General features: G+C 69.8%; 55 protein-coding genes (1 of these 55 only partly in view). 29 read left to right on the plus strand and 26 right to left on the minus strand.

The genetic code is table 11. The features are described 5' to 3' along the window. From ACFP1K_RS02960 to ACFP1K_RS02970, 3 genes are all read left to right on the plus strand, one after another. Window positions 1–80, plus strand: partial view of a hypothetical protein gene (locus tag ACFP1K_RS02960; RefSeq protein ID WP_380746838.1) — the end only. The gene continues 1,129 nt to the left of window position 1, outside the view; only the last 80 of its 1,209 coding nucleotides appear in the window; its start codon lies off the left edge, out of view; its stop codon occupies window positions 78–80. An 87-nt stretch (window positions 81–167) separates the two neighbouring features. After that, window positions 168–929 carry an NAD(P)H-binding protein gene (locus ACFP1K_RS02965; RefSeq protein WP_380746840.1) on the plus strand — a complete coding sequence of 254 codons (762 nt, stop codon included), beginning with the start codon at window positions 168–170 and terminating at the stop codon, window positions 927–929. 35 nt (window positions 930–964) lie between these two features. Next, a complete protein-coding gene (locus ACFP1K_RS02970) occupies window positions 965–1,573 on the plus strand; it encodes an alpha/beta fold hydrolase (RefSeq protein WP_380746842.1) in 609 nt (202 codons plus the stop codon). 50 nt (window positions 1,574–1,623) lie between these two features. On the opposite strand, the gene ACFP1K_RS02975 is transcribed toward ACFP1K_RS02970, so the two are convergent. From ACFP1K_RS02975 to ACFP1K_RS02985, 3 genes are all read right to left on the minus strand, one after another. Next, the gene (locus ACFP1K_RS02975) at window positions 1,624–2,748 is read right to left on the minus strand and encodes a hypothetical protein (RefSeq protein ID WP_380746844.1); all 1,125 of its coding nucleotides are present in this window, start codon (window positions 2,746–2,748) and stop codon (window positions 1,624–1,626) included. A gap of 242 nt (window positions 2,749–2,990) precedes the next feature. Then, window positions 2,991–4,265: an RNA polymerase sigma factor gene (locus ACFP1K_RS02980; protein WP_380746846.1), complete on the minus strand. Its 1,275-nt coding sequence runs from the start codon at window positions 4,263–4,265 to the stop codon at window positions 2,991–2,993. Next, the gene (locus ACFP1K_RS02985) at window positions 4,262–4,627 is read right to left on the minus strand and encodes a YciI family protein (protein ID WP_380746848.1); all 366 of its coding nucleotides are present in this window, start codon (window positions 4,625–4,627) and stop codon (window positions 4,262–4,264) included. The genes ACFP1K_RS02980 and ACFP1K_RS02985 overlap by 4 nt, the downstream gene beginning before the upstream one ends. A 493-nt stretch (window positions 4,628–5,120) precedes the next feature. On the opposite strand from ACFP1K_RS02985, the gene ACFP1K_RS02990 reads away from it, so the two are divergent. Next, window positions 5,121–5,825, plus strand: coding sequence for a hypothetical protein (locus ACFP1K_RS02990; protein WP_380746850.1), 705 nt, complete (start codon window positions 5,121–5,123; stop codon window positions 5,823–5,825). Between the two features lie 70 nt (window positions 5,826–5,895). On the opposite strand, the gene ACFP1K_RS02995 is transcribed toward ACFP1K_RS02990, so the two are convergent. Then, the gene (locus ACFP1K_RS02995) at window positions 5,896–7,119 is read right to left on the minus strand and encodes a ricin-type beta-trefoil lectin domain protein (protein ID WP_380746852.1); all 1,224 of its coding nucleotides are present in this window, start codon (window positions 7,117–7,119) and stop codon (window positions 5,896–5,898) included. 344 nt (window positions 7,120–7,463) lie between these two features. On the opposite strand from ACFP1K_RS02995, the gene ACFP1K_RS03000 reads away from it, so the two are divergent. Beyond that, window positions 7,464–8,057: a dihydrofolate reductase family protein gene (locus ACFP1K_RS03000; RefSeq protein WP_380746854.1), complete on the plus strand. Its 594-nt coding sequence runs from the start codon at window positions 7,464–7,466 to the stop codon at window positions 8,055–8,057. 400 nt (window positions 8,058–8,457) lie between these two features. Here the strand turns inward: ACFP1K_RS03000 and ACFP1K_RS03005 are convergent, their stop codons facing one another. Further along, complete coding sequence (locus tag ACFP1K_RS03005) at window positions 8,458–8,685, minus strand: hypothetical protein (RefSeq protein ID WP_380746856.1); 228 nt, start codon at window positions 8,683–8,685, stop codon at window positions 8,458–8,460. 387 nt (window positions 8,686–9,072) lie between these two features. Here ACFP1K_RS03005 and abc-f point away from each other — a divergent pair, with 387 nt between their 5' ends. Continuing rightward, window positions 9,073–10,710, plus strand: a complete 1,638-nt coding sequence (gene abc-f / locus ACFP1K_RS03010) for a ribosomal protection-like ABC-F family protein (RefSeq protein WP_380746858.1) — start codon at window positions 9,073–9,075, stop codon at window positions 10,708–10,710. Between the two features lie 56 nt (window positions 10,711–10,766). On the opposite strand, the gene ACFP1K_RS03015 is transcribed toward abc-f, so the two are convergent. After that, on the minus strand, window positions 10,767–14,102 hold the full coding sequence (locus ACFP1K_RS03015; RefSeq protein ID WP_380746860.1) for a S8 family peptidase: 3,336 nt from the start codon (window positions 14,100–14,102) through the stop codon (window positions 10,767–10,769). Between the two features lie 91 nt (window positions 14,103–14,193). Here ACFP1K_RS03015 and ACFP1K_RS03020 point away from each other — a divergent pair, with 91 nt between their 5' ends. Beyond that, complete coding sequence (locus ACFP1K_RS03020) at window positions 14,194–15,207, plus strand: TrmB family transcriptional regulator (RefSeq protein WP_380746862.1); 1,014 nt, start codon at window positions 14,194–14,196, stop codon at window positions 15,205–15,207. A 9-nt stretch (window positions 15,208–15,216) separates the two neighbouring features. Here the strand turns inward: ACFP1K_RS03020 and ACFP1K_RS03025 are convergent, their stop codons facing one another. After that, on the minus strand, window positions 15,217–15,795 hold the full coding sequence (locus ACFP1K_RS03025; RefSeq protein WP_380746864.1) for a TetR/AcrR family transcriptional regulator: 579 nt from the start codon (window positions 15,793–15,795) through the stop codon (window positions 15,217–15,219). Between the two features lie 67 nt (window positions 15,796–15,862). Between ACFP1K_RS03025 and ACFP1K_RS03030 the strand changes: the two genes are divergently transcribed. Further along, window positions 15,863–16,360 (plus strand): FBP domain-containing protein, encoded by a 498-nt coding sequence (locus ACFP1K_RS03030; RefSeq protein ID WP_380746866.1) that lies wholly within the window; start codon window positions 15,863–15,865, stop codon window positions 16,358–16,360. 4 nt (window positions 16,361–16,364) lie between these two features. On the opposite strand, the gene ACFP1K_RS03035 is transcribed toward ACFP1K_RS03030, so the two are convergent. Genes ACFP1K_RS03035 through ACFP1K_RS03055 form a run of 5 tightly spaced genes read right to left on the minus strand, consistent with a single transcriptional unit; the run spans window position 16,365 to window position 20,542 of the window. Further along, on the minus strand, window positions 16,365–16,991 hold the full coding sequence (locus ACFP1K_RS03035; protein WP_380746868.1) for an AAA family ATPase: 627 nt from the start codon (window positions 16,989–16,991) through the stop codon (window positions 16,365–16,367). Window positions 16,992–17,029: 38 nt separating this feature from the next. Beyond that, entirely contained in the window at window positions 17,030–18,247 is a 1,218-nt protein-coding gene (locus tag ACFP1K_RS03040; protein WP_380746870.1) for an ABC transporter permease, read from the minus strand. Then, on the minus strand, window positions 18,247–18,927 hold the full coding sequence (locus tag ACFP1K_RS03045) for an ABC transporter ATP-binding protein (protein WP_380746872.1): 681 nt from the start codon (window positions 18,925–18,927) through the stop codon (window positions 18,247–18,249). The genes ACFP1K_RS03040 and ACFP1K_RS03045 overlap by 1 nt, the downstream gene beginning before the upstream one ends. Then, the gene (locus ACFP1K_RS03050) at window positions 18,924–20,021 is read right to left on the minus strand and encodes a peptidoglycan-binding protein (protein ID WP_380746874.1); all 1,098 of its coding nucleotides are present in this window, start codon (window positions 20,019–20,021) and stop codon (window positions 18,924–18,926) included. The genes ACFP1K_RS03045 and ACFP1K_RS03050 overlap by 4 nt, the downstream gene beginning before the upstream one ends. Then, window positions 20,018–20,542, minus strand: a complete 525-nt coding sequence (locus ACFP1K_RS03055; RefSeq protein WP_380746876.1) for a hypothetical protein — start codon at window positions 20,540–20,542, stop codon at window positions 20,018–20,020. The genes ACFP1K_RS03050 and ACFP1K_RS03055 overlap by 4 nt, the downstream gene beginning before the upstream one ends. Window positions 20,543–20,665: 123 nt before the next feature. Between ACFP1K_RS03055 and ACFP1K_RS03060 the strand changes: the two genes are divergently transcribed. From ACFP1K_RS03060 to ACFP1K_RS03075, 4 genes are all read left to right on the plus strand, one after another. Next, window positions 20,666–21,316 (plus strand): response regulator transcription factor, encoded by a 651-nt coding sequence (locus ACFP1K_RS03060; RefSeq protein ID WP_380746878.1) that lies wholly within the window; start codon window positions 20,666–20,668, stop codon window positions 21,314–21,316. Continuing rightward, a complete protein-coding gene (locus tag ACFP1K_RS03065) occupies window positions 21,313–22,482 on the plus strand; it encodes a sensor histidine kinase (protein ID WP_380746880.1) in 1,170 nt (389 codons plus the stop codon). Before ACFP1K_RS03060 ends, ACFP1K_RS03065 begins: the two co-directional genes overlap by 4 nt. A 103-nt stretch (window positions 22,483–22,585) precedes the next feature. After that, complete coding sequence (locus tag ACFP1K_RS03070; protein WP_380746882.1) at window positions 22,586–23,491, plus strand: aminoglycoside phosphotransferase family protein; 906 nt, start codon at window positions 22,586–22,588, stop codon at window positions 23,489–23,491. Window positions 23,492–23,641: 150 nt separating this feature from the next. Then, a complete protein-coding gene (locus ACFP1K_RS03075; protein ID WP_380746884.1) occupies window positions 23,642–24,262 on the plus strand; it encodes a CAP domain-containing protein in 621 nt (206 codons plus the stop codon). 568 nt (window positions 24,263–24,830) lie between these two features. Here ACFP1K_RS03075 and ACFP1K_RS03080 read toward each other — a convergent pair. Continuing rightward, window positions 24,831–25,112 (minus strand): hypothetical protein, encoded by a 282-nt coding sequence (locus ACFP1K_RS03080; RefSeq protein WP_380746886.1) that lies wholly within the window; start codon window positions 25,110–25,112, stop codon window positions 24,831–24,833. A 174-nt stretch (window positions 25,113–25,286) separates the two neighbouring features. On the opposite strand from ACFP1K_RS03080, the gene ACFP1K_RS03085 reads away from it, so the two are divergent. Beyond that, window positions 25,287–25,901, plus strand: a complete 615-nt coding sequence (locus ACFP1K_RS03085; RefSeq protein ID WP_380746888.1) for a histidine phosphatase family protein — start codon at window positions 25,287–25,289, stop codon at window positions 25,899–25,901. A gap of 118 nt (window positions 25,902–26,019) precedes the next feature. Here ACFP1K_RS03085 and ACFP1K_RS03090 read toward each other — a convergent pair whose 3' ends face one another. After that, window positions 26,020–26,655 carry a dihydrofolate reductase family protein gene (locus ACFP1K_RS03090; protein ID WP_380746890.1) on the minus strand — a complete coding sequence of 212 codons (636 nt, stop codon included), beginning with the start codon at window positions 26,653–26,655 and terminating at the stop codon, window positions 26,020–26,022. A gap of 165 nt (window positions 26,656–26,820) precedes the next feature. On the opposite strand from ACFP1K_RS03090, the gene ACFP1K_RS03095 reads away from it, so the two are divergent. After that, window positions 26,821–27,567, plus strand: coding sequence for an HAD family hydrolase (locus ACFP1K_RS03095; protein ID WP_380746892.1), 747 nt, complete (start codon window positions 26,821–26,823; stop codon window positions 27,565–27,567). A gap of 47 nt (window positions 27,568–27,614) precedes the next feature. On the opposite strand, the gene ACFP1K_RS03100 is transcribed toward ACFP1K_RS03095, so the two are convergent. After that, a complete protein-coding gene (locus ACFP1K_RS03100) occupies window positions 27,615–28,688 on the minus strand; it encodes a DUF2235 domain-containing protein (RefSeq protein WP_380746894.1) in 1,074 nt (357 codons plus the stop codon). 119 nt (window positions 28,689–28,807) lie between these two features. After that, the gene (locus tag ACFP1K_RS03105; protein WP_380746896.1) at window positions 28,808–29,329 is read right to left on the minus strand and encodes a hypothetical protein; all 522 of its coding nucleotides are present in this window, start codon (window positions 29,327–29,329) and stop codon (window positions 28,808–28,810) included. Window positions 29,330–29,651: 322 nt separating this feature from the next. On the opposite strand from ACFP1K_RS03105, the gene ACFP1K_RS03110 reads away from it, so the two are divergent. After that, entirely contained in the window at window positions 29,652–30,563 is a 912-nt protein-coding gene (locus ACFP1K_RS03110; protein WP_380746898.1) for a M48 family metalloprotease, read from the plus strand. 46 nt (window positions 30,564–30,609) lie between these two features. Here the strand turns inward: ACFP1K_RS03110 and ACFP1K_RS03115 are convergent, their stop codons facing one another. Then, window positions 30,610–31,293 (minus strand): uridine kinase family protein, encoded by a 684-nt coding sequence (locus ACFP1K_RS03115; protein WP_380746900.1) that lies wholly within the window; start codon window positions 31,291–31,293, stop codon window positions 30,610–30,612. Window positions 31,294–31,448: 155 nt separating this feature from the next. On the opposite strand from ACFP1K_RS03115, the gene ACFP1K_RS03120 reads away from it, so the two are divergent. Together ACFP1K_RS03120 and ACFP1K_RS03125 are read left to right on the plus strand one after the other, a co-directional pair. Next, window positions 31,449–31,934, plus strand: a complete 486-nt coding sequence (locus tag ACFP1K_RS03120) for a DUF2975 domain-containing protein (RefSeq protein WP_380746902.1) — start codon at window positions 31,449–31,451, stop codon at window positions 31,932–31,934. Then, the gene (locus ACFP1K_RS03125) at window positions 31,934–32,155 is read left to right on the plus strand and encodes a helix-turn-helix domain-containing protein (protein WP_380746904.1); all 222 of its coding nucleotides are present in this window, start codon (window positions 31,934–31,936) and stop codon (window positions 32,153–32,155) included. The genes ACFP1K_RS03120 and ACFP1K_RS03125 overlap by 1 nt, the downstream gene beginning before the upstream one ends. A 69-nt stretch (window positions 32,156–32,224) precedes the next feature. Here the strand turns inward: ACFP1K_RS03125 and ACFP1K_RS03130 are convergent, their stop codons facing one another. Beyond that, window positions 32,225–32,629, minus strand: a complete 405-nt coding sequence (locus ACFP1K_RS03130) for a hypothetical protein (protein ID WP_380746906.1) — start codon at window positions 32,627–32,629, stop codon at window positions 32,225–32,227. Window positions 32,630–32,998: 369 nt separating this feature from the next. After that, window positions 32,999–33,838 (minus strand): PaaX family transcriptional regulator, encoded by an 840-nt coding sequence (locus ACFP1K_RS03135; RefSeq protein WP_380746908.1) that lies wholly within the window; start codon window positions 33,836–33,838, stop codon window positions 32,999–33,001. Between the two features lie 329 nt (window positions 33,839–34,167). Between ACFP1K_RS03135 and ACFP1K_RS03140 the strand changes: the two genes are divergently transcribed. The 5 genes from ACFP1K_RS03140 to ACFP1K_RS03160 all read left to right on the plus strand — a co-directional run bounded on the left by ACFP1K_RS03140 (window position 34,168) and on the right by ACFP1K_RS03160 (window position 38,599). Beyond that, entirely contained in the window at window positions 34,168–35,508 is a 1,341-nt protein-coding gene (locus ACFP1K_RS03140; protein WP_380746910.1) for an MFS transporter, read from the plus strand. Between the two features lie 51 nt (window positions 35,509–35,559). Then, the gene (locus ACFP1K_RS03145; protein ID WP_380746912.1) at window positions 35,560–36,627 is read left to right on the plus strand and encodes a Rieske 2Fe-2S domain-containing protein; all 1,068 of its coding nucleotides are present in this window, start codon (window positions 35,560–35,562) and stop codon (window positions 36,625–36,627) included. Beyond that, on the plus strand, window positions 36,624–36,839 hold the full coding sequence (locus tag ACFP1K_RS03150; RefSeq protein ID WP_380746914.1) for a hypothetical protein: 216 nt from the start codon (window positions 36,624–36,626) through the stop codon (window positions 36,837–36,839). The genes ACFP1K_RS03145 and ACFP1K_RS03150 overlap by 4 nt, the downstream gene beginning before the upstream one ends. Window positions 36,840–36,893: 54 nt before the next feature. Beyond that, complete coding sequence (locus tag ACFP1K_RS03155; RefSeq protein ID WP_380746916.1) at window positions 36,894–37,850, plus strand: PDR/VanB family oxidoreductase; 957 nt, start codon at window positions 36,894–36,896, stop codon at window positions 37,848–37,850. 548 nt (window positions 37,851–38,398) lie between these two features. After that, entirely contained in the window at window positions 38,399–38,599 is a 201-nt protein-coding gene (locus ACFP1K_RS03160) for a hypothetical protein (protein WP_380746918.1), read from the plus strand. A gap of 353 nt (window positions 38,600–38,952) precedes the next feature. Here ACFP1K_RS03160 and ACFP1K_RS03165 read toward each other — a convergent pair whose 3' ends face one another. After that, window positions 38,953–39,135 carry a hypothetical protein gene (locus ACFP1K_RS03165; protein ID WP_380746920.1) on the minus strand — a complete coding sequence of 61 codons (183 nt, stop codon included), beginning with the start codon at window positions 39,133–39,135 and terminating at the stop codon, window positions 38,953–38,955. Window positions 39,136–39,297: 162 nt separating this feature from the next. On the opposite strand from ACFP1K_RS03165, the gene ACFP1K_RS03170 reads away from it, so the two are divergent. After that, window positions 39,298–39,627: a hypothetical protein gene (locus ACFP1K_RS03170; RefSeq protein ID WP_380746921.1), complete on the plus strand. Its 330-nt coding sequence runs from the start codon at window positions 39,298–39,300 to the stop codon at window positions 39,625–39,627. Between the two features lie 391 nt (window positions 39,628–40,018). Here the strand turns inward: ACFP1K_RS03170 and ACFP1K_RS03175 are convergent, their stop codons facing one another. Next, window positions 40,019–41,068, minus strand: coding sequence for a LacI family DNA-binding transcriptional regulator (locus ACFP1K_RS03175; protein ID WP_380746922.1), 1,050 nt, complete (start codon window positions 41,066–41,068; stop codon window positions 40,019–40,021). A 268-nt stretch (window positions 41,069–41,336) separates the two neighbouring features. Between ACFP1K_RS03175 and ACFP1K_RS03180 the strand changes: the two genes are divergently transcribed. The 5 genes from ACFP1K_RS03180 (at window position 41,337) to ACFP1K_RS03200 (ending at window position 48,359) form a co-directional block, all read left to right on the plus strand. Then, window positions 41,337–43,265: a glycoside hydrolase family 127 protein gene (locus ACFP1K_RS03180; protein WP_380746924.1), complete on the plus strand. Its 1,929-nt coding sequence runs from the start codon at window positions 41,337–41,339 to the stop codon at window positions 43,263–43,265. Window positions 43,266–43,380: 115 nt separating this feature from the next. After that, the gene (locus tag ACFP1K_RS03185) at window positions 43,381–45,102 is read left to right on the plus strand and encodes a hypothetical protein (RefSeq protein WP_380746926.1); all 1,722 of its coding nucleotides are present in this window, start codon (window positions 43,381–43,383) and stop codon (window positions 45,100–45,102) included. An 87-nt stretch (window positions 45,103–45,189) separates the two neighbouring features. Then, entirely contained in the window at window positions 45,190–46,464 is a 1,275-nt protein-coding gene (locus tag ACFP1K_RS03190; RefSeq protein ID WP_380746928.1) for a sugar ABC transporter substrate-binding protein, read from the plus strand. A gap of 93 nt (window positions 46,465–46,557) precedes the next feature. Next, the gene (locus ACFP1K_RS03195) at window positions 46,558–47,544 is read left to right on the plus strand and encodes a carbohydrate ABC transporter permease (RefSeq protein ID WP_380746930.1); all 987 of its coding nucleotides are present in this window, start codon (window positions 46,558–46,560) and stop codon (window positions 47,542–47,544) included. Continuing rightward, a complete protein-coding gene (locus ACFP1K_RS03200; RefSeq protein WP_380746931.1) occupies window positions 47,541–48,359 on the plus strand; it encodes a carbohydrate ABC transporter permease in 819 nt (272 codons plus the stop codon). Before ACFP1K_RS03195 ends, ACFP1K_RS03200 begins: the two co-directional genes overlap by 4 nt. A gap of 113 nt (window positions 48,360–48,472) precedes the next feature. On the opposite strand, the gene ACFP1K_RS03205 is transcribed toward ACFP1K_RS03200, so the two are convergent. Further along, window positions 48,473–49,924 (minus strand): hypothetical protein, encoded by a 1,452-nt coding sequence (locus ACFP1K_RS03205; RefSeq protein WP_380746932.1) that lies wholly within the window; start codon window positions 49,922–49,924, stop codon window positions 48,473–48,475. A gap of 442 nt (window positions 49,925–50,366) precedes the next feature. Here ACFP1K_RS03205 and ACFP1K_RS03210 point away from each other — a divergent pair, with 442 nt between their 5' ends. Beyond that, window positions 50,367–50,972: a DinB family protein gene (locus ACFP1K_RS03210; RefSeq protein WP_380746933.1), complete on the plus strand. Its 606-nt coding sequence runs from the start codon at window positions 50,367–50,369 to the stop codon at window positions 50,970–50,972. Between the two features lie 108 nt (window positions 50,973–51,080). Here ACFP1K_RS03210 and ACFP1K_RS03215 read toward each other — a convergent pair whose 3' ends face one another. From ACFP1K_RS03215 to ACFP1K_RS03230, 4 genes are all read right to left on the minus strand, one after another. Next, the gene (locus ACFP1K_RS03215) at window positions 51,081–52,010 is read right to left on the minus strand and encodes a hypothetical protein (protein ID WP_380746934.1); all 930 of its coding nucleotides are present in this window, start codon (window positions 52,008–52,010) and stop codon (window positions 51,081–51,083) included. Window positions 52,011–52,195: 185 nt separating this feature from the next. Beyond that, window positions 52,196–52,765, minus strand: a complete 570-nt coding sequence (locus ACFP1K_RS03220) for an RNA polymerase sigma factor (protein WP_380746935.1) — start codon at window positions 52,763–52,765, stop codon at window positions 52,196–52,198. Between the two features lie 232 nt (window positions 52,766–52,997). Continuing rightward, window positions 52,998–53,516: a 2'-5' RNA ligase family protein gene (locus ACFP1K_RS03225; protein ID WP_380746936.1), complete on the minus strand. Its 519-nt coding sequence runs from the start codon at window positions 53,514–53,516 to the stop codon at window positions 52,998–53,000. Between the two features lie 113 nt (window positions 53,517–53,629). Continuing rightward, window positions 53,630–54,001: a ClpX C4-type zinc finger protein gene (locus tag ACFP1K_RS03230; RefSeq protein WP_380746937.1), complete on the minus strand. Its 372-nt coding sequence runs from the start codon at window positions 53,999–54,001 to the stop codon at window positions 53,630–53,632. Window positions 54,002–54,579 lie beyond the last annotated feature (578 nt).

The raw sequence follows: 54,579 nt of genomic DNA on the forward strand, positions 1-54,579 counted from the left end.
AGGCACGCCTCCTCCCGGCCACCTACACCGCCCAGAACGCCTTCAGCCTCGCCCTCCCCGGCGCAGGCGGGACCCCCTGACGCGGTCTGTCCCCCGGAAAAATGGGTGGTATCGGGTTGTATGCCCGGAGTTGACTAGGGGCCGATTCTCTCCGGGAAGGGAGCCCCATGATCGTGGTAACGGCCGCGTCCGGTGCCCTCGGCCGTCTGGTGGTCGAGCGTCTGCGTCCCTCGGCGGCGGTGACGGCCGTGGTGCGCGACCCCGCCCGCGCACCCGAGGGCGTCCCCGTCCGGTACGGCGACTACGACGACCCGGCGAGCCTGCGCGCCGCGTTCGATGGCGCCACCCGCCTGCTGCTGATCTCGTCGCCGGAGCTCGACCCCCGCCGCAGGATCGCCCAGCACCTGGCCGCGGTCACCGCCGCCGCCGAGGCCGGGGTGGGCGCCGTCGCGTACACCAGCTTCCTCGGCGCGGGCACCTCCGCGGCCGGCATGCTCGAAGCCCATCACGCCACCGAGCGGGCCGTCCGCGCGAGCGGCGTGCCGTTCACCCTGCTGCGCAACCCCTTCTACGGCGATGCCTTCGTCCCGGTGGTCACCGGCGGTGAGCTGCTCGCGAGCACGGGCGGGAGGGGCCTGAACACCGCCTTCCGCTCGGACCTCGCCGAGGCGGCGGCCAGCGTGCTGACCGGTGACGGCCACCTCGGGCAGGCCTACGACCTCGCCGGCCCGCTGTGGACCCACCCGGAGGTGGCCGAGGCGCTCGGCGTGCCGTACCGGGAGGTGCCGGGCCCGGAGGGGCCCATGGGGTGGATCAACGCGCAGGTGCGCGCGGGCGCGCTGGAACAGCGGAGCGCCGACCTGGAGAAGGTGCTCGGCAGGCCCGCCGAGACGATGATCTCCCGCGTTCTTGTCGGTCGCGCCACGTAGATTCGCGCGGGAGGGCGGACCGACGGAGGAGAGCCATGGCGCGGGTCGAGTCCAGGGACGGCACACAGATCGTCTGTGAGCGCATCGGCGACGGCCCGTCCGTCGTGCTGGTGGGCGGCGCGCTGGACGACGGGGCCGAGAACGCGCCGCTGGCCGTGGAGCTGGCGGGGGAGTTCACCGTCGTGAACTACGCGCGGCGGGGACGGGGCGGCAGCGGGAACATCGCGCCGTACGCGCTGGAGCGGGAGATCGAAGATCTCGCCGCGGTGGTCGAGGCGGCGCTGGCGCTGTTCATGCGGCTGGCCGGCGCCCCGGAGGAGGACATCGCCGGGGCCCGCTCCTCGCCGATGTGGCCCGCCCTGGAGGAGCTCGCCCCCACCCTGGCCCACGACGCCGCCTGCCTCGGCGACGGCCCGCCGCCCGCGTCCCGCCTGGCCGCCGTCGCCCGGCCCGCCCTGGTCCTCACCGGCACGGGCGCCGACCCCCACATGCCGGGGCTCGGCGCCGACTTCTTCGGCCCGGCGGCCGACGCGATCGCCGCCCTCGTGCCTGGCGCGGCACGCCGCACCCTCGACGCCCCCGAACACAGGGTCGACGCGAAGATCCTCGCTCCCGTGCTCGCGCGCTTCTTCACGGGCCGGTGAGACGCCGCTCCCGGCCCGGCTCAACGGGGGCCGGGAGCGTCACCGGTTCCTCAGCACCGGTTGATGCGCGAGTTCACCAGGTTGATGTTGCGGATCACGATGTTGGTCCCGCACGGGCTCTCGGTGATCACCGAGTTCGTCAGGGTGAGGTTCTGCAGGGTGATGTTCGACGACACCGGGAACTCCGTGCGCGAGGCGATGCGCACGTCCGAGCCGTTGACGCTGCCGCTCTGCCCGGCGATCGTCACGCCGTAGCAGTTCTCGATGAGGATCGAGTTGCTGCCGGTCCCCGAGATGTCCACCCGGTCGATGACGACGCCGCCGCTCTCGGAGACGCAGAAGACGCCGCGACCGCCGCCCCGGGCGACGACCGAGCCGACCCGGATGTTGACCGGGTACGAGCTGCCGATCCGGCCGTTGCGGTTGGCCATGCGGAACGCCGCGTACCCCGTCCCGGTGCCCGCGCCCTGGGCGTCCACGGTGCTGATCGTGGCGTTGATCGTGTCGTTGAGCAGCAGCCCGGACTGCCCGGTGTTGCGCGCCGTCACGGTGCCGATGGTGATGCCGTCCACGCCGTAGGTCTCGACGCCGTGGCTGTTGCCGCCGGAGGCGTAGACGTTGTCGATCCGCACGTTCCTGGTCCGCACGTTGCGGTTGCTGTGGTTGTCGATGCGGATGCCGAGCCCGGCCGACCCGAGCCGAAGGTCCATCTGACCGAGGATGATGTTGGTGCCGTTCCGGATGAACACCCCGAAGTACGGCGACCCGGTCACGTTCAGGTAGGGCACCTCGACGTCGGTGACGTTCTGCGCCCGCACCACGGCGTTGTTGGCGCTGATCGTCCCGCTCACGTTGATCGTCCCGCACACCTCCAGCACGGTGTAGCTGGGCAGGTCGAGCGATTGGTTGGCGTTCATCGACCCCGACCCGCGCACGACCACCCTCTGCTTGGACGTGCGCCCCGAGCTGAGACTCCCCACCGCCCGCCGCATCGCCTCGATCATGCTGCTGCCGGTGTAGAGGGTGCTCCCGCCGTTGCGGGCCGTCCAGGTGCTCCCGCTGAGCACCGCCTCCGCGTTGCCCGACCCGCTGCCGCACGCCGCCGCGTGCGCCGGGGGAGCGACGACGAGCGCGCCCGTCGCGGCCAGAAGGAGGGCTGCCAGCGCATGCCGCACGCGCGGTCCCGCGTTCGGGGGATGGGTCTTCACGGTGTCTTGTCTCCAATCGGAGGACGGACCAGCGAGTTCCCGGCGCACCACACCCACCTAGCAGGCGCCACAGCCAATTGGTTTACAACCCAGCTGAACTTCTCGCTGCTCACGGCGTTGTTGACAACGCCCACCGCACCGGTTTTCCAGCCCCAAGTCAACCGTCCCCCACCTGGCCCCCCGGCGACCTGCGGTTCTGCCGGAAACTTTCAGCCCTCTTCGTCCCGGTACCGGGTGGCTCCGGGCCCGGCGAGGCGGGTGGCGCGGCCGGTGAGGTAGCGCTGCTCGGGGACGGTGGTGGCGCGCAGGGCGGCTTGACGGTAGACGGCTTCCGCGGACGGGTCGCCGGCGAGTTCCAGCAGGTGGGCGCGGGCCGCGAGCAGGCGGTGGTGGCGGGCCATGCGGTGGTCGGACTCCAGCGTGGCGAGCAGGTCCAGCCCTGCGGCGGGGCCGTGGACCATGGCGGCGGCGACGGCGCGGTTGAGGGTGACCATCGGGTTCGGGGCCGTGCGCTCCAGCAGCTCGTACAGCGCGAGGATCTGCGGCCAGTCCGTGGCGTCCAGGGTCTCGGCCTCGTCGTGGATCGCGGCGATGGCCGCCTGCAGCTGGTACGGGCCGACGACGCCGCGCGGCAGGGTCTCGCTGATCAGCGCGACCCCTTCGGCGACGCACGCCCGGTCCCACTTGCCGCGGTCCTGTTCCTCCAGCGGCACCAGGCTCCCGTCCGGGAGGGACCGCGCGGGCCTGCGGGCGTCGGTGAGCAGCATCAGCGCGAGCAGCCCGGCGACCTCCGCGTCGTCCGGCAGCAGCCGCCGCAGCAGGCGGGTGAGCCGGATCGCCTCGTCGGACAGCCGCGGCGCGGTGAGGGCCGCGCCGGTGGTGGCGGTGTACCCCTCGTTGAAGATCAGGTACAGCACGTGCAGCACGGCGTGTTCCCGCTCGGCCCGGTCCGCCGCCTCCGGCATGGCGAACGGCGCGCCGCTCGCCCTGATGCTCTGCTTGGCCCGGCTGATGCGCTGCGCCATCGTGGGCTCCGGCACCAGGAAGGCCGCCGCGATCTGCGCGGTGGTGAGCCCGCCGACCGCGCGCAGCGTCAGCGCGATCTGGCTCGGCGGGGACAGCGCGGGATGGCAGCACAGGAACAGCAGGGTCAGCGTCTCGTCGCCCCCCGCCTGGGGGTCGGCGTCCAGAGGCGTCTCCAGCACCGCGGACTGCGGGGTCGCCGCCATGATCGCGGCCTCCCTGCGCCGCCGCGACGAGGCGCTGCGGAACTCGTCCAGCAGCCGGCGCGTGGCGACCGTCACCAGCCAGCCGCGCGGGTTCTCCGGCAGCCCGGCGGCGGGCCACCGCGTCGCCGCCGCCAGCAGGGCCTCCTGGGTGGCGTCCTCGCACGCGTCGAACTGCCCGTACCGGCGGACCAGCGCGCCGAGGACCTGCGGCGCCAGCTCACGGAGCAGGTCCTCGACGCCCCGGCCGGCGATCACTTGCGATTACCCGGCGACTCGTGCGGGACGGGCCACAGCTCGACGGGATCCTGGTCCGCCCACGGCATGTCCGCCGCGATCTGCCGCGCCCGCTCCTCGCTCGCGCAGTCCAGCAGGTAGAAGCTCGCCATGTACTCCTTGGTCTCCAGGTACGGCCCATCGGTCACCGCAGGCACCCCGTTCTCCCGCCGCACCAGCCGCGCCTCCGAGGCATCCGCCAGCCCGTACGCCCCGACGAGCTCCCCGCTCTCCTCATACTTCTTGTTGAACGCATCCTGCCTGGCGATGGCCTCAGGCCACTCCGCCGCCGGAATCGAGTCCCACTTCTCCTGGTTGCCGTAGATCATCAGCAGATACTTCATCCCAAAATCCCCTTCCACCTCACACGCCCCATCGGCGCCCCATCACCTACCAGTCGGAGCCCCCCCACCAACCTCGACACCCCCTCCCCACATTCTTCCGCGCCCCCCCATCCCCGAACACGCGGCCCAACCCCCCGTACCCAGCGCCGCCCCGTCCGTGCCGCCCCGTCCGCGTCCCCCCGTCGCCCCGTCGGGGTTCGTCTTACCGGCGCCGGTAAGACGGGACGTGGTACGGCGAATCCGGCGCCGTCGTACGGCGGACAACCCGCGTGTGCGGCGCCGGTGAAATGGTCCTTGCGGAGGGCGCGCTTCGCGCGGAAGCCGCAAGGGCTGTTCCTGTACGGGGGACACCCCCGCACCCCCGACCCTGCCGGGCTCATCGTGCTTCGCCGCGATACGTCGACCGGTTTCTCGCCGTACGGCGGCGCCGACTTCGCCGTACAACATCCCGCCGTCACGGCGCCGGTAGAACGAACCCTGACGGGGCGACGGGGTGATCACGGCCTCGGGCGGCGGCCCCGCGTTGAGCTGCCCGAAGGGGACACGGCGGCACCGGGCACCCAACGGTCCTGTCAGCACCACCCGGAAAGGAGACCAGAGCCAGGCGGCCGGCACCGAGATGCTCGCCGACACGATCCGCCACAACCCCAGCCGCACCACCGAGCTCTTTCGCCGCTTCCTCACGCCGGGCCGCTTCTACGAGCGGCTGGACGGCGCCTGGGGCTACGGCGATCGCATCCCCTTCGACCAGCACTCGCTGGTGGCCACCCTGGCGCCGCGGGCCATCGTGCTGCACAACACCGTGAACGACTACGGCGACGGCGCGGAGAGCGACCCCCTCGGCCTTCAGGCCGCCAAGTTCGTGTACAGGACGCTGGGCTACGACGCCGACGACCTGGTGAAGTTCAACGTCCGGCCCGTGCCCCCCGGCCAGCCGCACGCCGAGGACACGCCGCAGCGGAAGATGACCGCCGAATATCTCGATCACTACTTCTACGACAAGGAAATGTCCCCGCAAACCGCTTCGTACCTGAACGACGACCCGTTCGACGGCGAGGGCGCGCGAGCGGAGAACGCGTACAACCGTTACTTCGGCGGCTACCGGACCATCGCGCCGTGGAAGGACTACGAACTCCGCCCGTCCCACTGCCACGGTGAGCAGGACTCCGGCCGGAACAAGGGCTGCGGGCCTCACTGACAGGTGGGTCACAGGCACAGAGAAAAGGCCGGCAGCACCCCGCTGCCGGCCTTTTCGTATTTCCCGGGACTCAGGTACGCGTCCACTTCTGGTTGGACGATCCCGTGCAATCCCAGAGCTGGAGTTGCGCGCCGTTGGCGGTGTTGCGATTGACGATGTCCACACACCGGTTGGCGGCCACGTTCACGAGGTCCCCGGCCCCGCTGAGCGTGAAGCGCTGCGCGGCGGTGCCGTTGCACGTGTACAGCTGGATGGCGGTGCCGTTCGCGGTCCCCGCCGCCGCGGCGTCCATGCACTTGCCGAGCGCGCGCACCGTGCCGTCGCTGTTGATCGACCACTGCTGCGCGGCGGTGCCGTTGCAGTCGTACATCTGCAGCCGCGCGCCGTCGGCCGGGTTGGCCGCCGGGATGTCGATGCAGCGCCCGCTCAGGGCGGACCGCAGCACCGAGCCGCCCGTCCCCGGCCCGTCGCTGGTCCACGCGGACACCCGGACGTAGTCGATCAGCATCGTCTGCGGGAACGTCGTGCTGGAGTTGGGGGGACCCGGCCAGTTCCCGCCGACCGCGACGTTCAGGATCATGAAGAACGGGTGGTCGTACACCCACTGGTTGCCGCGGATGTTGGCCGGCGTGACCCGGAAGAACTCCGACCCGTCGAGGTACCAGATGATGAGGTTCGGCGACCAGTCGACGCGGTAGCTGTGGAAGGCGTCCGCGAGCGGAGCCCCGATGCTCCGGCTGCCGCCCACACCGTTGCCCCCGGAGTACCCAGGCCCGTGCACCGTCCCGTACACGGTGTTCGGCGTGCTCCCGACGTTCTCCATGATGTCGATCTCACCGGTGTTCGGCCAGCTGTTCCCGCCGAGCATCCAGAAGGCCGGCCAGATCCCCTGTCCCCGGGGAATCTTGATGCTGGCCTCGAACCGGCCGTACGCCTGGCTGAACCTGTCCGCCGTCAGAATGCGCCCCGAGGTGTACTGACACGTCCCGTAGTGGCATTGCAGGTTGGAGGGATTCTCCCGGCGGGCCGTGATCGCGAGGTGTCCCTGCCCGTCGTGATAAACGTTCCGCGTCGTGTTCGTGTAGTACTGCAGCTCGTTGTTCCCCCACCCGCCGCCGCCGGTGTCGAACTTCCACTTGCCGCCGTCGATCGACGTCCCTGACGCCCCGTTGAACTCGTCAGACCAGGTGACAGGCCCGATGGCGGCCTGGGCCGGACTCGAAACCGCGACCAGCCCACCGGCCAAGGTCACGGCCATCGCCACGGCCATGAGGAGAACCCGGGGTTTACGCATCGAAGACCTCCGGTCTTTGGTCCCTGCCAGCCAGGTGACGTCCGGCCGAGATGCCCGCCGGAAGTACCTTCAAGGCTTGAATTAAGAGGATGTAACATCGCCGTCACATCTCTTGTCAATAGGAAGGTTTACTAATCATTTCCGCATTCCATCCACTCCGAACAGGGAAGCTGTCGTCGACCTGGAGTGATGACGAAACCTCCTGCCGTCATCCCCTCCAAGGGCGGCGCGTCGGGCACCGACAATCAAAGTGTGCTTGACAAAAAAAGTTGTCGGCTGCTACCTTGAAGTCATGCCGGAGACCGGTGGCCCGGTCGAGACAACCCCCCTGAGGAGTGAATCCCATGCGCATCCTGATCGTTGAGTTCATGAGCTTGGACGGCGTCGTGCAGGCCCCCGGCGGCAAGGGTGAGGACACCGACGGCGGCTTCGCCCACGGCGGCTGGACGCACCCGTTCTTCGACCCGGAGGTGGTGGGGGGCGCCTTCGCCGCCGCGATCGCCGGTGCCGACGCGCTGCTCTACGGCCGGCACACCTGGCGGGGAATGTCGGTGGCGTGGCCCACGCGGGCCGGCGACCCGTTCGCCGACAGGATGAACGCCATCTCCAAGTACGTCGTGTCCGACACCCTGCGCGACGACGAGATGACCTGGAACACCACCCGCATCCCCGGCGCCGAGGCCCTCACCCGCATCCGCGAGCTGCGCGAGACCGAGGGCGGCGACCTGCTGGTCATGGGGAGCACCACGCTGGCACGCGCCCTGGTGAGCGAGGGCCTGGTGGACGAGCTCCGCCTCGTGATCATGCCGGTGCTGCTCGGCGGCGGCAAGCGCGTCTTCACCGACGACGGCGTGAAGCGCACCCTGGAACTGGTCTCCACGGTCACCAGCTACAAGGGCGTCATCTCGTGCGTCTACCGCGCCGTCCACGAGGGCTAGAACGGTGACCGGCGGCAAACCTGTCGCCGGTCACCTCCGCGATCATCTGGCACTTCCGGAAGACCAGTGATCCTCATCCGGGACGGGGAACGGGAAGACCCTCGGTACGCCGGATGACGGGGCGGCCCGGCGCGCGCTCAGCCTGGGCGAAAGTCTGAATGGTCACACGTCAGCGCAGGTCGAAGAGAGCATTTCTCGCAACCTGGCATGACCTCTCCGGCCGAGGAGCCGGTGCCCACGCTGGGGCCGGGGCGTCGCCCCGCCCTACCGGACCTAGCCGAAGGTCCGGATCCAGACGCGTGAAACAGCCACCAGGCCGCGCACCCGAGGTGCGGACCCGGTCGAGTCGACCGCCGCGCGGATGGGCCGGCGCCGCGCGCCGCCCCGCCCTGCGGCGGTCTCAGAGCTTGTAGAGCTTGTTGAAGGGTGTCGTGATTCGTTCCTGACGGGACCCGAAATCGACGACCACGGCGATCTCATCTTCCACACCGATGACAACGCCAAGGCCATATCGATCATGGGTCACCCGATCGTCGACGCTGAACCGCTCGGCGGGCGGCGCGGGACGCGGGGGCTTGAAGGGACTTGTGGGCAGGTGACGACGGGACTCGCCGTTAGCTGGCTTCATCCCCTCCAGTATGTGCCGAGTAGGGCAACGCTTACGACGGAAGATCGACAAACGCACTGGAAACAATCGAGAGCCGATGGGGAATTCGACCCCTGACCTGGGCCTTGACTCCCCGCGCCGTCAGCACATCCGGCGGCCTCACGCGGTGCCGGACGGCCCTCGTCTCACGCTCACACTTTTTTCTCCCTGCTAGGGTGGGTCGCGAGTGACCGCGAGCAGGGAGAGAACCAGACGTGGCAGGTGACGACGACATCTCCGGGTGAGACCCGGAAGTGATCGGCCATCGGCAGGCGCGAGAGTCGCCGCCGTGGTGGCCGTGTCGTCGTTCCCGACCCTTCCCCGCTGGGCGCCCTCCGGCACGCCCGCATCCCACACGAGGTCTCTCGCATGTCCGATGCGTTCATCGTCTGTTCCAACCTTTCCTTCTCCTGGCCCGACGACACTCCTGTCTTCCAGGGCCTTTCCTTCACCGCCGGCGGTGGCCGCACGGGCCTCGTCGCGCCCAACGGCGCCGGCAAGAGCACCCTCCTCAAGCTGATCGCCGGTGAGTACCGGCCGAGCGGCGGCACCGTCTCCACCGGCGGGGTGCTCGGCTACCTCCCGCAGACCCTCCCTCTGACCGGCGACCTGACCGTGGCGGAGGTCCTCGGGATCGCCCCGGTGATCAAGGCGCTTGACGCCATCGAGTCCGGTGACGCGCGCGAGGAACACTTCACCACGATCGGCAACGACTGGGACATCGAGGAACGCACCCGCGCTCAGCTGGACCGGCTCGGCCTGGGAAACGTCTCCCTCACCCGCCCCCTGCGCACCCTCAGCGGCGGCCAGGTCGTCTCCCTGGGCCTCGCCGCGCAGCTGCTGAAGCGCCCCGACGTCCTCCTGCTCGACGAGCCGACCAACAACCTCGACCTGGACGCCCGCCACAAGCTCTACGGCGTGCTCGACGACTGGAACGGCTGCCTGCTGCTGGTCAGCCACGACCGCGCGCTGCTCGACCGCATGGACCGCATCGCCGAACTCGGCCGAGGCGAGATCCGCTCCTACGGCGGCAACTTCACCGAGTACGAAGAGGCCGTCCGCGCCGCACGCGAGGTGGCGGAGAAGAACATCCGTAACGCCGAGCAAGAGGTCAGACGCGAGAAACGAGAGATGCAGCAGGCCCGCGAGCGCGCCGCCCGCCGCGCCTCCAACGCGTCCCGCAACCTCAAGAACGCCGGCCTGCCCAAGATCTTCGCCGGCACCATGAAACGCAACGCGCAGGAATCGGCGGCCAAGGCCGACGAAACCCACGCCGCCCGGATGAACGACGCCAGGACCAGGCTCGACGAGGCGTCCCGCGCCCTCCGCGACGACCAGAAGATCGCCCTGGACCTCCCGGGAACCAACGTCCCCGCGGGCCGCACGGTCTTCCACGGCGAACACCTGCAGGTCCACTACGACCGGCACCCCGTCTTCGCCGCTCCCGGCGCCACCCTGACGATCCGCGGCCCCGAACGCATCGCCCTGACCGGCCCCAACGGCGCGGGCAAGTCCACCCTCCTCCGCCTGATCAACGGCGACCCCCACCCGCACACCGGCGACACCAGACGCGCCGAAGGCCGCGTGGCCTACGTCTCCCAGCGCCTGGACCTGCTGGACCCGGCCCGCACCGTGGCGGAGAACCTGGCCGTCTCCGCCCCCGCGATGCCGGAGGCCCAGCGCATGAACCTCCTGGCCCGTTTCCTCTTCCGCGGCCCCCGCGTCCACCTCCCCGTCGCCGCACTCTCCGGCGGCGAACGCCTGCGCGCCACCCTGGCCTGTGTCCTGTACACCGACCCCCCGCCCCAGCTCCTCCTGCTGGACGAGCCCACCAACAACCTCGACCTGGTGAGCATCGCCCAGCTGGAAGGCGCCCTGAACGCCTACGAAGGCGCGTTCGTGGTGGTCAGCCACGACGAACGTTTCCTCGAAGAGATCAGGGTGAACCGCTGGCTGCGCCTCGCCGGCGGCCGCCTCCAGGAGACGGGCGCCCCCGGCGACGCCTGACCGCGATCAGCGAGACCCCGCCGCGCCCGGAAGGCACGACGGGGTCTCGGGGGTCGTCACTTGATCTCGTAGGCCCTGGTGATGGTCTCGGTGAAGGCGTTGCCGCCGGTGTCGGTGGCCTTGACTCGCAGGGAGGCGAATCGGCCGCGGGTGATGAACGGGTGCCAGGTCTCGGCCGACCAGGTGTCATCGCCCGACGGGTGCACCAGCGTGGGGAGCCAGGTGCGGCCGTCGTCGTAGGAGATGTCCACGGTGAACGTCTTCAGCTTGAGGTCGGGGGAGCCGTCCTGGCGCTGGACGCGCAGGGGGATCCGCATGTGGCCCGTGGAGGCGCGGTTGCGGTCGTCCAGTCGCGGGCTGATCTTGACGGCCATCAGGGGGAGCACCTGGCGCTTGCCCGCCGCGGGGGTCTTCGACCTGAAGCGCCACTCGGCGGTGACCCGGCTGGAGAACTTGGTCATGGCCGGGTCGCGGTCGGCGGTCATGGTGAGCCGGTAGTCGGCCTCCTTCTTGTCGGCGGGTGCGTCGACGTTGCCGACCAGGTAGTCCGCGGTGAAGATCTCCTTGCCGTCGCGGTAGAGCCTGGACTTGGGGGCGAGGTACTCGCCGTAGGAGTAGCGCTCGGGCACGCCGTCCTCGAACAGGTGGGAGGCGAACTGCAGCAGGTCGCCCTCGCGCCAGGACAGGTCGCCGCCGGGGGTGAGCGCGGCGCCGAAGACGCCGTTGTTCCAGCGGTCGGTGGTCTTCTGTCCGGCTTGGTAGACGGTGGTCTGCCCGAAGAAGAACTGGTCGAGGTTGTCCCAGCCCTCCGACGCCTTGTACTGGAGGAAGGACGGGTACCAGCCGGTGTCGCCGGGCGTGTAGTACTCGGTCCGGCGGAACGGGAGCGGGAACCGGGACACCTCGCCGTACGGCATCCAGGCCAGCTCGGTCCCGTACAGCACGGGCAGGGCGTAGTGCTCGCCGAGCTTGCCGTCCTGCTGGGTGGCGTACGTGGAGTTCACCTCGGCGAGGTCGCGGCGGCGCGGCCGGTAGCCGGGGTCGGCGGGGATGCGCGGCTCGGCCTTCATCAGGTGGTAGAAGTACGGGCTGTCGTCATAGCTGCCGTCGCCCTTGGGCTTGGCCCACTGCGTCCACCGGTAGTAGGCGAACTTCTTGCTCGCCGTGCGGGTCGTGGGGATGGCCTTGATACCGTCGACGCGGTCCGCGCCCCATTTGTCGGCCAGATCGACGTCCACGCCGAGGGGCTGGATGCCCTCGACGATCTGGAGCATGCCGAGCATGCCGATGGCCAGCCGTGCCGTCGGCTCGTCCGTGCGCACGTCCACCGGCTTGGCCTTGCGGGCGTCGGCGGTGACGGTGCGGTCGGCGTCGAGCGTGAACTCCGGCTCCGCGGCCATCACCAGGGTGCCGTCCTGGTCGGCCATGAGGGTGACGACCGTGTAGCGGTGGCCCTTCAGCAGCCGGAGCTCCAGCGCGCCGCCGGAGATGTCGTAGTTGCGCTGCTCCTTGGCGTCGATGTCGATCAGCCCGGCGAAGGCGTACTGGGCGGGCTTGCCGTCCGAGCCGGTGAAGGCCAGCTTGAGCCCGCGCTTCTCCGGCTCGACCCGCATGCCGATGCCGGTGCGGACGGAGACGTCGGCGCCGGTGGCGACGACCGTGCCGCTGTACCAGCCGATCGCCCCCGGCTCCGCGGTCACCTCGACCTGCGCCGTGCCGCGCGCGGGCACGTCCACCGTGGTGGCGCCCAGCGTGAACGGCGTCACCGTCTCACCGTGGCCGTCCTTGGCCGTCACGCTCAGGTCCAGCCGGACGGCGGCGTCCCCGTCGTTGCGGTAGGTGAGCGTGCGCTTGACCGGTGCGGAGCCGGGCAGCTCGATCTCTCCGATGCTCAGCGAGGCCGGCTCGGACGTGACCTGCTGGGTGACGGCACGGGCGACGTCCACGCGGCCGGAGCCCTGGACGTAGGCGCCGAGCTCGTCGCCGGGCGCGGTGGAGGCCATCAGCGCCGCCTTGATCTGGGCGGCCTTCCAGCCGGGGTGCAGGCCGGCGACGATGGCCGCCGCCCCCGTCACGTGCGGGGTGGCCATGGACGTGCCGCTCATCGAGGTGTAGGAGTCGTCCACGGGGAAGCCGGCGGAGGTGCCGGCGGCCCGGGCCGCGACGATGTCCACGCCGGGGGCGATGAGGTCGGGCTTGACCGCGGCGTCGCCGGCGCGCGGGCCGGTGCTGCTGAAGCCGGCCACCGTGTCGTCGGCTGCGTAGGAGGCGCCGACCGACAGCGCGCCGTCGGCGCTGCTCGGCGAGCCGAGCGTCTCGGGGCCGTCGTTGCCGGACGCGATGACGAACAGCGTGCCGTACTGCTCCGACAGCGTGTTGACGGCCTGCTCCAGCGGGTCGTCGCCGGGGGTGTCGGGGCTGCCGAGGCTGAGGTTGGCGACGCGGGCGCCGTTCTCCGCGGCCCAGGTCATGGCCTCGATGATCGAGGAGTCCGGGCAGTTGCCGCTCTGCTCGCAGACCTTGCCGATCAGCAGCTTCGCGCCCGGGGCGACACCCTTGTACCTGCCGCCCGAGGCGTCGCCGGAGCCGGCGATCGTGGCGGCGACGTGGGTGCCGTGGCCGTTGAGGTCGCGGACGTCGGGCTCGGCGGTGAAGTTCTCGGCCTTGACGACGAGGTTCCGCAGGTCGGGGTGGTCGGGGTCGTAGCCGCTGTCGAGCACCGCGACGGTGACGTCCTTGCCGGTGTGACCGGCCGCCCACGCCTGCGGCGCGCCGATGTGCGGGACGCTGACGTCGAGGGACAGCTTGGCCTTGCCGTCCAGCCAGATCTTGTCGGGCCCGGCCGCCGTCCTGGCGGCCTGCGAGGTCAGGGACTTCCAGAGCGTGCCCGCCGCGGCGTGCGGCTCGCTCCGCGCGACGCCGTTGATCGCGGGCAGCGGTCGCCCGCCCGCGACGCGCAGCGCGGTGGTGCCGGCGGCGTACGTCACGATCAGCGGGAGAGCCGTGCTGGCGGTGTCGTCGTAGCCGAGGGCGGCGAGCTGGGTGACGTTGAACAGCCGGGGGTCCAGCCTGCCCGCGGCGAGGAGGGGCATCGCGTCCACGGGGACGACGCTGAGGCCGTCCACGGCCCGGCGGTGGACGAAGGTGACCTTCTCCCGGCCGGGGCCCGCCTTGACGTCGAGCCGGGTCTGCTTGTCGGGGAGCGCGCGAAGGGTGACCTTGTCGCCGGTGATGAGGGTGATCGTCTTGGGAGGGCCGGCCTTCGGGGTGGCCTGCTCCCCCTGGGTGGCGGGCGGGGCCGTCGGGGTGGGGGTGGGGGTCGCCTGGGCCGGCGTGGCAGCCGCTACCAGGGCCGCTATCACAACGCCGATAAGGGCGGTTCGCTGAAGCACAACCCGATTTCTAACCGTATGTGAATTTTGGTGACAAGGTGGCTCATGTGGCCTATTGCGGCAACTGCCCGAATTGGCCAAGATCGAGGGCATGCACGATGACGGCCCGGCGCTGGAGGCCGTGGGGATCAGCGCGTTCGACGAGCGGATCTACCGCGGGGTGCTGGCCTCTCCCGGCATCACCGTGCAGGAACTCGTCATGCGGAGCGGCGAGAGCTCGGGCCGCATCCAGTCCTCGCTGAGCAGGCTCCGCGCCAAAGGCCTGGTCAGCCGCCTGTGGGGACGGTCGCCCCGCTGGACGGCGACCAACCCGGGGACCGCCATCCGCTCCCTGGTGCGCGGCCTGCAGAGCGACCTGGACCGGCTCACCGACACCGCCGACCAGCTGGAGGCGGCCTTCCGCACCGTCGGCCAGGACCCGGAGGAGGGCGGCCAGTTCGAGGTGCTCGCCGGGCCCGAGGAGCAGGCCCGGTGGTACGTCCGGCTGCAACAGGAGGCCAAGGAGGAGGTGCTGACCTTCGACCGGCCGCCGTACGTGCTGGACTACCACAACCCGCTGCAGACTGGCCTGCTCCACAAGGGCGTCCGCTACCGGACCATCTACGTGCCCGAGGCGTTCGAGCACGCGGGGGCCCTGGACGAGGTGGGCAGCCTGGTCAAGGCGGGCGAGGAGGCACGGGTCCTGCCCGAGCTGCCGTTCAAGGTGGCGATCGTCGACCGGTGGCGGGCGGTCATGCCGCTGCAGATGGAGCCCCCGCTGACCCGCGGCGTGCTGATCAAGGGATCCACCATGGTGGTGGCCCTGGTCGAGCTGTTCGAGCGCCTGTGGCAGGAGGCGCTTCCGATGTACCCGCAGCCCGCGCCCCGGGACGGCGCGCCGCAGGCGTCCGACCGGGCCGAGGAGCCGCAGTGGGCGGAACTCGACCCCGACGACCGCCGGCTCCTGACGCTGCTCTCGGCAGGCCTCAAGGACGACGCCATCGCCCGCCAGCTCGGCACCAGCCCCCGCAGCCTCCGCCGCCGCCTGCGCCACCTGCTGGACGAGCTGAACGCCGAGACCCGCTTCCAGGCGGGCGCGCAGGCCAGCCGCCGGGGGCTCGTGTGAACCTGGGCTTCACGCTCCGGGGTCGGGCGGCCAGTTCCTGAGGACGGCGTCGAGGGCGTCCAGGGTTCTGGCCCACGAGGCGTCCACGTCGCGCGGGTGGTGGCGGAACCCGCCCGCCTTCTCCAGGCTCACGTACCCGTGGAACGTGCCGTGCATCATCCGTATCGCGTCCGTCTGGCCGGGCTCCGGCAGCTCGTAGCCGCGCAGGATCGCCCGCGTCATCTCCGAGTGCCGCCGCGCCGGGCCGGCGGCCGGGCTCTCCGGGTCGAGCTCGATCTGCGCCGCGGCGTACCTGCCCGGGTGCGCCTTCGCGTAGTCCCGGTAGGCGTTCGCGAAGGCGACCAGCGCGTCCCTGCCCGCGCGCCCGGCCAGGGCGGCGGCTGCCCTGTCGGCGAGCTCCGTCAGCGCCAGCGTCGCCACCCTGACCTTCAGGTCCCGCATGTCCTTGACGTGTGAGTACAGGGCCGCGGGCTGGACCCCGAAGCCGCGCGCCAGCGCCGAGACGGTCACGTTCTCGAAGCCGATCTCGTCGGCCAGGTCCGCCGCCGCCCTGGTCAGACGCTCGGCGGTCACCCCCGCACGTGCCATGGGCCGCCCTTCTTACAGGTATTAAGTATTTGCATACTACCCTTAAGGGGAGCTAGCCTCCCCGCTCATGAGACCAGTCACCGAGCACGACATCCGCTCCTCGTTCGTCAACTGCTCCAAGGGCGAGGCCAAGCGCGTCAACCTCCCCAAAGACCTCGCCGACCATCCGTGGGAAGACCTCGACTTCCTCGGCTGGCGAGATCCGGGTGCCCTCGACCGCGCCTACCTGATCGCCGAACGCGGCGGCCCCCTCGTCGGCGTCGCACTCCGCGTGACCTCCGGCGCGGCGCGCACCTTCACCTCCCGAAGCATGTGCTCCCTGTGCCTGACCACCCACACCAGCGGCGGCGTGGCCCTGATGACCGCCCGCCGGACCGGCGAGGCCGGCCGCCAGGGCAACTCGGTCGGCCAGTACCTGTGCGTCGACCTCGCCTGCTCCCTCTACACCCGGGGGAAGAGGGAGGCCGCGGGAGGCGGTGTCGTCGACGAGTCCCTCACCGTGGAGGAAAAGGTCGCCCGCACCCGCGCCAACCTGTACTCCTTCCTCGGCAAGGTGGTCGCGTGACGGCTCAGGTCGCCCCCCGCCCGGCGGCGGCGGACCAGGACCGGATGTGGCCCTCCACCGCCGCCGCACGGTCCTCGACGCCGCCGGGCGGGACGCCGACCAACTCGTAGCCGTGCGCCCGGTACACCTCCTCGTGCACGCGGCCGAAGGCCAGCGCGTCCTCGGGGGTGATCCTGCGCACCGCGGTCGGTGTCACGAACCCGATCGGGTGCACGAGAAAGACTCTGCGGTCGTAGACGTCCTCGCCGGCCACACGCTCGACCTCCGCCGCGAGCGACGGAGAGATCGGGTGCCCGAGGAAGCGCGCCAGGGCCAAGGTGCAGATCGGTGAACGATCGTAGATCTGGACCCCCGGGCTCGCGGCGTCCGCCGCCTCCTGCCGCCGCCGCTGCACGCCGGCGATCGCGTCGAGGAAGCCGGGGTCGGTCCACGGCTCGTCCTCACCCCGCGCCTGCCGCCGGGAGATGACGTCGGTGGCCGCCTCGCCGATCACCACGTATCCGCGCGCCTCCAGCGCACCGGCGATCGAGGTCTTCCCCACGCCGGGAGCCCCGGTGAGGACGTACCGGCTGGGCCTGGCGGCCCCCGGCCCCGCGGTCACGGAACCGGCGCGCCTGTCGTCTGCGTCCATCGGACCTCTCCTCATGGTCGGTTTGTGGCGGTACGTGGTCAGGAAGCGGCCAGTGCCTCGGTGGGCGAGAGCCGGGCCGCCCGCAGCGCCGGATAGAGGCCGGCGAGAGCGCCGATGAGGACGGTGGCGCCGAGGCCGCCCGCCGTCGCCCAGGCCGGTACGACGGCCGGCCAGGCCTGGTAGGCGGCGTACCCGGCGGTGACGGCCACGCCGAGCAGCACCCCGCCCACGCCGCCGAGCGCGGACAACAACAGCGACTCGGCCAGGAACTGCGACCGTATCTGCCCCCGGCTCGCGCCGAGCGAACGGCGCAGCCCGATCTCGGCCCGGCGTTCCAGCACCGAGATGACCATCGTGTTGGCCACCCCGACCCCGCCGACCAGCAGCGCCACGGCGCCGAGGCCGAGCAGCAACCCGTTGAGCGTCGCGTCGGCCGCCCGGCGCGCGGCCAGCGCGTCCGAGGGACGGGACACGCTGACGTCGCCCGGCGCCCGCGGGTTGGCGGTGGCGGCCAGGACGGCGTGCACCGCCTCGACCTGGCTGTCCCGTGATCTGGTGTAGACGGTAGTCGCCCGCCCGTCGAAGCGGAACAGGTCCACGGCGATCTCCCAGCCGACCAGGACGGCCGTGTCCAGCTCCGGCGCGAGCGCGACCGGGTCGAGCACACCGATCACGGTGAACCGTTCGCCCCCGACCAGGATCTCCGCCCGAGGGCTCGCCCGCCCGACGCCGAGCCGCCCGGCCGCGTCGGCGCCGAGGACCGCCGCCGGGTACCGGCTGGTGGCGCCGTTCAGCCAGGCGCCGCCGCGCGAACTCGCGCCGACGGTCCGCGGCAGGCTCAACCGGGCGGCGCGCACGGCCAGCCCGTTGGTCTCCACCTTGGGGATCCGGTCCGAGCGGTACACCCTGACACCGGGGACGCGCCCGGTCGCCGAGGTGGCGGTGACCGGGCCGATCCGCGAGATCATCGCCTCGGCCTCGGCGGGCAGCGTCGCGTCCCGGCCGCCGATGGTCCTTCCCGGGGAGACCGTGAGCAGGTTCGTGCCGAGCGCGGCGAGCTGCCGGTTGAGCTGCTCGCGCGACGACGACGAGATGCCCACCACCGCGACCATCGCCGCGATCCCGATCGCGATGCCCAGCGCCGACAGCAGCACCCGGCCCGGCCGGGTACGCAGCCCGGCCGCACCGGCCCTGGCGACGTCGCGTGGGGCCATCCGGGCGTGCGCGAGCGGGGAGCGGGCCTGCCGCGCGGTCATCACGAGGCCGTCCCGTGCGGCGCCGTCTCGCCGGCCACCCGGCCGTCGCGCATGATCACCTGACGGTCGAGGCCCGCCGCGAGCTCGCGGTCGTGGGTGATGACCACCACCGTGGTACCCGCGGCGTGCAGGTCCCGCAGCACCGCCATGACGCCCTGGCCCGAGACGGAGTCCAGGTTGCCGGTCGGCTCGTCGGCGAGCAGCAACGCCGGTTCGCCGGCCACCGCCCGGGCGATCGCGACCCGTTGCCGCTCGCCACCGGACAGCTCGTGCGGCTCGTGCCCGAGCCGGTGCCCGAGCCCGACCCGCGCCAGCGCCGCCGCCGCCCGGCGCCTGCGCTCCTTGAACGGCACGCCCGCGTAGAGCAGGCCGTCGGCCACGTCGTCCAGCGCCGGAACCCCGGCGGCCAGGTGGAACCGCTGGAAGACGAAGCCGATCCGGCGCGCCCGCAGGGCCGACAGCTGCCGGTCCGACAACCGCGACACGTCGTGGCCGTCGATCGTCACCCGGCCGGACGTGGGCAGGTCGAGCGTGCCCAGCATGTGCAGCATGGTGGACTTGCCCGAACCGGACGGGCCCACCACCGCCACCAGCTCACCGGCGCCGATGCTCAGGCTGACGCCGTCGAGCGCGCGGACGCCGCCCGGGTACACCTTCGTCACGCCGGTCAGCCCGATCATCGCGGCATCCCCACGGTCATGCCCTCCCGGAGTCCCGCGCCGGTGATCTCGACCCGGCCCTTCGCGAACAGGCCGGTCTCCACCCTGAGATGGCGCGCGGCGGTTCCCTCGACGACCTCGACGCCGTAGCCGCCCTCGGCCAGCGCCACCAGCGCCGCGACCGGCACGGTGAGCACGTCCCGGCGTCTGGCCGCCGTGAAGACCACGGTGACCACGGCCGCCTCGATCCCGGCCGCCGCGCCGGGGTCGCCCAGCGAGACGACGGCCTCGATCCTGGTCTCGGGCTCGCCGCCGGACTCGGTCGCCTGCTGGACCACGGTGTAGACCTGCTTCACCCGTCCGGCCACCGTCGTGCCCTCCGGCAGCCGGACCCGCACCTTGACCCCCTTGCGGGCCAGCCGCTGCTTGGACACCTCCAGCCGGACCGTCACCTGGCGGCCGGTGCCGGTGTACCGCAGTACCTGCTGCCCGCCGCCGGTGTTCTGGTTCACCCCGGCGGTGACGGCGCCGACCCGGATCGGGCCCGGGGCGAACAGCACCCGGCCCAGCTCGACCTGGCCCGTCTGCGGGAGACCCGTCTTTCTCTGCCAACGCCGAACCGCGGTCGTGGTCATCGCGGTGTACACGCGGTCCACCGTGAAACCGCCGTACCCGAGGGCCTTCAGGTTCCTCTCGAACTGCCGCACGTCCGCGCCGACGACGCCCGGGGCGAGCGTCCGGTACGCGGCGACGGGGCCGTACATCAGCACGATCGGCGCGTTGTCGACCCGGTAGATCGGCTTGCCCCGGCGGACGACCCGGCCGGCCGGCGGCACCCTGGTGACGACGCCCGCGACCCGTCCGGCCAGCGTGGTCGCGGCGCCGTAGCCCAGCTCGCCCGGCTCCTCGTCGGTGTCCAGCATCGTCTGCCGGACGACCCGCGCGGTGGCCGGCGGCAGGTCCGGCACGTCCGGCGCACTCGTGCCCCTCCCGCCGAACCCGACCGCCGCCGCGGTCGCCGCCCCGGCCGCGAGCACGACCGCACCGGCCACCGCGACGGCCCGCCCGCGCCGCCGCCGGCCGGGTACGGGCCGGGTCGCCGTGGTGTCGTTCACGGGGTCGGCCGCCGCGACGCGAACGACGAGTCGGCCCGCGCCTCGCAGAATCTCTTCGCCTCGCCGAACTGCGGATCCTCCCCGACCGACGAGTCGACCCGGGTGCGGCCGTCGGGGTCCGGGTCGGGGTACTGCTCCACCCCGCGCTCCCGCATGCACCGCGCGAGCTGCCGCGACAGCTCCTGCTTCAGCGTCACGTCGGAGCCGCTCTCCTGAGGGGGACGGAACTGCTTGCACGCCTCCTGCGCCGTGTCCGCCTTGTCCTTGTCGAATCCCTCCTCGATCTGCCCTTCCCTGACGCCGTCGCCGTCGGCCCGCGGGTCCTGCATCGGCACGCCGTGCTCCCGCACGCACCGCGCGTACCTGAGCAGCTGTTCCATCCGGCCGGGGCTCGGTGACGCGCCCGGCGCGGCGGGCTCGTCCACCGAGGCCACGCCCCTGCCGTCGTCCGGCTTCGAGCAGGCGGCCGCCGTGCCCAGCAGGAGCGGCACCAGGCAGACGGCGATCAGACTCTTCTTCATCGGCATTCCCTTCCTTGTCCGGCCCAGCGGACCAGGAAGGCCGCAACGACACCGTCACAGCACGCGTAACAGCGCTGTTACCCCCCATCGCGGACACTTGCCGGAGGCAAGGAGGAGACGCGGGTGCGAGTGCTGCTGATCGAGGACGAGGTACTGCTGGCCGAACAGGTCGCCGACGGGCTGCGGGACCAGGGCATGGCCGTCGACCTCGCGGCCGACGGGCTCGACGGCCTGCACAAGGCCGGTGCGAACCGGTACGACGTGGTCGTGCTCGACCGCGACCTGCCGCTGCTGCACGGCGACCAGGTGTGCACCGCGCTGGCCGCGGGCGGCACCCACGCCCGGATCCTCATGCTCACCGCCGCCGGAGAGGCGGCGGACCGCGTCGCCGGCCTGATCCTCGGCGCCGACGACTACCTGCCCAAGCCGTTCGTCTTCGACGAGCTCGTGCTGCGGATACGCGCGCTCGCCCGGCGGGCCGGCGACGCCCCGCGGGTCCTGCTGCGCGCCGGCCTGACCTTCGACACCGCGCGGCGAACCGTCACCCGCGGCGGCCGGATCATCCCGCTGACCACGAAGGAACTGGCCGTGCTGGAGATCCTGATGGCCGCCGACGGCGCCGTGGTCAGCGCCGAGGACCTGCTGGAACGGGCGTGGGACGAGCACGCGGACCCGTTCACCGCCACCGTGCGGGTCACCATCGCCCGCCTGCGCCGCAAGCTGGGCGACCCACCCCTGATCGAGACCCTCGTCGGGGCGGGGTACCGGCTGTGAGGCCGGCCCCGTCGATCCGGCTGCGGCTGACCCTGGTGTACGCGGTCGTGCTCGTGGCCACCTGCGCGGCGCTCCTCGCGCTCAACTACGCGCTGCTCTACCACAGCCTCTACAACGACCTGGACGGCCCGTCCGAGGCCAAGATGACGGCCCAGACCGCCCCGCTGTCCCCCGAGGACGCGGAGAAGTTCAGGGCCTACGAGATCAAGCAGGCCGAGATCGCCCGGCTGCGCTCCGGCACGCTGCTGAACACCGCCGGCACCTCGGCGATCGGCCTGGCGGCCACGGCCGTACTGGGCCTCGGTGTCTCCTGGATCGTCGCCGGCCGCATGCTCCGCCCCCTGCGGACGCTCACCGCCGCGACAAGACGGATCTCCCAGGACCGGCTGCACGAGCGCATCGCGCTCACCGGGCCCCGCGACGAGCTCAAGGAGCTGGCCGACACCTTCGACGAGATGGTGGCCAGACTGGAGACCTCCTTCAACAGCCAGCGCGGATTCGTCGCCGACGCCTCCCACGAACTACGCACCCCACTGGCGATCGTCCGCACCGGCGCCGAGGTCATGCTGGCCAAACGCCAGAGCACCCCCGCCCAGTGGACGGCCATGGCCCACCGCGTCCTGACCGCCACCGGCCGCGCCGAACGCCTCCTGGACGGCCTGCTGGCCCTGGCCCGCAGCGACCGCGACGTCCTGCCCGAAGAGCCCCACGACCTGGCGGTGTCCGCGGCTGTGGCGCTGGCGGAAGCGGACGACGAAGCCGAACAGGCCGCCCTCACCGTCACCACCGACCTGCGCCCCGCCCCCGTACGCGGCGACCCGGCCCTGCTGGACCGCCTGGCCGGCAACCTGGTCGACAACGCGATCCGTCACAACCACCCCGGCGGCTGGATCGAGGTGACCACCGGCCGGAGCCCCGGAACGGCCTTCCTCACGGTGAGCAACAGCGGCGACCCCATCCCCCCGGCGGAGGTCGGCCGGTTGTTCGAGCCGTTCCAGCGGCTGGCGTCCCCCCGCACCGCGAGCTCGAAATCAACCGGCCTCGGCCTGGCCATCGTCAGATCGATCGTGCACGCCCACCAAGGCAGTGTCGAGGCATCCCCTCTACCGGCCGGCGGCCTGACCGTCACCATCACCCTCCCGGCACAAGACGACCCACCGAGTTGACACCCGCGTGCTCGGACCGGTCGGATAATCGTCCGCCACAGGGGGAGCCGCCTCCCCGCTCATCTGTGCCGTTCGGCGATCGTCCAGCTCGAGAAGGTGCTCCATGCGTGCCGGCAAGATGCATGCCGATGAGACAGACCACGACGTCCCCCTGGTCCGCCGGCTGATCGCCGCGCAGTTCCCCCAGTGGTCGGACCTCCCCGTCGAGCCGTTCGACTCCTCCGGCACCGACAACGCCATCTACAGGCTCGGCGCCGACATGTCCGTCCGCCTCCCCCGCAGACCCGGCTCGACGACCCAGATAGCCAAGGATCTGCACTGGCTCCCGAAGCTGGCCCCCCTCCTCCCGTTCCCCATCCCCGTCCCCTTGGCCGCGGGAGAGCCCGCCGAGGACTACCCGCTGCCCTGGTCCGTCCACCGCTGGCTGGACGGCGAGAACCCCGCCCCGGGCCACCTGACGAGGCCCGCCCTCCTGGCAGAAGACCTGGCCGCCTTCATCACCGCCTTCCGCCGGATAGACCTCCCCGGCGCCCCACCCGCCTACCGAGGCGGCCCCCTGGAAAAGCTCGACCTCCAGACCCGCACCGCCATCCACGACCTAGGCGCTTCGATCGACCCCATGGCCGCCACCGCCGCCTGGGAGGCGGCCCTGAACGCCCCCGGCTGGACGTCCCCACCTGTCTGGACCCACGCCGACCTGATGCCCGGCAACCTCCTCGTCACCGACGGCCGCCTGACCGCCGTGATCGACTTCTCCACCGCGGGGCGAGGCGACCCCGCCGCCGACCTGATGATCGCCTGGAACCTCCTGCCCGCCACCGTCCGCGAGGATTTCCGCGAAGCGGTGAAGGCCGACGACGCGACCTGGTCCCGCGCCCGCGGCCGAGCCCTCTCCATAGCCCTGATAGCCCTCCCGTACTACAAAGCAACAAACCCGGCATTCGCCGCGAACGCCCGCCACGTGATCCAGGAAGTCCTCACCGACCACCAGCACGCCGGTGACGCCTAGACCGGCTCGACGCCCCCGCGCACAGATGAGTACGAGGTTACTCATGCCCGCGGCCGGGAGGCGCCGTATCACTGTAGGACCGGCGAAAAAGGGGCCTCTCACAACCACTGTCCGCACCGGACGGTGTCATTCTCACTCAAGGAGATCACTGTGAAGCGCACCAATCGCCTTCTGGAGGTCGCCGCGCTCGCCGGCGTCCTCACCTTAGGTTTCCCTGTCCTCGGAGCCGCGGCGACCGCGTCCACCGGTAGCGCACCCGGATGCGCTGCCGCGGCGGCCTACTACGACACGGCTCCGCAGAGCAGCAACATCGCCATGATGCGCAATGCCGTGCACTGCCTCATCGACGCCGAGCGCGCCGCGGTCGGGCTTCCCGCACTCACGCGCAAGACCACATTGGACGCCGCAGCGGCTTCCCACGCCACCGCCGCCGCGAGCCTGAAGTGGTGGACCCCGGGGGCGAACTCGCACACCAATCCGCAGACCGGTTCGACCCCGTTCAGCCGCATCACGGGCGCGGGCTACTGCCCGAACCCCGTCTCGTGGGCCTACGCCGAGACCACGTACACCGGCTGGGGCGGCTCGGGCACCCCGAGGGCCGCCGTCCACTGGTGGGTGCACGTCAGCACCTACGGCCACCGCCAGATCGTCCTGAGCTCGACGCTGAAGGATCTCGGCATCGGCGTCGCGGCCGGCACGGCGAACCCGGCCGGCGCAGGGGGCACCGGCGGAGGCACCTACGTGGTCGACTTCGGCCGCTGCCAGCAATGACGCATCCTCATCACGAGCCGCCAAGCGTCATGTCTCGTGCATGAGCCTCCGTTCGATCGTGAACAGGACCGCAGGCGAGCCGGGGGAGCCGGTCGGCAGGTTCTCAGCGGGCGACAAAGGCGCTCTATCGACTTCCCCGATCGCGCATGGTCTTGATCCCGGCTCCGTCCAGGTGGGGCGACCCGCGGCCACGTCACGCTCCGGCTCGCCACTCCTGTCCTGGAGATCGATCCCGGCGAGCCGCCGACCGGCTCCGATCCGCCCCTGACCGCTGCCACCCTCTAGGAGTGCCCCGTGGGCCTCAAGCCTTCGCGAGCCGCTTCGACGCACTCCCGAGCTACGTCGACCTCGAACTGGACCTCGGCGAGCCCTCAGAACGAGCTTTCCTGCGAACCGGTTGTTGCTCAACGGATTGCCGCTCCCCCGAGACCGCGACCGCCTACAGCGCATCCCCGAAGCGGGCCGTCACCGCAGCCCGGCATCGGGTCCCCAAGGCACCAGGCCCCACCCGGCCGCACCGGCCACGACGTTCAGGCTGATCGAGCCGCCCCAGGCCCGCGTCGCACGATCAAGGGTTTCCCCTGTGCCAGGTGCCGAAAGGGGGAACGGGCTGGTCCATGAATTCCTTGAGCTGCTTCGCCCTGGTCACACAGTCAGGACAGACGTATTCCTTGACCGATCTGGCGGCGGCTTCCGGTGTCGGCTCACGGAAGACACCCGACACCGTCATGCCGAGCGGAAGATTGGTCTCGGGGTCCATCATGACCGTCATGACACTCGCAGGAGTGAAGCCGAAGGTCCGCTTGCACAGGTAACACCTGCCGATTGTCGTGATCTGCTCGTCTGCCATATGCGTCCGCCCTCCTCCACCGCACCGTACAACTCACGGCCGCAGGCGGCACACCGGACCTCCACGCCGGCTCGGGACGGATCGCCGTCGAGGACGAACCGCTGACCGTACGTCTCCCGAAGGCGCCCCTCGTCGAGCGGTACTATCCAAGGCCGCACCTGCCAGGAGGGCTGATTGGCCACCCGTTATCTGTACCTTGCCCGCCACGGGGAGGCCTCGCCGGACGAGAGCCGCCTGACGGAGAACGGCCGCCGTCAGGCGGACCTCCTCGGAAAGAGGCTGCGAGGCGTCCCTCTCTCGATGATCCACCACGGCCCGCTGCCCCGGGCGACGCAGACCGCGCAGTTGATCGCCCGGCATCTGGACGGCGTTCCCCTGCACGTCGCGGAAGCCGCCGGCGACTACGTCCCGCACTTTCCCGACAGGCAGGAACTGCCACCGGATTCCGCCGACTTCCTGCTTCGCTTCCTGGGCGAGTCCACGCCGGAGGAACGCCGTCGCGGCCCTGCGCTCGCGCAGGAGGCTCTAGCACGTTTCTCCGGCCCGGCAGACGGTGACGAGACCCGCCATGAGCTGATCGTCACCCACAGTTTCTTGATCGGATGGCTCGTCCGTGCGGCACTGGACGCTCCCCGATGGCGCTGGCTTGGCCTCAACCACTGCAACGCCGCCCTGACCGCCATCCGCTACACCCCTGGTCGTCCCACCTCCGTGCTCTTCTACAACGACATGGAGCACCTACCTCACGAACTGCGATGGACGGGCTTCCCACCCGAGTCCCGCTTATGAAGACCGCACGCGCTTCATGACACGCACCTACGGGGAGCGAGGGCAACGAGGCTTACGTGGGCGCGGGAGGCTGGATCGGGCCCGGCCCCAGCGGTCGGTGAGAGTGGCTTTCGGAATTTCAGCTCGGATCGAGGCCGCGGTCCGCGCGCCGCATGTCCCCGGCGGTCGGAGTCCCCGCGGCGAGGCCGTAACGCAGGAGCACGGCGCCTGTGGACGAGGTGACGGGCGGCTCGAGGAGCTCCAGGTTGGCAGGCACCGCACCGCCGTCGAACACCTTCTTGCCGACGCCGAGCACGATGGGGAACAGCCACAGGTCGAGCCGGTCGAAGAGGCGCTCGCGCAGGAGGGTCTGCACCAGGTTCAGGCTTCCGATCACGTGGACGTGCTCATGCTTGTCACGCAGCTCGCGCACGGCGCTCACCAGGTCGGGTCCCAGCAGCGTCGAGCCGGCCCAGTCCAGATCCGGGTTGCCCCGCGAGGCGACGTACTTCGGGATGCCGTTGAACAGTGTGGCGATCCCGCCGTCGACGCCGTCGACCTGGCCCGGCCAGAACGCGGCGAAGATGTCATAGGTCTTGCGGCCCAGGAGCAGAGCGTCCATGCCCTCCATCCCGGCACCGACGTGCTGTCCGACCGTCTCGTCGAACAAGGGCGCCTGCCACCCCCCGAACGGAAAGCCGTCAGGGTCCTCCTCGGGATCCCCCGGCGCCTGGGCGACCAGATCGAGCGTCGCGAACAAGTCGACGTGAATCATGCCCACGGTGTCCTCCTCCTCATGTCCCGGCGTGTGTGCCCGGCACGAACATAGACCGGCCTCCGGCCGCGAACTCATCGGAGGATGGCCGAGAATCAAGGTCCGTGTCCACCATCGCGACCCCCGGGGGCTGCGGGTTCTCCTCGGTGCTGGCATGGTGGACGGATGACGATCCGCGGGGTGTTGTTCGATGTCGACGACACGATTTTCGACTACTCGACCTCGGAAGAGGTCGGTGTGCTCGAGCACCTGGCAGCCGAAGGATTGTTGGAGTTCTTCCCGACGCCGGCCGACGCGGTGGCGATCTGGCGGAGATTCATGGAAGAGGAGTACGCGCGGTTCCTGGCCGGTGAGCTGACATTCACCGGGCAGCAACTCTCACGGACCAGACGGTTCCTGTCACACGTCGGGCGCCTTCCGGGCAATGACATCTCCGACCACGAGGCGCGCGTCTGGTTCGCGAAATACGGGCAACTCCAAAACGCCGCATGGGCCGCCTTCCCCGACGCCGACCCCGTGCTCAGGAAACTGGCGCCAGCATTCCGCCTCGGCATCGTCTCCAACTCGTCGCTGGCCCACCAGCAACGCAAACTACGCGTGATCGGCCTCCTCGACCACTTCGGCGACGCGATCGTCTGCTCCAACGAGCACGGCGCCCCCAAGCCGAACGCCAGCATCTTCCTGGCTGGATGCACAATCCTCGGCCTGCCGCCACACCAGGTCGCATACGTCGGCGACAAATACGAAACCGACGCCCTCGGCGCTCACGAAGCGGGCCTTCACTCATATTGGCTCGACCGGGCGGCCACCGGCACCACACCCCCGGCCGGAATCACAGTGATCCGCTCCCTGGACGACCTGCTGATCGCACTGATGTCACAGACCTCAAGGGATACCGACAGAGTGCACTGACGCGATCGATCGGCTGCGCATGCGACGCCGTCACCCGCACCTCAGCCTCAGGACGGTGCGGGCGTGGATGGCCAGGCCTCCTCGTCCCAGATCACGTTGTTCGGAAGATCCCGGCCGTACTCCGGGAATGCCGAGATCCTGGTCCGGACGCTCGCGTGCACACGGGCGCCGGGCGGAATCGGGCGACGGCGGTAGCGCGCGAGTGCCCATATCCACCCCGCTCTGTGGATGGCTCCGGACGCATCTGACTCCGCCAGGGTGTAGCGACTCCTCACCCGCTGCTCTCGAACGAGCAGCCCCTCGGCCGTCGCGCCCTCCACCATCCAGCGCATGGCCACCTTGCCGAGTTCGGGGTGGTCCTCGAACCCGCCGCCGACGTCCGAATGCACGCCGGCGAACCATGTCTCGGTGACCTGCGGTGATTTACCCGGTTCGGGAACGGATATCAAGCATTCCTCGTACGGCCGGCGCTTCTCGTCGATCGACACCGCGTGCCGTACGACGCGGACGTTGAGCAGTTTGTTGGTGTAGGGCCAGCGAATGTCCCTGCCGAGGAAACGGGTGGCCTTCACGGTGTCGAAAACGCCGAGGTAGTCGATCGGGAAGGCGAGGGAATCAGGTCTCGGCCGGACGGACAGTGCCTCGGCGAACCGGTCAAGCCGATCCCAGCCCTCCGGCAGGCTGAGGTCCGAGTCCTTTCCTGGGCGCCGGGCGTACACGCGCAACGCGTACGGGACGAGGTTCTCGCTACCGGGGCGGAGCAGGCCGACTCGATACAGCATCCCGCACAACGCTCGCGCGGTGTACGCCCCGCGGCTGAAGCCGAACACGAAGACCTTGTCTCCCGGCCGCCAGGCGTTCATCAGGTAAGTATAGGCCTCCCCGAGGTTCTGCCGGAGGCCATGGCCGAGCGCGAGCCCGCCCAGCCGCGAAAGGCCGCGCGCCACCGCGGTCCACGCACGCGGCGAGGTGAACGTGCCGACGCCGGGATCGTAGTAGACGACCTGCTTCTCCGGGTCCCGGAGGTCGAGAAGCTCGACAATCTTGAAGACGTTCGTCGCTTCCCTGGCCTTGACCTCGTTACCGGTGCCGTCCAGGCAAAGAACGATGTTCTTGCCCATTGTTTCCCCAGTGCCTCGGCATCCTCATCGTCATGTAAGTCCCGGCCATTACCACCGACCGCGGCGACCACCCAAGTATGTGTCGCCTACGACCGATCAGTCATCAATGCCACTGCGAGTTACGGGGAATCGGGGCACTTGGCGCTGGTGTAGGGAACGTCGCCGAGATCGGAGAAGCCTGGCAGGTCAGCGGTGCCGGAGTGGCTCGACTGCGTGTAGTTGACGGTGAACATGACCGGAATCGGTGCCGGGCAGGGGACGAGGACATCGAAGGTGATCGTCAACCAGGTCGTGGCGCCCGCGGGCAGGGGATAGTCGGCGCCGGCGGCCGTGGGGGACAGTTGGCCGCAACCGCCCCACGTCGTGGTCGTCGCGTTGAGGCCGTGGAGCGGGAGGACCGGCCGCGCCTGGCGCAGGGTCACGTCGGTCGTCGACTGGTTGACGATCTCTATGCCGAGTTGCAATCGATCTTTCAGCTGGACCGAGCATCGTTTGCTGGTCCAGGCTATCGGCTCGGTTACGGCCGGGGTGAGTGACGATGAGGGCGTACCCGGCGTCGCGGTGGCAGCGGCGTGCCGGCTGCCGACCAGATAGCCCGCCATGGCGGCCACGACGATGAGGACCAGCGCGAGAACGGCCATGACCCTCTGCGGCGGACGAGGTGGCCAGTCGGTCCCCGACTCGATGACGTCCGTGTCTCCCTGGCCGAACCGAACTGACGCGCCCGTCACCTCGGGGTTCAGGGGCCCTGGATCAGGCTGATTGGCATCCCGCGCCGTCATGGATCGATCCTAGGCCGCCCGCCGCGGCGTGGACGACCATGCCGCCTCCCCGCGGCAGGCACGGCCCCCTCGTATTCGCTCACGGGAATGTGCGCCGACGAGTACTTGAGGAATCCAGCCATGAGAGGTTTCCTGAGGGCGGGAATCTCATTTGGATCGGCGTGGGGTCGGGAAGAAGCCCATGACCAGACAGACGATGCCGGGTCTGCTTCCTCGCATGATCGCGGTGATGGCGCTGCTGATGCTGATGTACGCGGTCGTGGTCGGGGCGGCGCTGCTGGCCGGCTTCAGCTGGCCCGTCGTGGTGACGGGCGTGGTGCTGGCGGTTCTGCTGCAGTGGTGCGCGACCGAGCGGCTCGCACGTGCGACGACCGGGGCTCAGATCGTGACCGCTGACGAGGAGCCGGAACTGCACGGCGCGCTGGACCGGCTGTGCGCGCTGAACGACGTGGCCAAGCCGCGGGTGGCCGTCAGCCCGGACCCTGTCCCCAACGCTTTCACCCTGGGTCGCTCCAAACGGCACACCACCATCGTGGTGACCCGGGGGCTGCTGGAGATCCTGGAGCCGGATGAGCTCGGCGCGGCCCTGGCGCACGAGGTCGCGCACATCCGCCACCGAGACGTGGCGGTCATGACGCTGGCCAGTTCGCTCGCCATCGCCATGTCCTGGAGCGCGAGGGTCGCCCGCGATTTCGTGCGGAGGAACTCCAAGCCTGTTCCCTTCTTCCGGCAGATCCGGGACCTTCCGATCGCGTTCATGGTGGCGGGGACCTATCCGCTGATCATCGTGCTCGGGCTGTGCGGACTGCTGGCGCAGCTGCCGCTGCGGGCCCTGGGCCGCTACCGGGAACTGGCCGCCGACCATGATGCGGCCGTGCAGACCAGGCAGCCCGCGTTGCTGGCCGCCACCCTGCTCAAGATCGGCAACAGCGACATGGTTCCCCGCACCGACCTGCGCGCCACCGCACGCGTCCCCGCGATAGGCCTGGTGGCAGCCAAGCCCGTCCGCTTGGCCTGGTGGTCCACTCACCCGGAGATCGCCCGTCGCGTCGACCGCCTCACCGCACTGAGCGACACGCCCGCGACCCGGTGACGCCGCCGAGCGCAGGAGTGGCCCCCGGGTGAGCAGCCCGATAGACCTACGGCGGCGCGTCGCGGGTGGGCCGGCCCACCTGAGGACTCGTCGGCGGGGCGACGACCAACTCGGTGTCCGGGTCGTGGTCGATCCGCGGAGTGCCGGCGACGATCATGGTGGCTCGGGCCCACGGCTGTTCTCGCGACAAGAACGGCAGCTCCTCCAGCAGCCACTTCGCCACGTGCTCCAGCTGCTCGGGGGAGTCACCGTCGCGGGCGACCAGCGAACGCTCTTGCTCATCGAGGTCACCCTGCATCCACACCGAGGCGTCCAGCAACGGGGCAAGCTCTCCGCGGATGGTGCCGGTGCCCTCGACCCAGATGAAGTCGGCACCGGCGGGGATGGTGATCGACCCGGGCCGGTCGTGGGCGATCCAGGCATCCGGGCGGAAGTCCACCGCCTCACCCCGGCGCAGGGGATGCAGGATGTTCTCGGCGAGCACGGCACCCCAGTCGAAGTAAGCGTGGTTCCAGGCGACGTCGTCGGTGTGCACGACGGCGGAGTCGGGCACCGCCTCGCGCAGCCGCTCGGCCAGGGTCGTCTTGCCGGCGCCACCCCGTCCGTCGATCGCGATCACCCGCGGACGCCCGGTGACGTCGGGTGACGCGTCACGCAGCTGCCGGACGACGTCGAGCAGGGCCACCACCCGCCAGCCGACGGCCTCGGTCTCGCCTGGGTGCAGACGCATCGACTACCTCTCTCCGGAGGTGAGGGCACTGGCCTGACGGTCGTGGTCATTGTCTCGCTGTTGATCGAAACGTGGATGGCCGGCTTCATCCCGCCCTTGCTTCACTTATCGACATTCGATAGGTTCTCATCGCAACTCGATGGAAAGGATGGGTCATGGGACAGCTGGCAGTACGTGCGCTGCGCGCCGTGCTCGCGGTGGTGCTCGTCGGCACCGTGTTGATACAGGCAGGGATGGTGTGGGCGTTGTTCACCGACCCGGAGGACGGGTCGCTCCCGCTGACTCCGTTGCGCGTGATCGCGATTCTGGGCATGGTGTCGGTCCAGGTCGCCCTGGTCTGCGTATGGCGGCTGGTGACGATGGTGCGACGCGGAACCGTGTTCTCCCGCGCCGCCTTCCGGTACGTGGACCCCGTCATCGGTGCGATCGTGGCGGCCGCCCTCCTGTGGTTCGCGGTCACGGCCATCAATGCGCCGGGCCAGCAGGAGGACCCGGGCGTCACCGTCATCATGGCCGGGATCGGCCTGGCCATCCTGGGGGTCGCGCTCATCGTGCTCGTGCTGCGGATGCTGCTCGCCCAGGCCGTCGCGCGCGACGTCGAAGCGGCGCGGATGCAGGCCGAGTTGGACGAGGTGATCTGATGCCCATCGTCGTGGACATCGACGTGATGCTGGCCAAGCGGAAAATGTCCGTGGGCAACCTCGCGGACCGCGTAGGCATCACCCCCGCCAACCTGGCGGTACTCAAGAACGGCCGCGCCAAGGCGGTGCGCTTCGCGACGCTCGCCGCCCTCTGCGAGGTACTCAAGTGCCAGCCGGGCGACCTGCTGCGCTGGGAGGCCGAGGACGCCGCGGGCGGATGACGTACCCGGAGCGGGCCTGAAGCCGCTTGGCACCACCGGCCTGGCGCGACCAGATGTTCCGCGGACGGCTCAGGTGCAGGAGATGTAAGCCGGCGTGCTGGCGACGCGCAGGGAGAAGTCGGGTGCTCCACCGTCGAGGTTGGCGAACCCGTACCCCATGACGTGGTAGTTGCCGGGCACGCAGGCCACCATGTTGATCTTGTAGGCGTACGCCGTGTTGTACAGATAGGTCTCGGCGTAGCCCAGGTACACCCCGTCGCGGTACAGGGAAAGGTACCCTCCGATGTAGCTGACACGCTGGTTGCAGTTGACCTCGACCAGCGAATAGACGTAGGAACCGCCCACCGTGGCCGGGTCGGTGATCCTGATGGGGCAACTGAGCGCTGCGGCTTTCGCGCTGGACGCGCTCGCCGGCTGGGTGGTGATCCCGCCCAGCGCCAGGGTCGCCACCGCGGCCAGTGCCAGAGCACGCATTCCTTGACGAAGTTTCACGTAGTACCCGTCCCCTTCGTGCCGGTGACCTTTCCAGGCGCGCCACGCGCCCGAGACGCCGTGGGAGAGGCGCTGTCACGACGGAGGATCGCACACCGTGGATGAAGGCGGGACAGGCCTTATCCGCTGTACCGTTCCGCCTTCGCCGCAGGAGGCGGGACGGTTGGCGAATTCATGTCGTCCCAAAAAGGGGGCGGCGTCTCGACCTCGGCCGACGGGCCGGTCACGAACAATGTGACGCGGCAGGAATGGCAGTGACTTCCCCGCCACGGCAGTGACCGGTTTCGTGGATCGGCGAAACTTTCACCCCCCTCCATGGCGCCGGAGCCGGCCGCGTTGTTCCGGGGACCGTCACGGCCGCGGCGGCAGGGTGTCCAGCACGCGGCCGGCCAGTTCGGCGGCCCGTGGCCCGTACTCCTCGGCGAGTGAGTGGAAGACCTGTTCGGCTCGGATCGCCGGCCAATCCTGCGGTAGGTGCTCGGCCGGCAGGTGGGGGTCCTGGCGGACCAGTTGCAGCCAGTCGGTGTGCAGCAGCAATTGGCGCGCCAGGTCGTCGGGCGCGGAGGGAAGCGGCCGGGGTGTGTCCCACTGGGCGAGGAACGCGCGGTAGCGCCGCGCGATCTGCTCGATGTCGAACGCCTTGCGGACGAGGTCGGCCGTCTCGCTCGGCTTGAACGCCTTGGCGGTCAGCACGGTCACGTGGTCGCCGAGATCCAGCGAGTCGAGGACGCCGGTCACGTCCATCGCGCCCGGCGCGATCCACAGGCCGCTCTGCAGCAGGCCGAAGCCCGCCCAGATGAGGCGGGAGCGCAGGTCGTGCCGCGTGCTGCGCCTGCTGTCGGGTAGCGAGAATCCGACGAGCGTCCAGGTGCCGTCCCAGCCGCGGTTCACCGCGCCGGTCTCCCACACCCGCCGGCGCCCGTCTTCGAGCACGTTCACCGCGTGCGGCGTGAGGCCGAAATAGACCTTCCGTCCTCGCCGGTGCCGGACCAGCAGATTCCGCTTCGCCATGCGGGCGAGCGTCGATCGTACGGCCTCCTCGGAGACGCCGAGGCGGGCGAACACGTCGATGACGCTCCCCGAGTAGACGGCGGTGCCGCGGTCCAGCACGTAGACGCCGAGGAAGCTGAACATGAGGGACTGCGGGCGCGCCGGCGGCACCCGGTGGTCGTCCCCGTCACCGGAGTTCACAGCTGAAAGGGTAGACCGTCAGCCACGTTATGCAACTCTTTGACCGTCGTCAGAGATATGCCTTATGTTCGGAGAGTGCCCGCGACAGCCGAGTCGTGGCGGACGGGGATCCGCGCCGAGCCCGAGACGTCCGGAGTGCCCGAGCCGGAAATACGGCACGGCCGTGACGCTCACGGTGTACGGGCTCGGCGAGTCCTTGACGCGCCTTGCTCCTGCTCATCGGCCTGCGATCCGGACGTCGTGCACAGCATTGACCGCCGCATTAAATCTGCCTAACCTCGCCCACAACGGAGCGGTGCACACTCGCTCCCCGAATGAGGAGCCTGGTGATGCCGAACCTGTCAAGCGCACCCCCCGACCCGCGCAGGCTCCGGCGCGTGGTGGCCTCCAGCTTCCTGGGCAGCGTCATCGAGTACTACGACTTCCTGCTGTACGCCACCGCCTCCGCGGTGGTCTTCAACAAGATCTTCTTCTCCTCGTTGGACCCGCTCGCCGCGACGGCGGCCAGCTTCGGCACCTTCGCCACGGGCTATCTCGCCAGACCACTCGGCGGCATCGTCTTCGGCCACTACGGCGACCGCCTCGGGCGCAAGCGCATGCTCGTGGTGACCATGACACTGATGGGCGTCGCCAGTTTCCTCATCGGTCTGCTCCCCACGTACGCGCAGATCGGCGCCCTCGCTCCCGTCGCGCTGGTCGCGCTCCGCGTTCTCCAGGGCGTCGCGGTCGGCGGCGAGTGGGGCGCCGCCGTGACCATGTCCACCGAGCACGCGACCAGCCGCCGCGGCCTCTGGGGGAGCTTCACCAACGCCGGGGCCCCCTTCGGCATGGTGCTCTCCACCGGGGCGCTCACCGGCACCGCCGCCCTGCTCGGCGAGCAGGCGTTCCTGAGCTGGGGCTGGCGGGTGCCGTTCCTCCTGAGCGTCGTCCTGCTCGGCATCGGCCTGTTCGTCCGGCTCAAGGTCGAGGAGAGCCCTCTCTTCGAGGCCGCCAGGAAGGCCGCGGCGGATGACACGGCCCGCCGGAGGGCGCCGCTGATCGACGTGCTCCGCAACCACCCGAAGACGCTGCTGCTCGGCGTGGGCGTGGGACTGTCCGCCTTCGTGGCCCAGGGGACGCTCACCACCTACCTCATCGCGTACGGAGTGCGAGCCGGCTTCCCCCGCCAGACGGTGCTGAACGCGCTCACACTCTCGTCCGCCCTCGCCGTCGTGGGCATCATCGCGTGGTCGGCGCTGTCGGACCGGGTCGGACGACGCCCCGTCGTGCTGACCGGCGCACTGCTCATGGCGGTGTTCGCGTTCGCCCTCTTCCCGATGGTCGACAGTGGCAACGCCGCCGTGCTCACCCTGGCCCTGGTGCTGGGCCAGTCGGTCCTCCACCCGTTGATGTACGGTCCGCTCGCGGCGCTGTACTCCGAACTGTTCGCCACCCGGAGCCGCTATACCGGCGCTTCGCTCGGCTACCAGCTCGCCGGTCTCGGCGCCGGCCTGGCCCCGCTGCTCTTCGCCAAGATCGACGAGTCGACCGGTGGCGGGCAGACCACGACGATCTCGGTGGTCATCGCCGCCGTCTGCCTGCTGACCGTGGGCTGCGTCCTCGCGCTGCGGGAGACCAGCCGCGGCGACCTGTCCACAGCCGCCACGCCCGCGCCGACGTCCGTGGGGTGACACCTGCGCGGGCGGGGGATCATTCCCGGTTCCCGACCACGAGGAGCGACCGTGATCATCACCGAATTCGCACGCGACCAGTGGTACGTGGCCGCCTACGGCCATGAGGTGGGCAGGCGCCAGCTCGGCCGCACCGTTCTCGACGAGCCTGTACTGCTCTACCGAACCGAGGACGGGCGGGCCGTGGCGATGGCGGACCGCTGCGTGCACCGCCGGTTCCCGCTGTCCGAGTCACCCAGCCACCTCGTCGGCGACAAGGTGGTCTGCGGCTACCACGGCTTCACCTACGGCCCCGACGGGGTCTGCGTCGCCGTGCCCGCGCAGAAGCGTGTCCCGCGCACCGCCCGCCTGCGCACCTATCCCGTCGTGGAGCAGGACTCGTTCGTCTGGGTGTGGATCGGCGACCGGGAGCCGGGCGGCACACTGCCGCCGCGGGCCCCGTGGCTGGCCTCGCCCGGCTACACGACGGTGTGCGGCATGGAACCGCTCAACGCGCGGTACGGCCTGCTCGTGGACAACCTCCTCGACCTGTCCCACGAGACCTACCTGCACGGCGGATACATCGGTACCCCGGAGGTGGCCGAGACCCCGATCACCACCGAGGTCGACGAGGAGGCGGGCGTCGTCTACGTCAGCAGGCACATGGACGACGCGGCCTGCCCGCCGTTCTACGCCGAGTCCACCGGCATCAGGGGCCGGATCACCCGCTGGCAGGACATCGAGTACCACCCGCCGTGCCTGTACCTGCTGCACAGCCGGGTCGCCCCCGCCGGGTCGCCCCCGCCCGCGCCCGACGGCGCCGACCCGCACGCCTTCCACGTCGAGGTGGTCTACGCGATCACGCCGTCGACCGAGAACACCACCTACGACTTCTGGGCCGTGGCGCGCGACTTCGCGCTCGACGACCACAAGGTGTCCGACTTCCTCCGGGAGAGCAACCGCACCGTGGTGTTGCAGGACGTCACCGCGCTCAACACCCTGGAGCAGATCCTCTCCCGCGAACCGGACCGCTACCAGGAGCTCTCGGTGAACATCGACACCGGTGGCCTGGCCGCCCGCCGCGTCCTCGCCCGGATGGCCGCGGCCGGCTCCACCCGGTCCGAGGCCGCCGTCCGATGAACGCGGACGACCTAGGTGCGCCGACCGGCCGTACGGTCCACCGCGTCCACTGGGTGCCGGGGACCGACCGGCTGCACGCCGTCTGCTTCTGCGGGGCGGAGAGGGAGTTCGAGGACCCGGTGGTCCTATGGGACTGGCTGCTCGGCCACCCCGAGGGCCACCGCCCCCGCCCGGCCCCGGCCTCCCCACCTCCCGCCGCCGTACTCGTCTGACACATGCCGGCATCGCACCCAGCCGGCCTCCGTCCAGGAAAGGGACAGCCGACGATGCCCGTCGAGGAACCGGAGTTCGACCTGCAGGTGGCGGGCAGAACGCCGATCGCCGAGCGTGTCGTGCTCCTGAGCCTCGTACGTCCCGGCGGTGGCCCGCTCCCCGCGTGGACCCCCGGCGCGCACGTCGACCTGCTGCTCGCCCCCGGCCTGGTCAGGCAGTACTCCCTGTGCGGCGACCCAGGCGATCAGTACGTCTTCCAGGTGGCGGTGCTGCGCGAGGCAGCCGGCCGCGGCGGCTCCGAGCACGTGCACGACCGCCTCACCGAGGGCGACACGATCAGGGTCCGCGGCCCCCGCAACCACTTCCCCCTCGTCGCCTCGCCCCGCTACCTGTTCGTAGCCGGCGGCATCGGCATCACCCCGATCCTCCCGATGGTCACCGAAGCCGCCACCCGCGGCGCGGACTGGCGCCTGGTCTACGGCGGCCGCACCCGCCCCTCCATGGCCTTCGCCGACCGGCTCACCCGCGAACACCCCACCCGTGTCCAGCTGTGCCCCGAAGACGAAACCGGCCTGCTCGACCTGGACTCCCTCCTCGCCGTCCCGCGTCCCGACACACTCATCTACTGCTGCGGCCCCGAACCCCTGCTGGCCGCCACCGAGAAGCACTGCGCCACCTGGCCACCAGGCACCCTGCGAGTCGAACGCTTCGTCCCCAAGCCCGAGCCCGCCGACACACAACCCTCCGCCTTCGAGGTGGAACTGTCCCTGACCGGCACGACCCTGACCGTGCCGCCGGACCGCTCGATCCTGGAGGTGGTGGAAGAGGCCGGCGTCGCCGTCCTCTCCTCCTGCCGCGAAGGCACCTGCGGCACCTGCGAGACCACGGTCCTGGCCGGCACCCCCGACCACCGCGACTCCCTGCTCACCGAGGAAGAACGCAAAGCAGGAGACGTCATGTTCATCTGCGTCTCCCGCGCCGTCACCTCACGCCTCGTCCTCGAACTCTGACACCGCGCAGGACGAACTCCGACTGAGTGGACGGACCCACCTGTTGTCATTTCACACCCCTGCACCCATTGGCGATCTGTGGCGACGGCTGAATGATCAATCCCTACCTTCGCGGTTCACGGACCAGCGGTGATGTGCTCGTCCCTCGTGCATTCTCTGGTCCGGGAGCCGTCTCGCTCTCAACTTCACCTACAGCGACAAATCGCCTGTAGGAATCCCGCTGCCTGGTTGATCGATCGATGTAGTGGATCCGGTCGAGAATGCTGAGGGCTCGTCGGGGTTTCACACTGCGGCACGGGGTACATTGGGAGCATGGGGATGGCGCAGGCGATCAGGCAGAAGGAAAATGGTCTGCCTCAAGACTGGGTTCGACGGTGCAAGGGCATGTGTACCCTGCCTTTGGTCCACCTCTGACAAGGGAAGTGGCAGCCTAGCTGTGCTGTGGCCCTAAGCGAGAGGTTCTCTCTCGACTCGTCCGCCGGGCAGTCGACTCGCACTCGGTGAACTTTCCTGAGTGTCCTGTCAATAGTGCTTGAGCAAGGGCCGTCATGATTGTCTTCAACGCTACCTGGCAGCGCATCGCGCTCGGTGCGCTCTTGATCTTTCCTGTGATCCTCGTCATCCTTCTGATGAGCCCGGCGCTCTTGATTCTGCCCTTCGGGGAGAACGGACGAGAATTCATTCTCGATGTCATGGACAAGATGACGACCTGGCTCAAAATCCTGGCTGGGAAGCAGATCAAGACCTAAGCCGCCGACCTCTGGCGGTCGTCACCGAGGATCCGCCGTAGCAGTGTCACGAGGGGTCGGCGGGACACTTGGGGCTGGTGTAGGCAACGTCGCCGAGATCGACGACGGCAGGTCAGCGGTGCCGGAGCAGCTCGCCTGCGTGTAGTGGACGCTGAGGGAGACCGAATCGGTGCCGGGCAGGGGCCAAGGACATCGAAGGTGATCGTCGCACGGACCCCGCATCAAGCTGGTCGGCATCCCGCGCCTTCATGAATCGATCCTAGGGCCGTCCACCGCGGTGCGGACGATCAACTCACTTCCCACGGCAGGCACGATCGCCGGTCGAGATCCCGTCGCGACGACCGGGACGATGATCAATCGCGCGAGATCTTGTAATCCCAGCAGGAGGCGCACAGCATGCCCGCCTCGCCGGTCACGAGCTCGCCGCACAGGCTGCACTCGTCGAGCCGGTCGAACCTCTCGCCGCAACCGAAGCAGAAGCCCGTCCGCTGCTCCCTGTCCGCGGCCGCGACGGCTTCCCGTACAAGGGCTTCCATGTCGCAGTTCGGGCAGGCCCAGGTAGGCCGAGGACCGCCTTCGGCAACCGCCTGGTAGTGGTCGAGCCCGAGGAACGCTGCGGCGTACTCCTCCGCGGAATGTTCGGAGCTCCACCGCACGGCGCGCGACTCGATCGCGGCAGCCGGCTCGGTGAGCCCATAGTGCTGAAGACGATTACGCTGCCGACCAAGGTGAGTGATGTGCCCCTTGGCCTCAGATCAGGTAGTCCATGCCATTCTCGACGGGAGGAAAGTTTTCATCGGCCCGCGATCGTCGGGCATTCGTTCGGGGGTGTGATCGCGGCGTGGCAGGGCGGTGAGCATCCGGAGTGTCCACTCACGGCCAACCTCGACGTGCAGGGGAATCTGACACGGCTTGAGCAGTTCCTCGGTTTGGACGAGGTGCTGGCTGTGCGTGCGTGGCAGGGGATTGACTCGTTTCTGATCGAGCTGAGGCAAGGGCTCCCAGTCATTTCTTCGGGTCATGCGTGAGATAGACGCTCTCGACCCTTTCTTCGTTTATTGTTTCACGCGTTGTCGGCTACTTGTTGTCAACGGCGACGCGAGGGCCTTCGCGAAAATGTTTCCTGAGCGTCCTGTTCCTGCGTGGAACGCGCACTGCGCATGGGTTGAGCACGAATTGGAGGCGTCGTTGATGTGGACGATGTCCTTGCCTACCGGGACATGATCCACATCGCGAGGACCCGGGGGGCTGTCGCGTCTCCGTGCAGACCGGGCAGCCCGCGTTGCCGGCCGCGACCCTGCTCAAGATCGGCAACGGTGACCTGGTTCCCCGTACCGATCTGCGCGCCACCGCGCACGTTCCGGCGATAGGCCTGGTGGCGACCAAGCCGGTTCAGCGCTGCGCGCCGATGCGGGGCCCTCACCGTTGCCGGCCCGCCGGCGGTGACGAGGTGGGCGGGAACGGGACCGTGGTGGACTCGCGGACCACCAGGTGGCATGGGATCGCGTGGCGGCCGGGGGAGGGGGAGCCGTTGATGGCGGCGAGGAGCTTTTCGGCGGCGGAGCGGCCGAGGCCTTCGAGGTTCATGTCGATGCTGGTCAGCGGTGGCTGAGCGCCCTCGGTCATGACGTCCCAGTTGTCGAAGCCGACGAGGGCGACGTCCTCGGGGACACGCCGGCCGGCGGACCGCAGGGCGTCGCAGACTCCGCGGGCGATCTGGTCGCTGCCGCAGAAGACGGCGTCGAAATCCGCCTGGCCGGCGAGCAGGAGGCCGACGGCCTGGCGGCCCCAGACCTCGCTCCAGCCGCCGAAGAGCGGCGGCGTGGCCGGGGACAGCCCCTCCTCGGCCAGCCGCTCCGTCGCCGCGGTGGCCCGCACCCGGGCCGAGTTGTGACGCTCGGGCCCGGTGATGTGCGCAATTCGGGTGCGTCCGATGGCGAGGAGATGGTCGATCGCCTTGCGTGCGCCGCCCACCTCGTCGGGTACCACCGAGCAGTCGCCGGGGTCCGCCGAGCTGATGAAGGCGTACACGATGGGCACCGGGAGGTCGACGCCGAGGGGAGGCCGCGCCTCGGTACGCCGGCCGGTCACGATGATCCCGTCGACCCGCCGGCTGAGGAGGGTCCTGATGTAGTACTGCTCGCGGATCGGGTCGCCCCGCCCGTCGCAGAGGAAGATCGACATCTCTCCGGCGCCCAGCGCGTCCTCCGCACCCATCAGGACGGGGATGCTGAACCGGCCGATCGTGTCCGTCGTGACCATGCCCACCGTGTAGGTGCGGCCCGAGTGCAGGCTGCGGGCGCCGGCGTTCGCCTCGAAGCTGAGCTGCCGGGCCGCCTCCCGGACCCGCGTCCGGGTCTCTTCGCGGAGCGACCCGCGCCCGTTGAGCGCCTTGGAGACCGTGCCCACCGACACCCCGGCCAGCGCCGCGACATCGGCGATCGTGGCATGACGCTCCAGTTTCCCCACGTTTCCTCCGCTTGCCGACGGCCGTTGCCTCTGTCCACTTTATAACGCCATCCGCCGCATCCCTGAGAGACGTGTAACGGGAAGGAAACGTGCTATTGACCCTCCTGGAGCGTGTCGGTAACGTGACGGCAATCGTTTTCCTGATTTTCCTAACCAGGATGTCCGCGGTCGCCCCGGAGACCGGCACGTCACCACACGAAAGATCGGAATGACCGAGCAGAAGCTGTCAGACAAGCCGGCCCCCGTCGGCGGCGCGATGGAGCCGGCCTTGTCCGCTCTCCGCGGCCCCGCCGGGCCGGTCGTCCCCGGGCCGGGTGCCGTCGCCGCGCTCCGGCCCCTCGGCCTGGACCAGGCCCTTCTGCACCCGGACGGCCTGCTCGGCCGCTGGAGGCGGCGCAACACCGAGGAAACCCTGCCGCACTGCGTGGACAACCTGTACAGCAAGGGCAACATCGGCAACCTTCAGGCCGCCGCGGGGGAGGGGGACCAGCCCTTCACCGGCATGTGGTTCGCCGATTCCGACGTCCACAAGACGCTGGAGGCGGCCCTGTGGGAACTGGGGACCTCCCCCGGCGACACCCGTCTGAAGGAGTTCGTCGACACCACCGCCGCGCTGCTCGCCCGTGCCCAGCAGCCCGACGGCTACCTCAACTCCTACTTCACCATCGCCGAGCCGGACGCGCGGTGGCGCAGGCCGAACTGGAGCCATGAGCTGTACTGCGCCGGACACCTGATCCAGGCCGCGGTCGCCGGCGGCCGGGTCGGCGCTCACCCGGGCCTGCTGTCGATCGCCCGCCGCTTCGCCGACCTGCTCGTGGAGCGGTTCGGCCCGGGGGGCGTCGAAGAGGTGTGCGGGCATCCGGAGATCGAGACCGCGCTCGCCGAGCTGTACCGGCTCACCGGCCACCGGCCGTACCTGGACCTGGCCCGGCGCTTCCTCGACCTGCGCGGGCGCGGGCTCCTCGGGGAGGGCCGGTTCGGCCCCCGCTACTACCAGGACCACGTGCCCGTACGGGAGGCCCGGGAGGTCACCGGGCACGCCGTCCGGCAGTTGTACCTGCTGGCCGGCATGACCGACGTCGCCATGGAGACCGGCGACCGCGCGATGCTCGACGCGGCCGAACGGCTGTGGGACGACGCCTTCGGCACGCGGACCTACGTCACCGGCGCGCACGGCTCCCGGCACAGGGAGGAGGCGTACGGCGACCCGTACGAACTGCCGCCCGACCGCGCCTACGGCGAGACCTGCGCGGCGATCGCGAGTTTCCATTGGAACTGGCGGCTGCTGCTGGCCACCGGCCGGGCCCGCTACGCCGACGAGATGGAACGCGTCCTCCACAACGCCGTCGCCCCCGCCGTGTCCGCCGACGGCAGGCATTTCTTCTACTCCAACCCCCTCCAGTCGCGCACCGGGCACGAGGGCTCGGGCGAGGAGGCGGCGTCACGGCGCCTGCCCTGGTACTCGTGCGCCTGCTGCCCACCGAACATCGCCCGGCTCATGGCGTCCCTGCCCGGCTATCTGGCCACCGCCGACCACACCGGCCTGCAGGTCCACCTGTACGGCGACGCGTCCCTCACCACCACCGTGGCGGGCCGGACGGTCAGGGTGGCGGTGCGCACGGCGTATCCCTGGCAGGGCCGGATCGAGCTGAGCGTGCACGGGGACGACGTCCAAGCCCCGTGGACGCTCGCGCTCCGGGTTCCGGGATGGTGCGAGGCGTACACGGTGAGCGTCGACGGCGAGCAGATGCCGGCGTCCGCGCGGGACGGCTACGTCCGGCTCACCCGCGAGTGGACGCCGGGCACGCGCGTCGTCCTCGACCTCGACATGCCGGTGCGGCAGGTCCGCGCGCACCCGCGTGTCGACGCGGTGCGCGGATGCGTCGCCCTGGCGCGGGGGCCGCTCGTGTACTGCGTCGAGCAGGCCGACCTGCCGTCCGGCGCGGTACTGGAGGACGTGCGGCTGGACCCCGCCGCTCCGATCACGGCGGGTCCCCGGGCGGACCTTCCGCACATCCCGGTCGTCCTCGGCGCGCGCGGCCTGCTCGCCGACCCCGGCGACGCGCTCTACACCGCCGGCGCGGGGCGGGAGCGGACCAGCGGCCCGCTCACGTTCACGGCGGTGCCGTACTTCCTGTGGGGCAACCGGAGCGAAGGCCCGATGCGGGTCTGGGTTCCGGTCACCACCGCCGGATGACACCGGCGGGCCGCGCCGGCCCGCGTAGGACCGTCCCCTCGTCGTCTCGGGAGGGCCGTCCTGTTTTTACCTCCTGCTCACCCCCCATCTGATCACAGAGAGAGCGAGGTAGCTCATGCGCACACCCCGGCCCACGTCGCGACGCGCGATCAGGCTGACCGCGGCCCTGCTGGCCGCAGGGCTCGGCGCCCTCGTCCCCCTGGCCCCCGCCGAGGCGGCGGGAGCCACCCTCACCGTGAACGTCGCCCAGCCGATCCGGCCCGTCACACACGTCGCCGCCGGCGGCCTGTACGGCCTGGCCGAGAACAGCAGGCCGGACGACTCCACCCTGCTGCCCCTCAAGGTCAACTCGCTGACGCAGCCCGCTCCCGGCGTGGGCCAGCGGCCCAACGGCCAGCCGCCCGGCGGCGACGCGCTGCTGGTGGCGCCGCAGGCCAGCCGGGTCGGCGCCGGGGAGTACATCCGGATGCCGGACATCTACCCCAACTTCCCCTACCAGTGGGTGAGCTGGAACGACTGGCTGGCCAAGGTGGACACGATGGTCCGCGCACGCCTCAACGCGACCTCGGTGACCAACATCGCCGGCTGGGAACTGTGGAACGAGCCGGACTGGACGTGGAACACCGGGGCCGCCGGCTCCTTCAACGACGGCTGGGTGCGCACCTTCCGGGCCGTCCGCGCGCTGGACACCACGACGCCGATCGTCGGGCCGAGCACCTCCTACTACAACCGCTCCTGGCTGTCGTCCTTCCTGAGCAACGCCAAGGCGACCGGGACGCTCCCCGACATCATCTGCTGGCACGAGCTGGGCAGCCCCAACAACATCGCGGCCAACATCGCCGACTACCGTTCGCTGGAGACGTCGCTCGGCATCAGCCCCCGCCGCATCTCCATCAACGAGTACGCCGCGACGAGCGAGGTGGACGTCCCCGGCCGGATCGCCAGCTACGTCGGCAAGCTGGAGCGAGGCGGCGTCGAGTCGGCGCACCGTGCCTTCTGGTACGAGTACGGCACGATGAACGGCCTGGTGGTCAACAACAACCAGCCCACCGGCACGTGGTGGCTGTACAAGTGGTACGGCGACATGGCGGGCAGGATGGTCGCCACCACCCCGGCCAACCAGGCCGGGCTGGACGGCTTCGCCGCCTACGACGGCACCCGCAAGATCGTCAACGTGGTCTTCGGCAACGAGTCCGGCACGAACACGGTCCGCGTCACGGGCATCGGCGCGCTCGGCTCCTCCGTCCGGGTGACCCTGCAGTCGACACCCTCCAACGGCCGCTTCACCGCCGTGACGGCACCCACCACGATCTCCACGAGCACCTACACGGTGAGCAACGGGGCGATCAGCGTCTCGGTGCCCAACATGTCCGCCACGAGCGCCTACAACCTGGTCGTCCAGCCGACCAGCGGTGTCCCCTCCTACCAGCAGCGCTACGAGGCGGAGAACGCGTCGGTCTTCCGCGCGCAGCGGCTCACCGCCTCCAGCGCGTCCGAGAGCGGCTACGTCGGGCGCATCGACAACAACACGAGCACGCACCGCACCGACAGCTACGTGGACTTCGTCGTCAACGTGCCCACCGCCCGGTCCTACACGATGACCGTCGGCTACGCCAACGCCACCGGGGCGACCGCCACGCAGGGGCTCGCCTACAACGGCGGCGCCTGGACGACCGTGAGCTATCCGCCCACCTCCGCCTGGGGCCAGTTCGGCGCCACGGTCGCCACGACCGTCAACCTTCGCGCGGGCTACAACGTGATCCGCCTGGCCAAGGGCTCTCCCGGCTTCGCCGGCGGGACCGGTTACGCGGAGCTGGACTACATCCAGCTCACCTGACTCCGCGCGGGATCGCATCCTGACCGTGCGAACCCGCGCGGGCCGACGACGGACCGAGCCGGTGCTCCGGCTTCGAAAGGAAGACAGATGGAAAGACGCCATGCGGGACGGCGGTGCCTCGGAGCCGCCCTGGCCGCCATCACGGCGGTGAGCGGTGCCGCGGCGTGCTCGTCCGGCGCGCAGTCCCCCGGTTCCTCCAGCTCCTCGGGCACGAACGCCGGGGGCGGCACGTACACGATCTGGGACCCCTACCCGCAGTTCGACGACACCTCGGCATGGGTGAAGCTCCTCACGTCCTGCGGGACCGAGGCCGGCGTGACCGTCAAGCGGACGGGTTACGACACCACCGACCTGACCAACAAGGCGCTGCTGGCGGCCCAGCAGGGCAACTCCCCGGACGTCCTGATCGTGGACAACCCGGTGGTGTCGACCCTGGCGGAGGGGGGTGTGCTCACCACGACCGCCGACACGAAGCTCGACACCTCGGCCGCCGAGCCCAACCTGCTGGCCGCCGGGCAGACCGGTGGCAAGACGTACGGCGTGCCGATCGGGGCGAACACCCTCGCGCTGTACTACAACAAGAAGGTGCTGGCCAAGGCCGGAGTGGACGCCGGCTCGGTGAAGGACTGGGCCTCGCTGACGGCGGCGCTGGACAAGGTGAAGGCGTCCGGGAAGAAGGGCATCACGTTCTCGGCGATCGGGACCGAGGAGGGCAGCTTCCAGTTCCTGCCCTGGTTCTGGGGATCGGGCGCGCAACTCACCAAGCTCGACTCTCCCGAGGGCGTCTCGGCGCTGTCGCTCTGGACCGACTGGGTGAAGAAGGGGTACGCCCCCAACTCCGTCATCAACAACACCCAGACCACCAGCTGGCAGGAGTTCGCGACCGGCGACTTCGCCTTCGCCGAGAACGGCACCTGGCAGCTCGCCAACGCCGAGAAGGCCGGGTTCGAGTACGGCATCATCCCCGTTCCCGCCAAGGACGGCGGCACCGCCCCCGCCCCGACCGGCGGCGAGTTCGTCACCATCCCGGTCCAGAACGACCAGGCCCGCTACGCCACCTCCCAGAAGCTCGTCACGTGCCTGACGAGCACCGAGAACTCCTACACCACCGACACCACGCTGTCGTACATCGCACCGACGGCCGAGGTTCAGGACAAGCAGGTGGCGGAGAACCCGGCCCTGAAGGTATGGGTCTCGGCGGTCAAGGCAGCCAAGGGCCGCACCAGTGACGATCTCGGCACCAAGTACCCGAAGATCTCCGAGCCCATGTGGAAGGCGGTGCAGGCCGCTCTCAGCGGGGCGGAGCCGCCGCAGGCGGCACTGGCCGCCGCCCAGTCCACGGCGGCGAGCGCCACCCAATAGGACCGGCGTATGCGGGCCGGGGGAGGGCCCCGGGGCGCGTCGCCGCCCCGGGGTCCTGGGCCACCCCCGGCTCTCAGCCAGATGAAGGGCACCATGAATCACCTGACACAGACGCCCGCCTCGTCCGTCGCGGGCGAGCGGCGGAGGCGGGCTCCGGCCCCACCGTCCCACGGCTGGCGGCGCGCGGCCGTGCGGCGCCGGTGGTCCGGGCAGTGGGCGGCGTGGGCGTTCCTCGCGCCGGTCGTCGTCTACCTGCTGGTCTTCTACGCTTATCCGCTCTACAACAACCTGGACCTCAGCCTGCGAAACTACACCGTCCGGTCGTTCGTGCAGGGTGGCGCGCCGTTCACCGGGTTCGCCAACTACGGCAAGGTCTTCGCGGACCCGACGTTCGGTCCGGCGCTGTGGCACACGGTCGTGTTCACCTCGGTGTCGCTGGTGTTCCAGTTCACGATCGGGCTCGGCCTGGCGCTGTTCTTCACGCGGCACTTCCGGCTGTCGGCGACCCTGCGCGCGCTGTTCCTGGTGCCCTGGCTACTGCCGCTGATCGTGTCGTCCTCGACGTGGTCATGGCTGCTCAACAGCGACTCCGGCCTGGTCAACGCGCTGCTGGGAGCGCTCGGAGCGGCACCGGTCAACTGGCTGACCTCGCCGGACTGGTCGCTGTGGTCGGTGACCATCGCCAACATCTGGATCGGCATCCCGTTCAACCTCGTCGTGCTGTACAGCGGCCTCCAGGCGATCCCGGTGCAGGTCAACGAGGCGGCCGAGCTGGACGGCGCCAACGGCTGGCAGCGGTTCTGGAAGGTGACCTTCCCTCTGCTGCGGCCGGTGTCGGCGATCACGCTGCTGCTGGGGCTGGTCTACACGCTGAAGGTCTTCGACATCATCTGGATCATGACCAAGGGCGGCCCCAGCGACTCGTCCACGACGCTGGCGACGTGGTCCTACCGGCTGGGCTTCGGGAACCTGCTGCCGGCCTTCGGCCCCGGCTCGGCGGTCGGCAACCTGCTGATCGTCATGGCCCTGGCGTTCGGGCTGGTCTACATCTACCTGCAGAGAAAGCAGGCTTACGCATGAGCGCCGTGCGCAGCCGGGGGAAGACCGCGATCGGGCTGGTGCTGACCGGCGTGATGCTGTTCCCGGTCTACTGGATGATCAACGTGTCCTTCACCCGCGACCAAGACATGCGCAAGAGCCCGCCGTACCTGTTCCCGGTCCACGGGACATTGGACGGCTACCGAGCGGTGCTGGAGCAGCAGGGGCCGTACCTGGCCGCCAGCCTGGTGGTCGGGCTGGGCACGGTCGCCGTGACCCTGCTGATCGGGGCGCCGGCCGGCTACTCACTGGCCAAGCTGCGCCCGCGCGGCGGCGGGACGCTGAGCTTTGTTCTGCTGATCGCGCAGATGATCCCGGGGATCATCATGGCGATGGGGTTCTACGCCATCTTCCTCAGCACCGGCATGCTCAACACGATCCCCGGACTCATCATCGCCGACTCCACCCTCGCGGTGCCGTTCGCGGTGCTGGTCTTCACCGCGTTCATGTCCGGCATCCCCGAGGAGCTCCTGCAGGCGGCCCGGGTGGACGGCGCGGGGGTGCTGCGCACGTTCTGGTCGGTCGTGCTGCCGGTCAGCCGCAACTCCCTCATCACGGTGTCGCTGTTCGCCTTCCTGTGGGCCTGGTCGGACTTCATCTTCGCCAGCACCCTGGACCAGGGCGGCGACCACCAGCCGATCACGCTCGGCATCTACCACTACATCGGCAACAACAACCAGCAGTGGAACGCCATCATGGCCACCGCCGTCATCGCCTCCATCCCCGCGACCGTCCTGCTCGTCATCGCCCAGCGTTACGTCGCCGCCGGCATCACCGCCGGCGCCGTGAAGGACTGATCACAACGACCCGTCCGCTCCGCCGTCGTCCGGTCGCCGCCGTACCGCGGCCAGATCGTGGTGTGGTACCTGGAGGCGGTCTTCGCCGACCGTGTCGGCGAAGACCGCCGAGGTCAGGGGGCGTCGTAGCCGATCCAGTTGATGTACCAGCCGAACTGCTGGGCCATGGCGGGAGTCAGTTCGCGGTCGTCGCGCCATTTGAGGTAGACGCTGAACTTGCTGGTGGTGATGTCGTAGACCGCACTGGTGCCGACCAGGTCGTACTGCATGCCGCCGGCGCCTCCGATGGAGGTGAGGTAGACGGGGTCACCGGTGAACTGACCCGCGCTGGTGTCCACGTCGATGCAGATGCTGTCGGGGGCGTAAACCCTCCAGCCCTGTCCGGGGGGAGTCTTTCCCGAAGCCATTCCGTGGTGCCTCGCGAACACGGTCCCCCACTCATGGGTTCCCGCCCGATACACGTTCAGCCCTTCCTTGGGGAAGCTGATCCATCCGTCGTCCTTGTGCCGACCCTGCACCCATTTGGTGTTGACGCCGTCGACGTCTGCCTTGTCGGCGTGCACGGTTCCCCACGCTCCGCTTCCCTGGCGGACGTCGAGCCCGTCCCTGGGGAAGGTGATCTTTCCGTCGTCGGCGCCTCGTCCTTGCACCCATTCGGTGTTCACGCCGTTCAAGAGGGCCTTGTCGGCCGTCACGGTACCCTGCCCGCCCGTGTTGTCGAAGATCTCCACCCCGGTGTCGGTGAATGTGACGCGCCCCTTGTGGTCGGTCCCCTGGATCCAGGGTGTGTCGATGCCGTCGGTGGCGGTGAGCGATTCCAGGACGGGATGGCGCACCTGCACGGTGGTGGTGAGGAAGTGCTGCTTCCCGGTGGTGGGGTCGGTGGCGACGAGGATGTAGGTGGTGGCCCGCCGCGGGGTGGGCGGTGACCAGGTACCCCCCGAGACGAGGCTCCGTCCGCCCGGGAACACGATCTCATAGGTGAAGTCGGGAGACCCGTCCCAGCTCAGCGTGAGGGTTTCTCCGGTGTCCAGCATCGCCTTGTCCGGCCGGAAGTCGCGCGGTGCCGGAATCTCCTTTGCCGTCGCCTTCACCAGCGGCACCGCCGCGTACTTGGTCTCCCACCCGGTATCGGTTTTGAGGATTTCTCTCACTATCAGCACGACCACCCCGGCGGCAGGGGCGACGGTGACGTTCTCCAGGGTCAGTAACATGTAGTCGCCGGGTGCGAAAGCGGATATGAGACCACTCTGGGGAGTGACCTCCAGAACGTTGGCGCCCTTCTGCTGAATGTTCACCGGCTGGGTGTCGGGCTCGATTTGGAAGTCCGTCTGAGTGTCCAGGGTTTCGGTGTACTCCCCCTTCGGATCGATGGTGCCGAGTTCCGGGGTCAGGTGGCCCGCGGCGTCGCCGACAGGCACCCGCACCTCGATCCTCAACCAGGCCACCTCCTCTCCGGTATTGGTGACCATCAGATACACCGTCCCCGTGGACGGGGTCCGCCCGTCCACTGACGCCTCAAGCGACGTCGGATCGGTGAGGACGGTGTAGGTCAGCGCACTCACTCTCAAGACTCCTTCTTCTGGCGAACAACCTCCTCAGATCCAAACGTCAGGATGAGAACGCAACAAGAGCACTCAAGGGAGGCATGGCCGGACGCTTCGGCGATACCCTTAACGTCTTGACAAGCTTTCGTGCCTTCCATGAACGACCATTAGTGAAAGCGCATTATGCGGGGTGTTAATGCGGCGGCGTAGGAGTACGTCGTTCTGGAATGCCGACATACCCCACATATCACACAATGGTGGCATGGCCGGATTCGGAGCCATAAAACCGAAAGTCGGCGTTGATTCAGACAGGACACGGCGCCGCAAGGAGAGCGGTGCCTCGGTCGTCCTCCGGCCGATGATCAACTGATGGCACCCGGCGCGGCCACGGGACGCGAGGCCGGGTGACCGCCGCGGATATTCGGTGGCGTCCGGAGGCCGGATGGCCGACCATGCGGTGATGACCACCTCGGATGCGAGCGAACCCGTTCCCGCGCGTTGGACGAGGTCGACGGTGTACCTCGACATGTGGGTCGACCCGGACGACGATCCGCGCGAAACCGATGTCGAGGCCGTCGACGAACGCGGCATACTGCTCGACTACCTGCGCCACTACCGCCTGACCATGGAAATGAAATGCGCGGGCCTGGATGCCGAGCAACTCGCCCGGCGATCCGTACCACCGTCCACGATGTCCCTGCTCGGGCTGGTGCGGCACCTGACCGAGGGGGAGAGACACCTTCGCCGGGTCATGGCCGGCGAGGACGCGCCGAAGCTGTACTGCACCGCCGAGGACCGTGACGGCGACTGGAACGGCGCGATCGCCGACCCGGCGGTCGCCGAGGACGCCTGGCGGCGGTGGCGGGCCGAAGTAGAGCTCACCGACCGGTTCGTGGCCGGAGTCCCCGACCTCGGCACCCGGAACGCCGGCGTCTCCGACCTCGGCCCCGACGGGGCGGACCTGCAGCTTCGCGACATGCTGGTGGCGCAGATCGCGGAGTACGCGCGGCACTGCGGCCACGCCGACCTCCTGCGCGAGCGCATCGACGGCCGCGTCGGCCAGTAGACGCCTCGGGACAGGATGCTGGCTCGACGTGACCGTGCGGGCCATCCTGCCCCCAGCGAGGACGGCCCGCACGTCAAGCCCGGCTGAGTCCCCGGGTGCCGAGTGCGGTCAGGACTTGCCGGCCTCGACGTCGGCCAGCGTCACCCGGGAGACCTCGAAGGTGGTCACGGACGACGGCTTCCGCCCCGGCGCACCGACCTCGGAGCGGATCGGCATCCCGGTCTTGGCGTCGATCGTCAGCACCTCTTCGGCGCTGCCTCCGAACAGCGCCGCTCCCGCCGTGAGGGTCAGCGTCGGCCGGCCGCCGGTCGTCGAATCCTTGACGGTGACCTCGGGAATGGTGGAAAGCAGGTTGAGCACGCCGGCCCGGATCTCCGGGTTGGCCGCCCCTCGGGCCAGCGCGTCCACGCTGTTGATCCAGAGGTGGTTGTCGATGAGGTTCCGCAGGGCCTTGCCGGTGGGCTGCTTCGGCGGGGTGATCCCCTTCTCCCGGAAGATGTGTTGATCCTTGGCCATCGCCTTCTCCCACGCCTCCTTCTGCTCGGCGGGGCTGAGGCCCAGCCCGAACGGGTTGGGCGTGGCGTTGACCATCTGCTTCCGCGCGGTGCCGAGGTCGCCGGTCGCCGCGTAGCGCGCCGCCGCCACCTCACGGGCATTCACGTCCTCGGCGAGGTTGTCGTGACCGGCGATCGCCGCCGGGAGCGCGCTCTCGGTGTCCGTCACGTAGTACTCGCCGCTGTCGGTGTACAGGTTGTAGGTGACGTCCGGCGGCCTGCTGTCAATGGTCTGGTTCCGGACGACCAGCGACGCGTCTCCCGTCAGGGGGTCGTCGCTCGCCTTGATGTCGGTCACCAGGGACACCAGCTTGATATCGGCCGCGGGTGCCTGGGCCGCGGGTGCCTGGGCCGCGGGTGCCTGGGAGGCCGCCCCTGCCGGCGGCGCGGGCCGGGACGTCGACGGGGCGACGACCCCGATGGCCGCCGCGGCCGCGACCGCGCCGATCCCGACGCCGATACCGGCTTTCCCCAGAATGCCCAAGCGGCGGTGACGTACCCGGGAAGATCTCTCCCTTCGAACCGGAGCCGCAGGCACGGGAGCCATCTCCGGCACCCGCGCGGACTCGGCCATCGCCCCCCGCAACGTCCTCCGCGCTCGCTCGTACGCCTCGGGCCGCAGGGGTGCGGCGTTCTTCAGCTGACCGACCAGATCCATCTCGTCCACGATCACTGGCTTTCCTTCACACTGTTGAGATCGATCAATAGCGCGACCACTTCCGGCGCGTCCCGCAGCGCCATCCGGGCCTGGTGCAGCAGCCGGCGTGCCGTCCCGGCCGGCATGCGGAGCGCCCGCGCCGCGTCGGCGACGGTCAGGTCCTCCCAGGCGACCAGGGTCAGCACCTCTCGTTCCTCCGGCCTGAGCCTGTCCAAGGCCGGCCGGAGCGCCGCCTGAGTGTCCACGCGAGCGTCCACCGCAGGCCAGGGATCCCACCCGTTCGCCATGCTCGTCACATCAGGTACGAGATCCTCGGCCGGCCGCGACCGCAAGTGACGCCGCAGCTTGTTCAGCGCCACCCCGTACAACCACGGCCGCGCTTCGGGAAACGACAGGTCATAGGTCTTCCGGGACTCGAAGGCCGCCACCCACACCTCCCCGAGGAGATCCTCGGCCGCCTCCCGCCCCACTCGCCGCGCGAGGTAAGCCCCGACAGCACCTTCATGGCGGCAGATCACCTCCATGAAGGCGTCGTTGTCCCCCGCCAGCGATCTGCCGATCAGTTCCGCATCTGTCGTCATGACCTTCCTCGACTCTGCTTGCCTTCCACCCTCCACTTGCCGACTCACCCCCCAAAGCGTTCAGAACCAACCAAAACGACGCGCCGGACCGGGCCCATCGGCCGAGGTGGTGGCAGGTATGAGCGTCGGGCCAAGCCCGTGCTGAGTCAGGGTCGCGGACGGTGTACTGATCCACGCCAAGCTGCAGGACGTCGGAGACCCCCGGAACGCTGTGCCTTGGCGGGTGGAGAGGTCAACCGGATAACAGGAACTCGGTACGGGGACGCCAGCGGTCGCCGTCGCTGACGAAGAGGCTGACCGACGCGATATTGGAAGTAATGGGCAGCCGCGCGGTCAACGCGGCTTCCACCTCGTCGAACACGTGCGCCTGCTGACCGTGAGCGACAGTCAGGTGCGGGATGATCTCCGCGAACTGTCCACCGTAGGGTGGCGCCTCGGGCCACCGCGCCACGACGTCCTCAGTCAGGGCACGAAACGGCTGATCGGGCGAAGGCGCGAGATAGAGCACGTCGGCGAAACGCCGACACTCGTCGAACCGAACGGTGAACGAGCTGTGCGCACCGAACAGTCCCCTGAGTTCGCCGATCACCGCAGCGTCGATGCGACCACTGTGAAGGAACGGCACGAGCACCGTCACATGCGCGGGAACCCCAGCCGAAGCAGAGGAATCAAAACGCTCCCGCCACCGTCCAACCACCGGCTCAGCTTCCTTCACCACAACCATCAAGGCCGTAACGCCCGCCCGGTACATGATCGGATGATCTCAAGCTTCGAAGCGGGTCGCCACCCGATGCGCAGCCCACCCATACCGGGATCATGCTGTGTAGAGGATCTCCAAGCACAGCCGGCCCGCCCCAGACCGCGTCACTCCTCCCCAGAGAACCGCTCCCACGCAGACTGGCGAGTAATCCCAAGAGCTTCCCCAAGCCTGGCCCAGGTGACACCACGCCGCCGCAGTTCCTGTGCCCACGACCGCAAATCAGCCTCAGCCTGCTCGATATGCGCAGCGACCCGCGGAATATGGCTAAGCATCTCCTCGTCACTCAGCAACTCCCACACAGGCACACCCGCCCCCGCAGGCCTTTTGGGACTTCCGTCGATGATCGACGCAGACAGAGCCACGCACTCGTTGCAGATATACACCCCAGCGCCGGCAACAAGCTTGTCCACCTCAGTGGACGACTTGCCACAAAAGGAACACCGAGCGAGTTCGGTCATGGTGTCAGCCAGTGTCACAGCACACTCCTAAGGTGTCAGGGCTCCCCTGACACCATAGGCCGTCAGGGGAGCCCTGACAACTCATATGCGTATTGCACCACTCTGAGGCCCCTCGCTGCCGTACGACGAGAAGCGAGTTTGGCCGGCGACGACAAGGCGGAGAGTGAATCTCGGTCAGGTGGCGACGCGACCCCGGTGGCGTGTGGTGGGTGGGTGCGGCGTACGAGCGGTGCGGCGGGCGGCCGCTTTCCGCCGCCGTCCGGGACCGGCGCCCACGCCGCAGCCCAGACGGTGGGCGGGTGGAGGGCCGCGCGGCGGCACGCCGCGCCGCCGCCTCGATCTGCCACGAATCTGGCACGGCGGTGAGAATGAGTCTAGGAAACGATCAAGGCCCGAGTAGGGATCATGGTCCCCACCTGGGCCTTAGCAGTGGAGCGGGTGACGGGAACCGAACCCGCGCTGTCAGCTTGGGAAGTACATCGATCACCGCAGGTGGGGCCGCTGACCTGGACCCCGAGGCGGTCTTGAGTGACCGTGGCTGCCCCCCCAACACCCTGGCTAATGGCCGCTAATGCCCGAGGGTCGGATGAGCTGTG

The organism is Sphaerisporangium aureirubrum (genome assembly GCF_042658925.1).
GTDB lineage: Bacteria > Actinomycetota > Actinomycetes > Streptosporangiales > Streptosporangiaceae > Sphaerisporangium > Sphaerisporangium aureirubrum.

What these genes read in the sequence shown, in the direction of transcription:
- ACFP1K_RS02965 (WP_380746840.1), top strand. Translation starts at nt 168, where the DNA reads ATGATCGTGGTAACGGCCGCGTCCGGTGCCCTCGGCCGTCTGGTGGTC.
- ACFP1K_RS02970 (WP_380746842.1), top strand. Translation starts at nt 965, where the DNA reads ATGGCGCGGGTCGAGTCCAGGGACGGCACACAGATCGTCTGTGAGCGC.
- ACFP1K_RS02985 (WP_380746848.1), bottom strand. Translation starts at nt 4,627, where the DNA reads ATGAAGTATCTGCTGATGATCTACGGCAACCAGGAGAAGTGGGACTCG.
- ACFP1K_RS02995 (WP_380746852.1), bottom strand. Translation starts at nt 7,119, where the DNA reads ATGCGTAAACCCCGGGTTCTCCTCATGGCCGTGGCGATGGCCGTGACC.
- ACFP1K_RS03000 (WP_380746854.1), top strand. Translation starts at nt 7,464, where the DNA reads ATGCGCATCCTGATCGTTGAGTTCATGAGCTTGGACGGCGTCGTGCAG.
- ACFP1K_RS03005 (WP_380746856.1), bottom strand. Translation starts at nt 8,685, where the DNA reads ATGAAGCCAGCTAACGGCGAGTCCCGTCGTCACCTGCCCACAAGTCCC.
- abc-f (WP_380746858.1), top strand. Translation starts at nt 9,073, where the DNA reads ATGTCCGATGCGTTCATCGTCTGTTCCAACCTTTCCTTCTCCTGGCCC.
- ACFP1K_RS03020 (WP_380746862.1), top strand. Translation starts at nt 14,194, where the DNA reads ATGCACGATGACGGCCCGGCGCTGGAGGCCGTGGGGATCAGCGCGTTC.
- ACFP1K_RS03025 (WP_380746864.1), bottom strand. Translation starts at nt 15,795, where the DNA reads ATGGCACGTGCGGGGGTGACCGCCGAGCGTCTGACCAGGGCGGCGGCG.
- ACFP1K_RS03030 (WP_380746866.1), top strand. Translation starts at nt 15,863, where the DNA reads ATGAGACCAGTCACCGAGCACGACATCCGCTCCTCGTTCGTCAACTGC.
- ACFP1K_RS03035 (WP_380746868.1), bottom strand. Translation starts at nt 16,991, where the DNA reads ATGGACGCAGACGACAGGCGCGCCGGTTCCGTGACCGCGGGGCCGGGG.
- ACFP1K_RS03040 (WP_380746870.1), bottom strand. Translation starts at nt 18,247, where the DNA reads ATGACCGCGCGGCAGGCCCGCTCCCCGCTCGCGCACGCCCGGATGGCC.
- ACFP1K_RS03045 (WP_380746872.1), bottom strand. Translation starts at nt 18,927, where the DNA reads ATGATCGGGCTGACCGGCGTGACGAAGGTGTACCCGGGCGGCGTCCGC.
- ACFP1K_RS03055 (WP_380746876.1), bottom strand. Translation starts at nt 20,542, where the DNA reads ATGAAGAAGAGTCTGATCGCCGTCTGCCTGGTGCCGCTCCTGCTGGGC.
- ACFP1K_RS03070 (WP_380746882.1), top strand. Translation starts at nt 22,586, where the DNA reads ATGCGTGCCGGCAAGATGCATGCCGATGAGACAGACCACGACGTCCCC.
- ACFP1K_RS03080 (WP_380746886.1), bottom strand. Translation starts at nt 25,112, where the DNA reads ATGGCAGACGAGCAGATCACGACAATCGGCAGGTGTTACCTGTGCAAG.
- ACFP1K_RS03090 (WP_380746890.1), bottom strand. Translation starts at nt 26,655, where the DNA reads ATGATTCACGTCGACTTGTTCGCGACGCTCGATCTGGTCGCCCAGGCG.
- ACFP1K_RS03095 (WP_380746892.1), top strand. Translation starts at nt 26,821, where the DNA reads ATGACGATCCGCGGGGTGTTGTTCGATGTCGACGACACGATTTTCGAC.
- ACFP1K_RS03100 (WP_380746894.1), bottom strand. Translation starts at nt 28,688, where the DNA reads ATGGGCAAGAACATCGTTCTTTGCCTGGACGGCACCGGTAACGAGGTC.
- ACFP1K_RS03105 (WP_380746896.1), bottom strand. Translation starts at nt 29,329, where the DNA reads ATGGCCGTTCTCGCGCTGGTCCTCATCGTCGTGGCCGCCATGGCGGGC.
- ACFP1K_RS03110 (WP_380746898.1), top strand. Translation starts at nt 29,652, where the DNA reads ATGACCAGACAGACGATGCCGGGTCTGCTTCCTCGCATGATCGCGGTG.
- ACFP1K_RS03115 (WP_380746900.1), bottom strand. Translation starts at nt 31,293, where the DNA reads ATGCGTCTGCACCCAGGCGAGACCGAGGCCGTCGGCTGGCGGGTGGTG.
- ACFP1K_RS03120 (WP_380746902.1), top strand. Translation starts at nt 31,449, where the DNA reads ATGGGACAGCTGGCAGTACGTGCGCTGCGCGCCGTGCTCGCGGTGGTG.
- ACFP1K_RS03125 (WP_380746904.1), top strand. Translation starts at nt 31,934, where the DNA reads ATGCCCATCGTCGTGGACATCGACGTGATGCTGGCCAAGCGGAAAATG.
- ACFP1K_RS03130 (WP_380746906.1), bottom strand. Translation starts at nt 32,629, where the DNA reads ATGCGTGCTCTGGCACTGGCCGCGGTGGCGACCCTGGCGCTGGGCGGG.
- ACFP1K_RS03140 (WP_380746910.1), top strand. Translation starts at nt 34,168, where the DNA reads ATGCCGAACCTGTCAAGCGCACCCCCCGACCCGCGCAGGCTCCGGCGC.
- ACFP1K_RS03150 (WP_380746914.1), top strand. Translation starts at nt 36,624, where the DNA reads ATGAACGCGGACGACCTAGGTGCGCCGACCGGCCGTACGGTCCACCGC.
- ACFP1K_RS03155 (WP_380746916.1), top strand. Translation starts at nt 36,894, where the DNA reads ATGCCCGTCGAGGAACCGGAGTTCGACCTGCAGGTGGCGGGCAGAACG.
- ACFP1K_RS03160 (WP_380746918.1), top strand. Translation starts at nt 38,399, where the DNA reads ATGATTGTCTTCAACGCTACCTGGCAGCGCATCGCGCTCGGTGCGCTC.
- ACFP1K_RS03165 (WP_380746920.1), bottom strand. Translation starts at nt 39,135, where the DNA reads ATGGAAGCCCTTGTACGGGAAGCCGTCGCGGCCGCGGACAGGGAGCAG.
- ACFP1K_RS03185 (WP_380746926.1), top strand. Translation starts at nt 43,381, where the DNA reads ATGCGCACACCCCGGCCCACGTCGCGACGCGCGATCAGGCTGACCGCG.
- ACFP1K_RS03190 (WP_380746928.1), top strand. Translation starts at nt 45,190, where the DNA reads ATGGAAAGACGCCATGCGGGACGGCGGTGCCTCGGAGCCGCCCTGGCC.
- ACFP1K_RS03195 (WP_380746930.1), top strand. Translation starts at nt 46,558, where the DNA reads ATGAATCACCTGACACAGACGCCCGCCTCGTCCGTCGCGGGCGAGCGG.
- ACFP1K_RS03200 (WP_380746931.1), top strand. Translation starts at nt 47,541, where the DNA reads ATGAGCGCCGTGCGCAGCCGGGGGAAGACCGCGATCGGGCTGGTGCTG.
- ACFP1K_RS03210 (WP_380746933.1), top strand. Translation starts at nt 50,367, where the DNA reads ATGACCACCTCGGATGCGAGCGAACCCGTTCCCGCGCGTTGGACGAGG.
- ACFP1K_RS03220 (WP_380746935.1), bottom strand. Translation starts at nt 52,765, where the DNA reads ATGACGACAGATGCGGAACTGATCGGCAGATCGCTGGCGGGGGACAAC.
- ACFP1K_RS03225 (WP_380746936.1), bottom strand. Translation starts at nt 53,516, where the DNA reads ATGTACCGGGCGGGCGTTACGGCCTTGATGGTTGTGGTGAAGGAAGCT.